The organism is Streptomyces sp. NPDC029296 (genome assembly GCF_055569255.1).
Genome location: NZ_JBVHXT010000003.1, coordinates 206,210 through 262,590, shown reverse-complemented (window position 1 = coordinate 262,590; position 56,381 = coordinate 206,210). Strand labels below are relative to the sequence as shown.

The following is a 56,381-nucleotide window of genomic DNA, read 5'->3' as shown; positions in this document are numbered from 1 at the left end:
CTTCGCGGTGCAGAGCGTCGGCCGCACCCTGCGCGAGGGCCTGGACGCCTGGCACGCCAAGGCCGAGGGCAACTGCGCGATCGACTACGCCTTCCACATGATCGTCTCCGATGTGAACGACGACACGCTCAAGGAGATGGACCTCCTGATCGAGGAGGGCGTGACCTCGTTCAAGCAGTTCATGGCCTATCCGGGCGTCTTCTACTCGGACGACGGCCAGATCCTGCGCGCCATGCAGCGCTCCGCCGGGAACGGCGGGCTGATCATGATGCACGCCGAGAACGGCATCGCCATCGACGTGCTGGTCCGGCAGGCGCTGGCCCGGGGCGAGACCGGCCCGCGCCACCACGGCGAGGTCCGCAAGGCGCTGCTGGAGGCCGAGGCCACCCATCGCGCGATCCGGCTCGCCCAGGTCGCCGGGGCCCCGCTGTACGTCGTCCACGTCTCGGCGGCGGAGGCGGTCGCGGAGCTGGTCAGGGCCCGTGACGAGGGACTGGACGTCTTCGGCGAGACCTGCCCGCAGTATCTGTTCCTGTCCGCCGACAACCTCGCGGAGCCGGACTTCGAGGGCGCCAAGTACGTGTGCAGCACCCCGCTCAGGCCCCGCGAACACCAGGCCAGGCTGTGGCGGGGCCTGAGGACGAACGACCTCCAGGTCGTTTCCACCGACCACTGCCCCTTCTGCTTCACCGGCCAGAAGGAACTGGGCCGGGGCGACTTCTCCCGGATCCCCAACGGCCTTCCGGGCGTCGAGAACCGCATGGACCTGCTCCACCAGGCCGTCGTGGACGGCCACCTCTCGCGCCGCCGCTGGATCGAGATCGCCTGCGCCACCCCGGCCCGCATGTTCGGCCTGTACCCGAAGAAGGGCACCATCGCCCCGGGCGCCGACGCCGACATCGTCCTCTACGACCCGCACGCCGAGCAGGTCATGTCCGCCGCGACCCACCACATGAACGTCGACTACTCGGCGTACGAGGGCAAGCGGGTCACCGGCCGCGTCGAGACGGTCCTCTCGCGCGGCGAAGTCGTCATCGACCGGCGGGAGTTCACCGGCCGGGCCGGGCACGGCGTCTTCACCCCGCGCTCCACCTGTCAGTACCTGGACTAGGAGTGGCGACCATGGACTTCGGACTCGTCCTGCAGACCGATCCGCCCGCCTCCCGCGTCGTCGGCCTGATGCGACGGGCCGAGCGCAACGGCTTCCGCTACGGCTGGACCTTCGACTCCGCCGTGCTCTGGCAGGAGCCGTTCGTGATCTACAGCCAGATCCTGGCGCACACCGAGCGGCTGACGGTCGGGCCGATGGTCACCAACCCCGGCACCCGCACCTGGGAGGTCACCGCCTCCACCTTCGCCACCCTCAACGACATGTTCGGCAACCGCACCGTCTGCGGCATCGGCCGCGGCGACTCCGCGATGCGCGTCGCCGGCCGCAGACCCCAGACCCTGGCCCACATCAGCGAGGCCATGAAGGTCATCCGCGCCCTCGGCCGCGGCGAGGAGGCCGACCTCGGCGGCACCAGGATCCGCATCCCGTGGGTCAAGGAGGGCGCCGAACTCCCCGTCTGGATGGCCGCGTACGGCCCGAAGGCCCTGAAGACGGCCGGCGCGGAGGCCGACGGGTTCATCCTCCAGCTCGCCGACCTGTCCCTGACCGAGTACATGGTGAAGGCCGTCAAGGACGCGGCGGCCGCCGCCGGCCGCGACCCGTCCGAGGTGACGGTCTGCGTCGCCGCCCCGGCCTATGTCACCGCCGACGACTCGCCCGAGGCCCTCGCCCACGCCCGCGACCAGTGCCGCTGGTTCGGCGGCATGGTCGGCAACCACGTCGCCGACCTCGTCGCCCGTTACGGCGAGCACTCCGCCGGCGTCCCCGCGGAACTCACCGACTACATCAAGGCCCGGCAGGGCTACGACTACGCCCACCACGGCCGCAGCGGCAACCCGGACACCGCGTTCGTGCCCGACGAGATCGTGGACCGGTTCTGCGTCATCGGTCCCGCCGAGCGGCACATCGGGAAACTGACCGCCCTGCGCGACCTCGGCGTCGACCAGTTCGCGCTGTACGACATGCACGACGCCCAGGAGGCGACGATCGACGTCTACGGCAGCCGGATCATCCCGGCCGTCAACTCCTGACCTCCTCACCCCGGTTCTCCCCTCCCCGCCGCCCCGGGGAGGGGCCCGGCTCACCGGCGGGTGGTGTCCCCGCCTCGCGCCGAACGCGCGGCCCGGGGCGGACCGGGCGGAAACCGGCCGGTAGCCGGGCGTTGTCCGGCAGGATGCCGGTGGGGCACGCCCGGACCCGGCCGCCGGACCACGGCGGCGGGCACCATGGCGGCGGAGGGGATGACACATGAGTGATGCCGCAGCCGTGTCCGCGGCCGACCGCGCCGCCGCCGCGCTCGCCCGCACCGACCAGCTGTCCGTACCGGTTGAGACGGATACCTACACCGGCATACGGGGGCCGGAACTCGACGCCTTGATCGAGGAGTTGGAGGAACTGCTCGCCGATCCGGCGGGGGCGGGGGAGAGCGGCGCGACGGCGGCCGTGGTGGCGGCACGACTCGGCCGGTGCCGGGCCGTACGGTTCGTCCTCCAGGGCGCCCCGGCCGACCGGGAGCGTGCGCTGCCCCTGCTGGACCAGGCCCGTACGTCCCCCCTGCTCGGCGCCGAGGAGCGGGAGGCGGCCTACCGGGGGCTGGTGGCGCTGACCGGATTCCGGCTGGTGGGACTGAGCCGGGACACCTCCGTCATCTCCGCCCCGCACTGGGACGTCGACCGGCTCGTGGCCCTCTCCGAGCTGGGCAGGCCCCTCGCCCAGGGCGGATCCGGCATCGTGGAGGACACCGGGCTGCTCGCGGGGCTGCTGCTGGAACACGAGCAGCAGCGGATGACCCCCGCATTCCGCGACCGGCTGCGGGGGCTCGTCGCGATGACCGACGCGTTGCGGACCGGCGACACCGACGCGCTCGTCCGCGAGGCCCGGCCCCTGGTCGAGGCCATGACGGACGGGCCGGTGGCGGCGTCGACGGGCACCCTGATGCACCTGATGCTCGGCGAGCTGGAGCGGTCCCTCGCCACGTCCCCGGCGCGGCCCGGGCAGACCGGGGAGATGCCGGCGGGCGAGGGGCCGGCGGGGGACGGGCCGGCCGGGCACGCCGACGCGGCCGTGGAGACCCGGAACGTCCTGACCGAGTTCCTGGCCCTGGCCGAGGTGATGTCCCCCGGCATCGTCGGGCCGCGGAACGTCTCCGGACTCCTCGCCGAACTGATGGGGGAACACCCCGCCACCGCCCCGGCGGACGGCCGCGCGCCCCTGACCTCCAGGATGCTCGGCGCCTTCCTCCACTTCGCCCGCGCCATGTACTCCGGCCACATGGCGGGCTTCCGGGAGGCGCTCCGGCTGATGCACGAGGCGTGGGCCGACGGGGAACTGGACGACAACCCCAACGGCGAGTGGCTCACCAACGTCGTACCCGTCCTGCTCTTCGGGGCCGCCATGAACGGCGGCAGCCTGGAGGACGAGGACCTGGCCCTGGAGCTGTTCGAGACCCAGCGGTGGGACGGCGACCCCGCCGGCGAGGCCGCGACCACCTTGCGCCTGTGCGGGGAGACGATGCGGCTGATGGCCCGGCTGACCGCCGCCCTGGACCGGGGCGAGGCCGAGACCGTCGAGGACGTCATCGACGCGCTGTGCGAACTGGAGCTGGACGAGACCCACGCCGGCGCCGAGGAATGGACCGGCGCCCACATCGGCCTGGCGCTCGGGGTCGCCTACCTCGGCCTCGTCGTGCTCGACGCACCGGGCGCCGACCGGACCGCCCGCCTGCGGGCTGCCGTGCACCACATGCAGCGGGCCGTGGAGACGGCGGTGGACATGCCCGTCCTGCGCAGCCTCCTCGACATGACCTGGGCCCCGCTGCTCACCCTCACGGCGATCGTCGAGTCCGACCCGAGCCGCATCGCCGAGGGCGTACGGCGTGCCCGGGCCGCGCTGGCGAGCACCGAGTTCGCCGGGGCGCTGCGGCCCAGGTCGCACGGCGCCATCGCGCTCGCCCTGGACACCCTGCACGCGTTCACGGGGGACGCCGGGGCGCTGGACGAGGCGATCGGCGAGCTGACCGAAGGGCTCGAGGCTCTGCCCGAAGGGCTGCCGGGCGGCGCCGGCGTCACCTGGGACCTGGCCGCGCTGCACGCCAAGCGCGCCGGGCTGCGGGCGGGCGCCCCGGGCACCGACGAGGACCTGACGGCCGCCGTCGGACTCGCCCGCACCTCGCTGCGGCACTCCGCCGACGAGGTCCTGCTCCAGCAGGGCGTCGGGCGCGGCCTGCGGATCGCCCGCGCGGCGGCCGACCGGGGCCGCGCCGCGGCGTTCTGGGCGCTGCGGGCCGGGCGCACCGAGGAGGCGATCGCCTGTCTGGAGGCAGGCCGGTCCCTGGTGCTCGGGGCGGCGGCGGTCTCCGCGGGCGTCGCCGACCGGCTGGCCGCCCTCGGCGAGAGCGAACTGGCCGAGCGCTGGCGGGCCGCCGCCGACCAGGACCGCGGTGACGACCGCTCCCTGTGGGAGCTGTCCGCCGACGTGGCCTCCGGCAGCCCCGGCGGCCCGTCGGGCGGCTCCCCGATGGAGGTGCTGGCCGCGGTCGGCCCGGGCACCCCCGGGCTGCCCGGTGACCTGCGGCGCCGCTCGCTGGAGCTGCTGCGTGGGCAGGGCGGGGCCGAGCTGGAGCCGGTGCTGCCCTCCGTGGACGACCTGCGGGCCGGGCTGCGGGCGACGGAGGCGGACGCGCTGCTGTACCTGGTCCCCGGCGTCGACGACCCGGACGGCGCGGTGCTGGTCGTCCCCCGCGACGGTCCCGTCGAGACGCTGGCGCTGCCCGGCCTGACCCCCCGGGGACGCGGGCCCGTCGCCGCGTACCTGGCGGCCGGCGCGGACCGGCAGCGGCTGGAGACCACCGTCGGCCAGGGGGAGAAGCACAAGGAGGAGAAGAAGCACGCCGAACGGCGCTGGCTGCGCGCCCTGGACGACCTGTGCGCCTGGGCCGGCGACGTGCTGGGCCCCGCCCTGGACCACATCGGCCCGGGGCATCCCACCCGCACCGAGACCGACGCGCGCTCGGCACCGGCCGCGGGTGCGGGCGGGTGCCCGGCACCGGCCGGGGGTGGAGAGGGGCGCCCCGCACCGTCCGCCGGGGACGGCCCGCGCCCTGCCTTGGCCGGGGGCGTCGACGCGTGTCCTGCCGCGGCCGCCGCCGCCGACGCGGATCCCGCCCCGGTCGCCGCTGACGGCGTGCGCCCCGCGCCGGTCGCCGGAACCGACGAGGGCCGGGCCGTGCGGCTCGTTCTGGTGCCCTGTGGGGAACTCGGGGTGGTGCCCTGGCAGGCGGCCCTGGTCCGGCCGGCCGCCGGGCCCGGGGGAGCGCGTCCGGTCCGGGCCTGTGAGGTGACCGTGCTCACCCACGCGGCCTCCGGCCGGGAGTTCCTGCGGGCCGCGGCCCGGCGGCGCATGCCGCTCGCCGGCCGGCCCGCCCTGGTGTTCCACGGCGGGGACGACCTGGAGTGGGCCGAGGAGGAGATCGACACCCTGGCCGCCGTCCACTACCCGGACGCCGTGGTGCACCGCCCGCACGAGGACCCCGCCACCCCGGAGACCGTCCTGGCGCTGCTCGGCGGCCGGGCCGCCGCCCCCGCCTCCCTGGTGCATCTCGCCTGTCACGGGCTCGCCGGCCCGGACCCCACCCGGTCGGCCCTGCTCCTGGCCGGCCCCGGCCGGGCCGGCGAGCCGTCCCGGAGCGCCGGTCTCACCCTGAGCACCCTGCTGGAGACGCCCGCCGAGGGCGACGCCTTCCGGTCGGCCGGCCCCCTGGTGGTGTGCGGCGGCTGCGAGACCGACCTGACCACCCGCGACCACGACGAGGCCCTGACCGTCACCTCGGTCATGGTGCACCGGCTGGCCGCCGACGCCATCGGCTCCCGGTGGAAGGTCGACGACAAACGGTCGGAGCTGGTCATGCTCGTCCTGCACGACGCCCTCAACCGGGGCCTCGCGCCACCGGACGCGCTGCGCGCCGCCCAGCGCTGGATGCTCACCCCGCCGGACGAGCGCCCGCCCGTCCCGGCGCTGGCGGACATCTCGGACGCGCGGCTCGCGGAGGACTTCCGGGACCGGCCCGACACCTGGGCCGCCTTCGTCCACCACGGCAACCCGGCACCGGCGGCACCCGCCGCCCCGCAGCGGGAAGGAGAGCCCGTATGACCTCGGAGGAACTGCTGAGGCTCCTGGAGGACCACTGGACCACCGTCGCCGGCGGTCTCGACGCGAAAGGCAACCGCCAACTGTCCGAGGCGCTGGCCGAGTTGCGCGAGGAGACGGTCGCCGGCAACCCGGCCGCCGCGGCCCGTACCGTACGCCGGCTCAAGCGCACGCTGTCCGAGCTGCCGCCCCGTCACCCGGTGGCCGAGGCGCTGGGCGGCCACCGCTACGCAGGCGCGGTCCACGAACTGCCCCGCCTCGCCACGATCGACGCGGTGATCAGCGTCCTCGGCACCCCGCCGCCCAGCCCGGGCGAACTGCTCCGCGCGGCCCGCCGCCGCCTCCTCGCCGCACCCGCCCTGACCGAAGCCGAGCACGCGGCCCTGACCGAGGCCGGGCCCCCGCCCCCGGAGGCCGGGACCGGGGCGACGGCACCCGCCGCGTCGGAGCCCCCCGCACCCGGCGGGCCCGGACCCGAACCCGCCCCGCCGCCCGGCGGACCGGACCCCGCGGCGGGCCTGATCCGGCTGCGCGACCCGGACGACGGCGTCCGCTACCCCCGCTTCCAGTTCAGGCCCGGTACGGCCGAACCGCTGCCGGTCGTCCGCCGGATCAACGTACTGCTGTGCGCGGACCGCGACCCGTGGGGCGCCGCCGACTGGTGGCTGGGCGGCAACCGGTGGCTGGGCGGTGTTCCCGCGGAACTGCTCGGCGTGGTGCCGGACGACGCGCTGGAACGCGCCGCCGCCGAACTGGTGGGGGCTGTCTGATGGGCCGCCAGATACCGCCCGAGGGCGTTGCCATGGAGCCGCTGCGGCACCTCCTGCCGACGGGCACGGTGCTGTGGCGGTGCCACGAGGAGAAGTACCAGGCCGCCGACTTCAACACCAGCGTCGCGCACGAGTTCTTCAAGGGAAGCCGCTTCGACCCCACCGAGAAGGACGCCTACCCCTATCTCTACGCCGCCCTCGACCCGGTCACCGCGCTGTGCGAGGTCCTGCTGCGCTCGGTGGAATTCGGCGACGACGGGGTGCGGCTGATCCCCTGGGCCCAGGCGTCCCGGTACGTCCTGTCCGCGGTGCGCACCACGGCCGACCTCTGTCTGGTGGACCTGACGACGGCCGAGGGGCTGGCCGCGGTCTGGCAGGACCACTGGCTGGTCGACACCGAGGAGTACGCCGGCACCCGGTACTGGGTGCGGCTGATCCGCGAACGGTGCGCCGACGTGCGGGGGCTGTGGTGGACGTCCAAGCGGTGCCGGCCGCGCACGGCGCTGTTGCTGTTCGAGGACCGCTGCCCGGCCCGGCCGCTCGACCCGGAGCCCCTGGAGTGCCTGCGGCTCGCGTCCCTCCAGGACGTGTGCGAGGTCAACCGGCTGCTGGCACCGCTGCGCGCGGGCATCTCCGTCCCGGAGGAGTGAGCGGTTCACCGCGTGCGACCGCCCCGGCCTCCTGACGAGGGAGGCCGGGGCGGCCGTGTGCCGGTGCCGGCGGGGCGGTTCAGTCGTGCCGCGCCGGGGCGGGCAGCAGCGGCCGGTGCTCGGACCGGTGCATCGCCGCCTCGCTGACGGCGGGGTCCTTCGAGGCCGTCATCACTCCGCGCAGATACGCGCCCGCGGCGGACTCGTACAGCGCGCGGGTCGCGGCGATCCACTCCCGCGCGGCCTCCTGGCGGTCCTCCCGCCGGGACTCGGCCGTCTCCCGCGCGGCCCGTGCCCGTTCGGTGTCCGCCACGCTCCGCGCACGCTGCCGCTCCAGGTCCGCCCGCCGTTCGACCGCCGTGCGGAAGGCGTCGAGGTACGGGTGTTCCCGGAACAGGCCGAGCAGGAACCCGACTCCGCCCGACAGCAGCAGCAGCGCGCAGAACAGCCAGGTCACCGTCTGGGTGGTCAGGTGCAGCCGGTCCACCAGGGTGGTGGTGTCGGCGCCCGAGCCGCCGAGCCCGCGGAAGCCGGCGCTGTCCCCCGCGTCCGCGGCCGGGGTGTCCCGTTGCATCACGAACTTCGCCCGCAGCGTGCCGAGCAGCCAGGTCAGTCCGCCCCACACGCCGAGCAGGGTGAGGGACGGCAGCCAGCCGCCGCGCGCCGCCCCGGTCGCCGAGCGCCACCGCAGCATGTGCCCCGCCAGGTGCGGCACGATCAGCATGACGACGGCGGACGAGACGGCGAGGGTGCCGGACAGCGCGTCCCCGCTGGTGCTGCCGACCCCGTGGAAGGGCTGGTAGGCGACCCAGTAGACCGGGACCTCGACGGCCATGATGACGCCCAGCAGCGCCAGCGTCAGCCACCGGGGCAGGCCGGGCCGGGTCATCAGCCCCTCCCACTGCGTGGCCGACGCCCGGGTACCGGTCTCCCGCAGGGCGGCGCGGTAGTCGTCCGCGAGCCCGCCGGACGCGGTGCCGTCCGGCGTGGCCACCGGCTGCCAGTCGTCGCCCGGGTCCGCGCCCGCGTCCGGATCCGCGCCCTCGCCCGTGCCGGCCGCCGGTGCGCCGTCGTCCTCCGGGGGGAGTGCCGCCGGGGCCGGGACGGGTCCGGCCGGTTCTCCGGCCGTGTCCCCGAAGCGGGCGCGCAGCCAGCGTTCCTCCACCCGCTCGCGCAGCCGGTCGCGGAAGCGCAGCCAGCGCGAGGAGCGCAGCGCGAGCAGGTCGAGCTGGTTCAGGGCCGCCCCGATGTCCCGGTCGGCCTCCCGCAGCCGCCGGTCCAGCAGCCGGGTCCGGTCCTCGCTCGTGGTGACGTCGGCGGCCGAGCGGGCGTCCTGGAGCCGTGCCTCCTCGTCCCGCCTGCGCAGGTCCTCCTCGATGCGGTGGACCATGGTGTCGCGCTGCGCGGCCAGTTCGGCGAAGTAGGGCAGCAGGCCGTCGCTGTACAGCAGCCACGGGTCCAGTGTCTTCTTCCTGCCGGCCTGCTGCCCGTTCCTGCGGGCCTCCTTGAGCAGGGTGCCGTGGTCGGCGGGGTCGAGGACCAGGGGCCGGGGGCCGGTGCGCCCGTCGCGTGTCCGCCCGGTCCGGGCGGTGTCCGGCGCGGTACGTCCGGAGAACGGCGTCCGCAGGCGGCGCGGGCGCGGCCCGTCAGCGCCGGTAACGGGAGTCGACATGTGCCTTGGCCCTCCCTTCGAGTGCTTCGACCCAGAAGGACTCGAAGTCGTCGGCCTCGCTGGGTTTCGTCTTGTACTGCATGCCGAGCCCGACCGGGAAGACGTCCATTCCCTTGATGCCGGGCAGTCCCCGCTTCTTGACGAGGGAGTCGATGACCCCGGCCCGCCGGCCCTCGGTGGTGAGGTCCTGGCGGGAGAGCACGAACTCCGGGTCCGACTGCCCGAAGTCGCTGACGACGAGCAGCTTGGCCGCCGGGCCGTCGCCGGCCACGGTCTCCCCGATCCGGGCCAGCGCGCCCCACACGTCCGAACCGTTCTGGGTGCGGGCGCACTTCAGCTCGGCGAGCGCGGCGACGGCCGCGTTCCGCCGGGCGCCGGCCCGCTGTGCCTTCTGGTCGGTGTTCGCGTCGTGCGGCGGGTCCAGATCGACCCGGCCCTGCCGGCAGGAGGAACTGCGCGAGGACCGGGTGACGGGGGCGAAGTCGACGGTCCCGCACTTCTGGTCGGTGAGGAACTCCACGAGGCTGTCCTTGAGTTTGGCCTCCGAGTCGAATCCCTCCTTCGCCGCGGCGGCGGATCCGGAGCCGTCGACCACCACTCCGCAGGGGGTGGTGAGGGCTTCCTCCTGTTTGGTGCAGGACACGAGGGCGGACAGTGCGCACACCAGCGGGACGACGACGGCGAGCCGGCGGGTGGTGCGGGCGGTGGACCGGCGGGCGGTCCGGGCCGAGTGATGCACGATGACGTTCCCTGGCCTTCCTGGGAGACGGGGAGCGGTGAAGCGGTGGACGGGAGTGGGACGGGAGGTCATCCCCGGCGGGCGGCGCCGGGCGCCGCCTGGTGGTCGATGATGCGCAGGGCCTGGGCGACGGCCGACGCGGCGGCCGGGTCCCCGGCCCGTTCCGCGGCGTACCAGCGGTCGGTGAGCAGGGTGTCGTCGACGCGGGCCCAGGTGTGGTCCAGGGTGATCCGCCCGGGCAGCCGGCCCGTCGGCCGGGAGTCCTCGACCAGGCCGGCCGCCCGGGCACCGGCCCACACGCCGTCCCAGTAGCAGGCGATCAACTGGTTCGCCGCGTCGGCGAGTTGCTGGGCCTGCTGGCGGTAGTCGGCGGCGGCCGAGCGCCACTCGCCGACCATCCGCCCGTACCGGGCGAGCGCGGCCGGCGCCGGCTTCCTTCGCACCGTGTACTGGGTCACCACCCGCACCGACTCGGCCTGGATCCGGATGTGCAGCTCGCGGTGGGCCCGGAGCATGCGGGAGCGCAGCCGTGCGGTGCCGCGCCGCACCCGGGCGTGCAGGCCCAGGATGTACGGCGGGAGGCCGGCGGTGGTGTCGGCCGGTTCCCCGCCCTCCGGTTCCGTGAGGAATTGGAGAAGTTCCGCCGCGTCCCCGCGCCCGTGCGACCGGGCGCGTGCCGACGCCAGGAATCCGGCATTCAGGCGTCGGACCCGGACATTTATTCGAGCTTTGTTGATCATTTTCGAAAGTCCCCCATTCGTCGCGGGCGGTCCGGGTGGGAAGGCGCCGCGATGGGGAGAGGCTAGCGGAGCAAAACCCTTGACGGGACCGGTAGTTCGCGGGAAAACAGATCATTCTCGGGGGTGTTCCGGAAAACAACCGGATCCCGCCCGGCGCGGAGCCGGACGAAGGCGCCGAGGCAATTGCGGGCGTCCGCCGGCGCGCTGGATACTCCAAGCCGGTGCGAGGAGGAGAAGCCGTGGAATTACGTCTCGACGGGACGCACTACCCGTTGGAAACGCTGGGCCCGGGAAAACGGCTCGGCGTCTGGTTCCAGGGCTGCACGCTGGCCTGCGCCGGATGCATGTCCCGGCACACCTGGGACCCGGACGGGGGCGTTCCCGCCACGGTCCCGGAGGTGCTCGGGCTGTGGCGGCGGGCCCTCGCCGACGGCGCGGACGGCCTCACGGTCAGCGGCGGCGAGCCCCTCCAGCAGGCCGGGGCGCTCGCCCGCCTCCTCGCCGGCGCGGCACGGCTGCGCGACAGGGCCCGGCGGCACGAGGGGAACGCCGGGCCCCGCACGGTCGACCTGCTGGTGTACACCGGGTACGACTCCGGGGAGCTGACACCCGGGCGGAGCCGTGCCCTCGACGGTGCGGACGCCGTGATCACCGGCCGGTTCCGGGTGGCGGAACCCACCCGGCTGGCCTGGCGCGGCTCGGCCAACCAGCGGATCGTCCCGCTGACCCCGCTCGGCGCCGCCCGTTACGCCCCTCACCTCACCCGGGAGTCACCCGGCCCCCGGCTGCAGCCCGCGTCCGGCCCGGACGGGGCGCTGCGCCTGTACGGCGTCCCGCTGCGCGGCGAACTCACCGCGCTGGAACGCCGGCTGAGCGGGGACGGGGTGGCCCTCACGGAGCGGAGCTGGCGGCCGTGAGCAGCCGGGCGTGGCTCTCCTCCGGCGTGACCAGCAGCACCGACCAGGACGGGTCCCGGCGCAGCTCCTCGCGGACCGCGCCGAGCAGCCGCCGGGCCACCGTCTCCACGGGCAGCCCGCCCCGGCCGGAGCCCAGCAGCGGAAAACAGATCGAGGACATCGGCAGAGAGAGGAACTCGCTCTCGTGGCGGGCAAGTTCGAAGGACCTGCGCACCGCCTCGCCCAGTACGGCGGGGGACACGTGATAGCGGTCGCCGTCCCCGACCGGGGTGGCGATCGCCGCGTGGTGGATGCGCCGTACCCCCTGGGCGGCCAGGGCACCGGACGAGGTGGCGACGACCGTGCCCGGCCGCACCTGCATGCCCGTCCTGCCGTGTGTCCGCAGCCACACGCCCAGTTCCCGGGACAGCACGTCGTCCACGATCTCGCCCTGGGCGTCCCGCACGGCGGCGGCCCGGCGCAGCGCGCCGGAGACCGTGGGCCGGAAGGTCTTGGACATCTCCAGGTACGTGTTCTCCGAGGACACCAGGATGTCCACGTCCCGCACGTCCTCGATCGGGCACACCCGCACGGTGATCCGGCCCGCCCCGGTGGCCGCGCGCACCGGACCGGCGACGGCCGGGGCCGTGCGCACCCCGGGAGCGTCCCGCCCGGCCGCCGCGGGCTCCCGGACCACCTCGGCCGGCCGGCCGGCCGGCTGCCGGGCCACGGCCAGCACCGCCGCCGCCAGCTCGGCGATGACATCGTGCTCCTGGCTCTTGCGGAACCGCTCCGTCGTCACGCCGTAGACGGCCGCCGCGGACTTGCGCCGGTCGGTGCCGGGCACCCCCCGGCGCGCGGGGAAGATCCCGAACGAGTGGGCGGCGGCGCGGGCCAGCGGATCACTGGAGTCGTCGTCCCGCACCGGACGCCCGCCGGCCAGCCGCCGTACCGCCGCGCCCAGCAGTTCCTCGATGCCGGTCTGCTCGTCCTCCGGCCCGGCGCACAGCCCGGCCGCGACCGCCGCCTGACGCAGCGCGTCCCTGGTGCAGTGCCGCAGCCCGGGCAGACCGCGACGCCTCAGTTCCCGGAGTTCCGCCACGAGGCTCTCGTGCGAGGGCAGGGGGTGCATGCTGCGCATCGTAGTCCCGCCCGGAGGCCCGCTGAAGATCCGGGAAACCCCCTGTCGCCCGCCGGGAACCGGGATGTCCGCCTCCCCCCGCGGCCCCCGCACCGCACCGCCGCGCCCCACCGCGCGGCCCCCCGGCGCGCCCAGCGCGTTTCCCGGAAGGCCGGAAGATGACGACCACGCCGCCCACCCGATTCGTCGACCCCGCCGAAGGGGGCTTCACCGACGCCCGGTTCACCGAGACCCGCCCGGTCCTCGCCGAGGTGCCCCGCGAACTGGCCGACCGCTTCCCGCTCGTCGCCGTGCTCTCCGAGGCGCGGCGGCCCGCCGAGGCGGTCGTCCTGCGCGTCCGCGACCTGACGGCCCGGCACGGACCGGCGGAGATACCCCTGGTCCTCAAGTGGTACCACCGGCTGCACGCCCCGGACCCGGCCGTGGAACACGAGCTGCGCGAACTCGGCGCGCTCCCGGCACCCCACCTGGAACGGCTCCTGGAGACCGGCGAGGCGCACGGCCACCCCTGGCACCTGTACTGGTCGCACGGCGAGGAGACCCTGGAGAAGTACCACGAGGACCACCCCGACGGCCTGCCCGCCGACGCCGTCCGGTCCCTGGCGAGCCAGCTCCACGAGGCCGTCACCGCCCTGCACGGACGCGGCGTCGTCCACCGGGACATCACCCCGGACAACATCATGGTGCAGACCCGGCGCGGCGCCACGGCCGACCTCGTCCTCGTCGACTTCGGCGCCGCCGTCCACCGGCCCGACGAGGCCCTGGAGCCCCGCACGGACTGGCGCGGCAAGCCCCTCTACCTCGCGCCCGAGGCGGGACTGCTCCGGCAGACCGTCTCCGAGGGCGGCGACTGGTGGTCGCTCGGCATGGTCCTCGCCCAACTCGCCCTCGGCCGGCACCCGATCGAGTTCCGCCGGGACGAGGACGTGCTCGCGGAGATCGCCACCCACGACCCCGACGTCTCCGGCATCGCCGACGGCCGGACCCGCCTGCTCTGCGAGGGGCTGCTCACCCGGGCGCCCGAACACCGCTGGGGGGCCGCCCAGGTACGGGACTGGCTGGACGGCAAGGCACCCTACGCCGCCCCGCGCACCGACGGCCGGCTCTTCGCCGACGACCCCACGCGCCCCGTGCTCCGGCCGTTCCCCTTCATGGGCCGGGAGTTCACCGGCACCGAGTCGCTCGCCCTCCACCTGGACCAGAACCACGTCTCGGCCGCGCGCATGCTGGCCGACGACGCCGACCGGGCCCGGCTCGTGGAGTGGCTCGGTCAGTTCCGGACCGTCGGGGACCGCGGCGAGGAGGAACGGGGGCGGCTCGACAAGCTGTGCGAGGAACTGTCCCGGCCGCCGGCCCCCGAGGGCGTCGCCCGGCTGCTGGACTGGCTCGGCCCCGGCCTCGACGTCGCCTGGCACGGGGTCCGCCTGGACGCGCCCGGCATGCGCCTGCTGTGCCAGGGCGCCCGGGACGGGCACGCCGACGCGGTCGCGCTGCTCGGGCACCTGGCGCGGCACCCCGGGGTGCTGACCGAACTCGCCCGGCGGCCGGGCGGCCACGGACTGGACGGGACGGCCACCGCGTGGGCGGCCCTGCGCAACCGATGGGAGCCCACCGTCCGGGAGGTCGCGCGGGACCGGCAGGAGCGGACGGCCCTGCGGCGCACCGCCGAGGTGGACGCCTGGCTGCTGCAACTGGCCCGCGAGCCGGAGGCCACCAGGCGCCGGCTCACCGCCGCGCTGCGCAGCGTGCGCGCGGAACTGCCCGAACGCGTGCCCTGGTTCGACGCGCTGCTCTCCGCCCAGGACGACGACCCGCGTCTCGTCGTCGCCGTCCTGCTCGCCGCCCGGGCCCGGCAGGAGGCGGTGGAACGCAGGAGGCGGCGCGTCCAGGAGGAGGACGTGCGGCGGCTCGCGGCCGACCAGGACGGGATGTACGCCGTACTGCGCCGCCTGGACCGGCTGCCCACCCTCGGCTGGGCGCTGTTCGGCGCCGTCGTCGTCACGGCCCCCTGGACCTTCGTCATCGGCCTCGCCGACGTCCTCGGCCGCGCCCCCCAGGAGGCGGTGGTCACGGCCTGGCTGGAGGCGCTGCCCGCCGCCGCGGTCGTCTTCGTGGCGGAGCTGTGGACCGCCGTCTACATCGGCCCGCCCCTCTACCACCCCCACCGGTCGGTGGCCGGCCTCCTGATCCGGGGCGCGGACCGCCCCGGCCGGCTGGCCCGCACCCGGGCCGGCCGCTGGGCCGGGGCGGCGCTGCTCGTCCTCGCCGCCTTCCTCGGGTTCTACGCCGTCGCCGCCGCCCCCTGGCTGTGGCCGCTCGCCACGGCCGTCGCCGTCACCGCCTTCAGCGTCCGCCGCTGCCGGGCGTGGGGACGACAGCGGCGCCGGGCCCGGGCGCGCCACGGCACCCGGCGCCCCGGAACCCGCCCGGGACCCGGCCGCCGGGCCCTGGCATGGCGGCCCCGGCGCCGTGCGCGGCCGGCCCCGCCGGGGACCGGCCGTGCTCCCTGGTGGCGGCCCCGGCGTCCCGCGCGCCCGGCCCCGCCGGGCGCGCACCGGCCGGGCCGGGGCGCGTGGCGGCCGTGGGACGCCGTCCGGGCGCGAGGCGCGGCCCGCGAGCGGCCGGGGACGACGAACGACACGACAGGAGAACAGGCATGAGTTCGGGTTTCGCCATCCCCAGCATCCAGACGGTGGCACCCGCCGTGCACTTCGCGCCGCCCCCGCCGCCCCTGGACCCGCAGGCGCTGCCGCACACCGGCATGCTGCACCTGCACGACGCGGCCGGACAGGCCTCCGGCCACCTCGCCGACGCGGCCGGGCAGGCCGCCCACCAGGCCGCCGACGCCGCGCTCCAGGTGCTCGGCTCGCTCAGCGGCGTCCTGCTCGTCGGACGGGCCGCCCTGCTCGGCACCCGGCTGCTGGCCGCCGGAGCGGTCCGCGCCGCCGAGGAACAGCGGTGCCTGGAACGGCAGCAGCGGCTCGCGGCCACGGCGGCCGAGCAGTGGCAGGCCGCCGCGTTCGCCGCCGCCCGGGCCAACGCCCGCCGCCACGCCCTGCTGGCCCGGGTGACGCGCGCCCAGTCCTCCGACGGCCCGCCCGGGCCCCCGCCACGCCCCGACGTACCGCCCCCGCTGACCCCCGTCGGCGCCCGGCTCGCCGACCTGCGCCGCGAACTGGCCCGCACCGAGGAGGCCCTGCACCGCGCGGAACAACGGCAGGCCGCGTGGGAACAGCGGCGGATCTCCGCCCTGGTGCGGCTGGACGAGGACCGGGACGACGACTGGCAGCGCGCCCTGCGCGAGAGCCGGGAAGACGCGCTGCGCCGCTTCACCGCCGAGCGCACCGCCGAGGCCGAGGCCCGGGCGCCCCGCGCGCCCGCCCGCCCGCCGGCTCCCGCGCCGCTCGACGCCCGGGAGGTACGCCGTACCGGAGCCGGGATCCTCGGCGAACTGGACCCGTACGCCGCCCCGGAGGCGGCCGGCCTCGCCGCGCAGGCCGTCCGGGACGCCGTACGCCGCGCCGCCGAGGACCCGCGCCGGGCCCGCATCCACCTCACCGAGGCCCGCAAGTTCGTCCGCGACGCCAACCGGCAGGCGCGGGAGACCCGCGCGGAACAGGAACGCGCCGCCCTCCACCACGACTTCCTCGTGTACGAGACCCCGGACGGCGCCGAGGACCTCACCCCGGCGCCGGACGCCGTGGCCCTGCTGCGGCGCACCCTGGACGAGGGCGTCCCGCTCAGCCGGGCCGAACGGGACCTGGTCGAACGCCGGGTCGAGGAACGGGTGCACGCCCTGGAGGCCCTCTACGTCCGCGAGCGGTGCGCCGACGCCGTCGCGGAACTGGCCCGGAGGTCCGGCGGTCCGGCCGGGCTGGGCCAGGGCGCCGGGCAGGAGATCCGGCTCGACTGGACCCCGCCGGGCTGGGACCCCGGCCACTGGCTCCGGGCCACCCTGCTCGACGGCCGGCTGAACGTGGCGACCATGTACCGGGGCGGACCGGGGGAGCGGACCCCCGGACAGCGCGCCCTGGACGACGAGCGCTGCGCCGAGGCCCGGACGCGGTTCGCCGAACTGGAGGAGATCACCGAAGCACTGGGCCTCGCGCTCGAGTTCGAGGTCCAACACACCGAAGGGGCGCTGCCCGGGGTGCTGGGCGAGGACGCCCTGGTGCTCGACGAGCTGCTCGACGGGAAGGAGAGCCCCGCGGGCACGCGCGAGGACGTCCGTCACCTGCCGCTCAAGCAGCGGCAGGCGGGCGGCGAGGACCACCGCCGAGGCTAGACCGAGGCGACACGGCGGGGCCGCGAGCACACCGCTGCGGCCATGGCCCGCGCGCGGCCCGCGACAGCGCGCACCGGGGAGGAACGATGGACCTGTCCAAGGAAGACCGGCTGCCGCCCTTCGTGGAGGAGCTGACCGGAACGCTCGGCGTGCACGCGCAGTACGTCCTGCACGGCAACATCCGCGATCTGCACCTGGTGTCCCGGCGCGGCCGGGAGCGGTTCTACCCGCTGCTCGACGTGCTGTGGAACCCCCTGCGGCAGAAGGGCTACGAGGTACTGGTGGTCTGCGACCAGGTCAACGGCTTCGGCGTGGCCCAGTCCGGACAGGGCGACGCCGAGGCGGCCGTGGCCGAACTGCTGCGGGGCACCGACGAGTTCCCCGGCCACACGGCGGCCCGCCGCCAGGCGGTGCTGGACCAGATGCGCAACCTCACGAGCGGGTGGGCACGGCAGCGGACCGAGGCGCCGCGCGACGGCCGCCGGCTGCCGCCGCTCAGGGTGGCCCTGGTGATCGACCACGCCTCCCGGCTGCTCACCGACCCGTCCCGGCCGAGCGCCGACGAACGGGACTTCTTCCTCGCCTGCCTCAAACTCGCCCACGAGGCCGAGCCGTTGCCGCCCCGTCCCGGCACCGGCGCCGTCCCGCAGGGCCCCGGCCTGTTCAACCCGGTGATCTGGCTCGCCGACGGGGAGCGGGACATCCCCGCGTGGCTGATCTCCGGCAGCGAGCGGATCCGTGCCATCGCCGTACCGGAACCGGACGCGGACGAACGCTCCACGATGGCCCGCCTCCTGCACCAGGTCTACGAGCGGTACCCCGGCCACGGCACCCGCGACGGCGCCGCCGCGCCCGGCGGCACGGACGCCGAGGAGACCTCCCGCGCGGTCGGCGCCTTCGCCCGCGCGGCCTCCGGACTGAGCCTGCGGGCCATGGAGGAGAGCGTGAAGCTGGCCCGTTCCCGCGGCCTGCCGTTCGCCGCCATGCCCGACGCCGTACGGATCTACCGGCTGGGCGTGGAGAAGAACCCCTGGGGCCGCGACGAGATCCGCCGGCGCATCCTGCGCGGCGAGGACCCCGCGAACGAACGGTCCATCCCCCGCCGGGTGCTGGGCCAGGACGCGGCCGTGGCGCGGACCCTGGACATCCTCAAGCGGGCCGCGCTGGGGCTGTCCGGCGCCCAGGCCACCAGCCCCGGGCACCGGCCGCGCGGTGTGCTGTTCTTCGCCGGACCGACCGGCACCGGCAAGACCGAACTGGCCAAGGCCGTGGCCTCCGTGCTGTTCGACAGCGACCAGGCGTACCTCCGGTTCGACATGAGCGAGTTCTCGGCCGCGCACTCCGCCGACCGGCTCGTCGGCGCGCCCCCGGGCTATGTCGGATACGAGGCGGGCGGCGAACTGACCTCCGCGGTACGGGAGAACCCCTTCCGGGTCATCCTCTTCGACGAGATCGAGAAGGCCGACAAGGGCATCCTGGACAAGTTCCTCCAGGTGCTGGAGGACGGCCGGCTCACCGACGGGCAGGGCGTCACCACCTACTTCAGCGAGTGCGTGCTCATCTTCACCTCCAACCTCGGTGTGCAGCGCACGGACCCGGAGACCGGGGAACGCGAGTGGATCGTGGCGCCCGGCACGCCGTACAAGGAGCTGGAGGCCACCGTCCGGGACAACGTCAAGAAGCACTTCGAGCAGGTCATCGGCCGGCCGGAGCTGATGAACCGGATCGGCGGCAACGTCGTCGTCTTCGACTTCATCTCCGACGACGTCGCCGAGCGGATCTTCGACCTCCAGGTCCGCAACATCCAGCGGCAGCTGGCCCAGGGACACCGGCTGGTCCTGCGGATCGAGGACAAGGCCCGCCGTGAGCTGCTGGAGCACTGCACCCGGGACAAGTGGAACGGCGGCCGGGGCATCGGCATGGTGCTGGAGACCCATCTGGTCAACCCGCTCGCCCGGGAACTGTTCACCGCGCCCGACCTCGGCCCCGGCAGCACGGTGGTGGTGACGGAGGTGCGCGAGGCGGAGAGCGGCCGGGTGGACACCAAGGTCGTCGTGAGGAAGGGAGACACCGGTGGCGGGGGTACGGAACTGGGATGACCACGACTGGTTCGACGACGGCGACGAGCCCGGCCCCGGCACCGGCACCGGCACCGGCACCGGGCCCGGGGCCGGGACGGATGCCGAACCGGCTGCCGGCGGACCGGCCGCCGACGGGCGGGACGGTGCCGGGGGAGGGGACGACGTCGAAGACTGGCAGCCCGTGGGGGGTGTCACCGCCCTGCGCCACCGGCCCCGGCCGGCACCCGCGCCCCCGTCCCTCGGCGAACGGTGCCCGCGCTGTGCCACGGTCGTCCCGGCCGGCACGCCCGCCTGCCCCGGCTGTCTGACCCCGGTCGGCGCGGGCCCGCGTCCGCAGCGGCTGGCCGGCGGCGTGCTGCGGCTGGTGTTCCGGGCCGGCGGCGGCCATCTCGACGTGCCGCGCGGCGGGGAACTGCGGCTCGGGCGGAGCAGCAGCTGGGCCCCCGAGGCGTCGGTGCTGCTGGCGGACGAGGAGACCGTGTCGGCGCGGCACGCGGTCGTCGTGCACACCGCGGAGGGGAGGGCCTGGGTGAGCGAGGTCGCGCGGGGCGCCACCAACGGCACCCGGGTCAACGACCGTGTCCTGGTGCCCGGCCAGGACGTCCGCCTGCGCAACGACGACCGGCTCGAACTCGGCCCCAAGGTCTCTTTCCAGGTCCGCGGCGTCGAGGACGAGCCGGCCGAGGGGGACTGAGCGGAGGCGGCGGGCCCGGGCCCGGCCCGGACCCGTCGCGGGTCAGTCCCGGCCGCCGCGCAGCGCGGCCACCGCGGACTTCGCGGCCTTGATGGCGCCCTTGTTGATCTCGCCCGTCGTCGGGGCCGTGCGGGACTCGAAGTCGCTGCCGCTGTAGGTGACGACGACGAGGGCGTTGGCGACGCGGACCAGCACCACGCCCTCGCGGGTCTGCTGGCCGTCCTCCGTGGTCAGGCCGACGACGGAGTACGCGGTGTCGCCGAGCCCCGGCACGGCCCCGCCGCCGCTCTTCTCCGCGACCCGCTGCTCGTACTCCCCCGTCGCCTCCCGGTCCGACTCGCCGATCTCGAACGACACGTCCAGCCAGCGGTAGTCGTAGCCGTGGAGCGCGTTCCAGGAGCAGGTGCGGCGCAACCTGGTGTCCGTCGACGGAATCTCCTTGCCGGCCGGCTTCGCGCCCGGCACCAGGGACGCGAGGACGGCCGCGGGCACGCCGGCGCAGGGCGGGGGCGCGGTGGTGTACGCCGGTGCGGCCGTGGTGGCGGACGGGGCGGCAAAAGAGGCTCCGGCGGCCGGGTTCCGGGGCGGCTGGTGCCCGGCGGCGGGCGGCGCGGCCGGTCCGCAGGACAGCGCCCAGCCGGTGCAGGCCAGCACCGCGACCGGCGACAGACGCGCGGTGAGAGCGAGCGGCAGGGGAAGGGAACGCACGACGCACTTCTCGTGGGAATGGGGGTGGAGGGGTCCGCGGGGCGGACGGGGTACGACAGTGTCACACGACTGCCTGTGCGGCGGAAGTGCCGACGCACTCCGTACCGGGCCGGTCACCGGCCCCGGTCACGATGTGTCCCTTCGTCCCTCATGCGCCCCTCCGAGCGCGCCCCGGACCACGGGAGGCTACGGCACGCGCCCCGTCCACTGAGGGGAGCCGAACTTCGTGCGGGCCAGTTCCTCCGCCCGGGTCAGCTCCTCGTCGGTGACCTTGCCCTCGGCCAGGCCGTAGCGTGCGCGGAAGGACTCGATCATGCGGTCGATGACGGCCTCGCGCGGCAGTCCCGTCTGCCGGCGCAGCGGATCGACCCGCTTCTTCGCGCTCCGCGTCCCCTTGTCGGACAGCTTCTCCCGCCCGATCCGCAGCACCTCGACCATCTTGTCGGCGTCGATGTCGTACGACATCGTCACGTGGTGGAGCACGGCACCCGGGCCGCCGCCGGGCCCGACCATCCGCTTCTGCGCCGCGCCCGCGATCTTGCCCTGGTCGGTGGCGATGTCGTTCAGCGGCTGGTACCAGGCCCGGATGCCCAGGTCGCCGAGGGCACCGAGGACCCAGTCGTCCAGATAGGCGTAGCTGTCCTGGAAGGACAGGCCCTGGACGAGGGACTCGGGCACCGACAGCGAGTAGGTGATCGTGTTGCCGGGCTCCACGAACATCGCGCCGCCGCCGGAGATCCGCCGCACCACCTCGATGCCGTGCCGGGCGGCGCCCTCCGGGTCGACCTCGTTGCGCAGCGACTGGAAGCTGCCGATGATCACCGCCGGGGCGCCCCACTCCCACACCCGCAGCGTCGGCGGGCGCCGGCCCGCGGCCACCTCGGCGGTCAGCACCTCGTCCAGCGCCATGTGCAGGGCCGGCGGCTGCGGGGCCTCGTGGACGAGCTGCCAGTCGTAGTCGGTCCAGTCCGTGGCGTGTGCGAGTGCCCGGCGCACCGCGATGCCGACACCCTCCGAGGTCAGGCCGTACATCACCGTGCCCGCCGGCAGTGCCGCGTCGATGCGCGCGGCCAGCCCCGCCGCGTCGGTGTCCGCGGGTGCGCCCTCCAGGGCGCCGTTCACCGCGTCCAGGGCCTCGTCGGGCTCCAGGAAGAAGTCGCCCGCCACGCGCACGTGCCGCAGCGCGCCCTCCTCGACCTCCACGTCCACGACGACGAGCTTGCCGCCGGGCACCTTGTACTCACCGTGCACTGCCTTGACCTCCGTTCCCGCCGCACGGATCAACGTCCGGCCCGCCCGGGGTGTTCCCGGCGGGCCGGACGGCTCCGTGCGATCACCCGGCCGGCGTACCCGGGACTCGGGACGCCGGCCGGGGCCTTGCGGGCGTCACTTCAGGTAGGGGCCGTCGGTGCCGATCTTGCCGGGGCCGCCGAGCACGTACACCCGCAGGTTGCCCTTGCCCGGAGCGGCGACGGACAGCGTGCCGTTGGAGACGGTCTTGACGTCTCCGGTGACGGCGTCGGTGTAGGTGCCGTTCGGGATGCCGGTGTAGGTGGCGCCGCCGGTGACCGTGACCAGGGCGAAGCTGTCCGTGCCGCCGCTGGTGTAGCGGCGCTTGAACGCCATGCCCCCCGAGATGCCGTCGGTGGAGTACTGGCCCCTCTGCAGGGCCGGCACGGCCCGGCGGATCTGGTTGAGCCGCTGGAGGTGCTTGACCAGGGGCTGGGCGAGGGTGTCGGCGACCGCGCCGGTGGCGGAGCCGGCCTTGCCGAAGTCCGCGGCGGTGACGGTGCCGGCCAGGTGGTCGCCGTAGTAGGCGCGTCCGGTGGAGGCGAGCGGGCAGGTGGGACCGCAGTCGATCTGCTTGCCCTTCTGGAACTCGATCTCCGAGCCGTAGTACAGCGTCGGGATGCCGCGGAAGGTCCACATCAGGGACATGTTCTCGGCCCAGGCGTCGGTGCCGCCGCTGTAGCGGGTGGACGACTTGTTCGGGCCGTAGTCGTGGCTGTCGACGTAGACGACGTTGTAGGTGGCGTCGTTGACGCTGTCGTCGGAGTCCTTGCCGTTGCCGTAGGCGTTCTGCGCGTCACCGAAGTTCATGTGCATGCGCATGTCGATGATGTTCATGCCGGAGGCCCGCGAGTGGTCCGGGGCGTGGTAGGTGTTGCCGTCGAGGAAGGCGTTGGTGGAGGTGGGCTGGTTGCCGGTGCCGAGCTGTTCCTCGTAGTCGTACTGTTCGAGGGCCGCCCGGGTGTCGTCGGCGCTGTACTCCTTGCGTTCCTTCCAGGTGAAGAACTGGGCGGAGTGGTTCACCGACCCGCGGTTCCACTTGTCGTTGACGAAGGCCCCGACCTCGGCGAAGACGAAGAAGTTGGCCGCCTTCTGAGCACCGAACTTCTGGGTGACCCGTTCCTGGATGGCGGGCAGGAAGCGGCGGTTCCAGGTGACCCGGGGGACGTGGACGGCCGTGTCCAGGCGGAAGCCGTCGACGCCCATGTCGATGTACTTGTCGTAGGCGCCGATGAGGTAGTTCTGCACCGCGGTGGACTCGGTGTCGAAGTCGGCGAGGTCCTCGTGCAGCCAGCAGGAGCGTGAGTCCTCGCCCTCCCAGTTGCCGATCCAGCACTGGTGGTAGTACTGCTTGGGGAACATGCCCGAGGTGGGGCTGGGCCACTGGCAGTTGTAGACGGTGTAGCCCTCCGCGCTCCTGCCGCCGGTGGGCTTGCCCCAGTTGACGCAGGTGTTGCCGGCCGGTTCGGCGGTGGACCACAGGTCGCCGTTGTAGTACGACTTGCCGGACTTGGGCTCGACCGTCAGGCCGTCGTACTCGAAGCCTTCGTTCTTCTCGTCGTAGTACCAGCTCCACTGGCTGTCGCGGACGCCGTACACGGTCGGGGTGAACAGGCCCTTGGCGCCCCAGCGGGAGCTGTGGTTGTACACCACGTCCTGGTAGATCTTCATGCCCTTGGCGTGGGCCGCGTTGATCAGGTCCTGGTAGGAGGCGCCGGCCGATTCCAGGCGCGGGTCGACCTTGTAGAAGTCGTAGCCGTGGTAGCCGTGGTAGTCGTAGTCCGAGCGGTTGAGGACCACGGGGGTGATCCAGACGGCGGAGAAGCCGAGGGCCTTGATGTAGTCGAGTTTGTCGACCAGACCCTTGAAGTCGCCGCGGAACATGGGGTCGTCGCCGGCCGCGTTGCCGGACTTCACGTGCTGGCTGCCGCCGCGGTCGTTGCCGCTGTCACCGTCGTAGAAGCGGGCGGTGAGGACGAAGTAGATGGGGTCCCCCCGCGGGTCGGTGCCCAGCGGGGTGCCGGTGGCGGGCTCCGGTGCCCTCTCGCCGGTGGTCACCGTGGCCGCCGCCGAGGCGGGCGAGGTGTTGCCGGCCGCGTCGACCGCCTTGACGGTGTAGGTGTAGGCCGTCCTCTCCTCCAGCCCGGTGTCGGTCAGCACCGTGGAGGTGACGTCGGTGACGGTCGTGCCCTTGGTGCCGCCGGTGCGGGTGACCTGGTACTTCACCACACCCGTGTCGTCGGTGGCCGCGTCCCAGCCCACCACGACGGAGGTGTGGGTGGCGGTGGCGGTGACCTTGGCGGGCGCCGTCGGGGCCTGGGTGTCGGGGTCCGCCGCGGCGCAGGGGTTCTTCGCCCCGGTGGTGACCTTCCGGTCCCGCACGGTGGTGGTGCCCGTGGCGAGCGCGTAGTCGGTGCCGTTGTTGTTGTCCCAGACGCCGTTGCCGTTGTTGAACGCCGCCTTGAGCGAGGTGGCGGTGCCGATGTCGAGGGTCTTCTTCCACCAGCCGGTGCAGGCGGGCTCCATGCCGACGCCGGGTGCGGTGGTCCAGGCGCCGCCGGCCGGGGCGTAGTGGATGTTGGCGGTGGTCCAGCCGGTCGTGGCCGTCGCGTAGTAGACGGTCGCCTCGTTGCCGGAGCCCGTGCCGGTGTCCGCGCACGGGTCGCTGTGGGCGATCACCCCGTCCTTGACGGTGACGGTTCCGGTGCCCAGGGCGTAGTTGCCGCCGCCGTTGTTGTCCCAGGTGCCGCTGCCGTTGTTGAAGGTCGCCCGCAGCCCGGTGGCCGAGCCGAGGTCGACGGTCTTCTTCACCCAGTCCGTGCAGGCGGGTTCCATGCCGACACCGGGGACGGCCGTCCACGACCCGCCGTCGGGTGCGTAGTGCAGATAGGTGGACGGCCAGTTCTTCGTCTTCGTGTAGTAGAAGACGGTCGTCGTGGCGGAGGCGGCGGCCGTCGGCCGCATCGGGTCCGGCGGGGACTGCGACGGGCCGGTGAGCAGTGCGATCACCCCGGCGGCCGCGGCGCCCGCGGCGAGCGCGCGGCGGAGCGGGCGGGGTCGTGGTGGTGCGCTCGGAGGGGCTGTTGACCTTGATCTCATGACGTCTCCCGGGCAGCGGTTGGGGAGTTGATGAAACTGGAGACAGTAACTTGCTGCAACTACTTGCAGCAGCGGAAGCTACAGGGACATGACAGCCAGGTAAAGGGATCCGGCAGAGACCGGGCCCCGCCGGCGTAGCCGGCCGCGCCACGGGGCAGCTTCTGATCCGGCAGCCGCTCCGGTGCGGACCGGCCGACGCGCACACCGAGGTGAGACATGCGGTTCACGACCCGACCCACCCTGCAAGGCACCTTCGGCATGGTCTCCTCCACGCACTGGCTGGCCTCCCAGTCGGCGATGGCGGTGCTGGAGGACGGCGGCAACGCCTTCGACGCGGCCGTGGCCGGCGCGTTCGTGCTGCACGTCGTGGAACCGCACCTGAACGGGCCGGCCGGCGAGGTCCCGATCCTGCTCGCCCCGGCGGGCGGCGACGTGCGCGTGCTGTGCGGACAGGGCGTGGCCCCGGCGGGCGCCACCCCGGCCCGCTACCGGGGGCTCGGGCTGGACCTGGTCCCCGGCACCGGACCGCTCGCCGCCGCCGTGCCCGGCGCCTTCGACGCCTGGCTGCTCCTGCTGCGCGACCACGGCACCAGGTCCCTCGACGACGTCCTGAAGTACGCCATCGGCTACGCCGAGCACGGGCACGCGCCCGTGGAGAACGTCGGCGCGACCGTGGAGAGCGTACGGCGGCTGTTCGAGACCGAGTGGACGTCGTCGGCCGAGGTGTACCTGCCCGGCGGCCGGCCGCCCCGCCCGGGCACGCTGCTGCGCAACCCCGCGCTCGCCGCCACCTGGAAACGGCTGCTGGCCGAGACGGCGCACGCGGGCGGCCGGGAGGCGCGGATCGACGCCGCGCGCGAGGTGTGGCGCTCCGGCTTCATCGCCGAGGCGCTGGTCCGGCAGTCCGGGCGGCCCACCCTGGACACCAGCGGCGAACGGCACACCGGCACGCTCACCGAGGCCGACCTGGCCGGCTGGTCCGCCCACTACGAGACCCCGGTGACCTACGACTGGAACGGCTGGACCGTGTGCAAGGCCGGCCCCTGGAGCCAGGGCCCGGTCCTGCTCCAGCAGCTCGCCCTGCTCCCGCCCGAGCTGCCCGCCCCCGGCTCCGCCGACCACGTCCACCTGCTGATCGAGGGCTGCAAGCTCGCCATGGCCGACCGCGAGGCCTGGTACGGCGACGCCGCCGAGGTCCCGCTCGCCGAGCTGCTGTCGGACGACTACAACGCCGGGCGGCGGGCGCTGATCGGCGCGAAGGCCTCCCACGACCTGCGCCCCGGCAGCCCCGGCGGACGCCCCCCGAGGCTGCCCGCCCACGCGCACGCGGTGGCGGACGCGCGGCCCGGCTTCGACCCGCTGGGCGCCGGTGAGCCGACCGTCGCCCCGCTGCCCGGCTCGCCCACCCTCGCGGAGGCCACCGGGCAGGCACAGGCGACCGGTGAGGCCGAGGTGGCCGCCGACGGCTCGATGCGGGGCGACACCTGCCACCTGGACGTGGTCGACCGCTGGGGCAACATGATCGCGGCCACGCCCAGCGGCGGCTGGCTCCAGTCCAACCCCGTCGTGCCCGAACTCGGCTTCCCGCTCGGCACCCGGCTGCAGATGACCTGGCTGGAGGAGGGCCTGCCGGGCACCCTCACCCCCGGCCGCCGCCCCCGCACCACCCTCACCCCGTCCCTCGCGCTGCGCGACGGGGTGCCGGTCCTGGCGTTCGGCACGCCGGGCGGGGACCAGCAGGACCAGTGGCAGCTGCACTTCTTCGTGGCCGCCGTGCTGGGCGCCCCCGTCCGCGGCGGCCTCGACCTCCAGGGCGCCATCGACGCCCCCAACTGGCACAACGAAAGCTTCCCCGGCTCCTTCCACCCGCGCCGCCGGCGCCCCGGCAGCGTGACCGTGGAGTCCCGCATGGACCCCGGAGTGATCGGGGAACTGCGGCGGCGCGGCCATGACGTCACCGTCGGCCCGCCCTGGTCCGAAGGCCGGCTGTGCGCGGTGGCCCGGGACCCGCGGACCGGCATCCTGTCGGCGGCGGCGAACCCGCGGGGGATGCAGGGCTACGCGGTGGGCCGCTGACGCCCTGCCCGGGGGACCCTCCCGGAGCCCCCGCTGTTCACGGCGATTCCACCCCGCGGACACCCGCGGGCCGGGGGCTGTCAGTGGGACGTGGTCTGATGGGAGGCATGATCGAAGAGACGGAAACCATCGAGGAGTTTCTCGCCCGCCGCTCGGCCGACGTGGAGGAGGCGGTCCGCGAGGCCGCCGCGGCCGAGATCCTGCCCCGCTTCCGCCGCCTCGCCGCCCACGAGGTGGACCAGAAGAGCGGCCCGCACGACCTGGTCACGGACGCCGACCGGCTCGCCGAACTGCGGCTCACCGAGGCCCTCGGCGCCCTGCTGCCCGGCTCCGTGGTGGTCGGGGAGGAAGCCGTGCACGCCAACCCGGCGGTCTACGAGGCGCTCCGGGGCGACACCCCGGTCTGGATCGTCGACCCGGTCGACGGCACCCGCCAGTTCGTCCACGGCGACGACGGCTTCTGCACCCTCGTGGCCCTCGCCCACCGCGGCACCGTGATCGCCTCCTGGACCTACGCCGCCGCGCGCGGCCGGTTCGCCACCGCCGTCCGCGGCCGGGGCGCCTTCCTCGACGGCGAGCGGCTGTTCGCCGGCCCGCCCGAGCCCGGCCGGGCCCTCGTCGTCGCCACCTCCCACCCGGACTACACCACCGACGGGCAGAAGCGCGCGCTGCGCGCCCTGTGGACCGACGGCCTCGCCCCGCGCGCGTGCGGCTCCGCCGGCCTCGAATACCTCGCGGTCGCCCGGGGCGAACTGGACGCCGTCGCGTTCTCCTGGGAGGCCGCCTGGGACCACGCGGCCGGACTGCTCCTGGTCGAGGAGGCCGGCGGCGCGCACCTCACCCTGACCGGCGAGCCGTTCCGCGTCACCGGCGGCAACGCCCTGCCGTTCACCGCCGCCCGGGACGCCGCCACCGCCCGCCGGGTGGCCGGCCTGCTGCGCACCGCCTCCTGACCGGCCGCGACCACCCGGACCGGGGAGTGCCGGTGCCCCGGCCTATCCTGATCCCGAAGGCCATCGGCTGACGAAGGGGTCCGAAGGTGCCGTCGATGCTCGATGCGGTCGTGGTGGGTGCGGGACCGAACGGACTGACCGCCGCGGTGGAGCTGGCCCGCCGCGGCTTCTCCGTGGCCCTGTTCGAGGCGAAGTCCACCGTGGGCGGCGGCGCCCGCACGGAGGAGCTGACCCTGCCCGGCTTCCGGCACGACCCGTGCTCGGCCGCCCACCCCCTCGCCGTCAACTCCCCCGCGTTCCGCGCCCTCCCGCTCGACCGGTACGGCCTCGAGTGGCTGCACGCCCCGCTGCCCATGGCCCACCCGTTCCCGGACGGCACCGCGGCCGTGCTGTCCCGCTCGGTGGCCGAGACCGCCGCCTCCTTCGGACCGCGCGACGCGGGCCCGTACCGCAGACTGGTCGAGCCGCTGCTCGCCCACTGGGACACCCTCGTGCGGGACTTCATGTCCCTGCCGCTGACCGCGCTGCCCCGCGACCCGGTCACCCTCGCCCGCTTCGGGCTGACCGGGCTGCCGCCGTCCACCTGGCTGATGCGCCGCTTCAAGGACGAGCGCTTCAAGACCCTCTTCGCCGGCCTCGTCGCCCACGTGATGGCACCGCTGGGCGGCCTGGCCACCAGCGCCGTCGGGCTGGTCTTCGCGCTCTCCGCGCACGCCCGCGGCTGGCCGGTGGCCCGCGGCGGCTCCCAGTCCCTCTCCGACGCCCTCGCCGCGTACCTGCGGGACCTCGGCGGCGAGGTGCACACCGACTTCGAGGTCAAGCGCCTGGACGACCTGCCGCCCGCGCGGGCGTACGTCTTCGACACCTCGCCCGCCGCGCTCGCCCGCATCGCCGGCTTCGGCGACCACTACGCGCACTACCGCTACGGCCCCGGCGTGTTCAAGATCGACTACGCGCTGGACGGCCCGGTGCCCTGGACCGCGCCCGAGGCGCGTACCGCCGGCACCGTCCAGATCGGCGCGAGCCGGGCCGAGATCGGCACCGCCCTGCGCGCCGCCTCCCGCGAGGGACACGCGCCCGAGCGGCCCTTCATGATCACCGTGCAGCCGAGTGTGGCCGACCCCACCCGGGCGCCCGAGGGCAAGCACGTCTTCTGGGCGTACGGCCATGTGCCGAACGGCTGGTCGGGGGACCTCACCGAGGCCATAGAACGCCAGCTGGAGCGCTTCGCCCCCGGCTTCCGCGACCGTGTGCTGGCCCGCGCCACCGCCGGGCCCGCCGAGATGGCCGCCCGCAACGCCAACTACGTCGGCGGCGACATCGCCTGCGGCGCGGCCGCCGGTCTCCAGCTGCTGCTGCGCCCCAGGCCGTCCCTGTTCCCGTACCACACCCCCCACCCGGCCGTCTTCATCTGCTCCTCGGCCACGCCGCCGGGGCCCGGTGTGCACGGCATGTCGGGCCACAACGCGGCCAAGGCGGTCTGGCGGAGACTGAGACAGGGCTGAACCGACACGAACCGAGGCGGCGGCCGACCGGGAGGCGAAACCGACATGACCGGCATCACCCTCGTCCAGGGCGACATCACCCGGCAGCACGCCGATGCCCTCGTCAACGCGGCCAACTCCTCGCTCCTGGGCGGCGGGGGAGTGGACGGCGCGATCCACCGCCGCGGCGGCCCGGCCATCCTGGCGCAGTGCCGTGCGCTGCGCGCCTCCCGGTACGGCGGGGGCCTGCCCACCGGTCAGGCGGTCGCCACCACGGCGGGCGACCTGGACGCCCGCTGGGTGATCCACACGGTGGGCCCGGTCTGGTCGCCGACGGAGGACCGCTCGGACCTCCTCGCCTCCTGCTACCGGCAGTCCCTGCGCGTCGCCGACGAACTCGGCGCCCGCACGGTCGCGTTCCCCGCCCTCTCCACCGGCGTCTACCGCTGGCCGATGGAGGACGCGGCCCGCATCGCGGCCCGGGCCGTACGCGCCACCCCCACCGCCGTCGAGGAGATCCGCTTCGTCCTCTTCGACACCCGGGCGTACGAGACCTTCGCCCGCGAACTCGGCGACCTCGGCTGACCCGGAGGGCGGCGTCCGCCACCGGGACACGCGGCCCGGTCGCGGTCAGCCGTGCCGGGGGAGCCAGACCGGTGCGCCGCTGCCGCGCGGGACCAGGACGGTACGGAACCGTCCCGGGGTCCGGGACATGACCACCTGGTCGGTGACGCCCTGGTAGCGGCCGCAGGGGGTCTCGGCGGTGAAGGTGTCCGGGTCGAGACAGGCGTGCGGGGAGCGCGGATCGAGGCGGTCAGGCGAGGTAGTCGTGGACGACGTGGGCGCCGCCCAGGGTCAGGTCGGTGACGACGTGGGCGGCGGAGACGACCTCCAGCACCGGCAGGTCCGCGAGCGGGGCCAGCGCGTGGGCGAAGAGCTGGAGCCGGGCGGGACCGCTCCAGGCGCCCTTGACCACGATGTCGGCGATCTGTGTCCGGACCAGTTCGCAGATGCGCGGCGAACCGTCGTAGTGCGGCAGCTTCTTCAGCATGAACACCGGCCGGGTCAGTTCCTCGCGGGCCTGCTCGGTGTTCAGCCGCCGGTGCTTGTAGCCCATCGTGGCGCGGGCGACGGGCAGCGTGCCGTGGTCGAGGGTGCCGACGAGGGTGTCCTGGTCGACGTAGAGCCGGGGGCGGCCGGCCTTCTTCGGGTAGGCGCCGATCTCCCGTCCGCTCGCGATGGCGGGGAAGTTGTCCACGTGCATCGAGAGGCTGTACGCGCCCGTCTCGCCCTCGTGCTCCACGACGGCCAGCTGACCGGCCTCCGTGTAGTCGCCCAGACCGGTGACGTCCGGCATCCGCATGACCTCGAAGCGGACCAGCGGCTCCGTCACCCGCAGGGGTTCCGGCACCACCCGGCACAGGGCCTCGGGGTCCGTCCGGTAGGTGATGTTCAGGTACTCCCGGTCGGTGAACCGGTACGGGCCCGCCGGGAAGGCCGGGGCATCCAGCGGTGTCGACAGTGCACGGACGACGTCCTCGGCTCGCATGACTCTCGCCTGCCTCTCCTGGCCCCTCCGGACTATCCGGAGCATAAGGGGGCGAAGCGCGGCAAACATCTCGTCCGGCCGCCATGGGGTGCCCGGACGGGGCCGCGGGATCGGTGAGTTGTCATGCAACTGACCTCACCGTGACCCCCGAGGCGACATGTTGCAAAACACAACGTACGGCCCCTGTGTGATCATGCGTACAGGGACTACGGGGAAGGACGGACGCGTGACCGACGACGACACGGAGGTCCCGGGGCTCGTGCGGGAGCTGGTGACCCTCTCCCGGCGCTTCCGGGTCAACGCCGAACGGCTCCACCCCGACCTGAGCTTCGTCGACTACTCCCTGCTGTCCGAGATGGCCGAACGCGGCGGTGCCCGGGCCGGCGACCTGGTCGGGCTCTACGGCCTCAACAAGTCCACGATCAGCCGCCAGGTCACCGCCCTGGAGCGGGCCGGCCTGCTGGTCCGCGAGAGCGTCCCCGGCAACCGCCGCGTCCAGCTGCTGCGGCCCAGCGACCGCGGCCGGGAACTCCTCGCCCGCGCCGACGCCCGGATGCACCGCGAGACCGGCGCCCGCACAGCAGGCTGGGCCCCGGACGAGGTCAGGACCCTGCGCACGCTGCTGGCCCGCTACAACGCCACCGCGTCCGACGTCGCCGAGGACACCTGACCCGGACGGTTCCCGGCGGCTGTCAGCGCAGGGCGCGCAGGGCCCTGCCCAGCCGTGCCACGCCGTCGGCGATGACACCGGGCGAACCGGCGGCGTAGCCGAGGACCAGGCCGGGCGGCCCGGGGGACTGGCGGTGCCAGGACAGCGGATGGCACTTCACGCCGTGCGCCAGCGCCGCCGCCGCGAACTCCGTGTCGGGCACGTCCCCGGCGTACGTGACCGTCAGGTGCAGGCCCGCCGCCGCGCCGTGCACCACCGCGCCCGGCAGCTGCCCGGCCAGCGCGGCGATCATCGCGTCCCGCCGTCCGCGGTGGCGCCCGCGCACCAGCCTGAGGTGCCGCTCCAGCTCCCCCGACGCCATCAGCCGGGCGAGCACCAGCTGGGGCAGCACCGCGTTGCCCAGGTCGTTGAAGCGCTTGGCGTCGACCAGCGCGGTACGGTACCGGGCCGGTGCCACCAGCCAGCCGATCCGCAACGCCGGCGCGAGCAGCTTGGAGGCGCTGCCCAGATAGCAGACCCGGTCGGCGAGCAGGGCGCGCAGCGCGGCGACCGGGGGCCGGTCGTAGCGGTGCTCGGCGTCGTAGTCGTCCTCCAGGATCAGCCCGCCCGCCCGGGCCCACTCCAGCAGCTCCCGCCGCCGTTCGCCGCTGGTGACGACGCCGGTCGGGAACTGGTGCGCGGGGGTGAGCAGGACGGCCCGGGCGCCGGTCGCCCGCAGCGCGTCGACCCGTACGCCGTTCTCGTCGACCGGCACCGGCGGGGTCGCGAGGCCCCCGTTCGCCAGATGCTGGCGGGCCCCCAGCGAGCCGGGGTCCTCCACGGCGACCGCGTCGACGCCGTCCGCCCGCAGCACCGGGTGCAGCAGGGTGAGCGCCTGCGCGGTGCCCGCGACGATCAGTACGGCGTCCGGGTCCACCCGTACGCCCCGCATCCGCGCCAGCCAGTCGGCGACGGCCCGCCGCAGCGGGGGCGCGCCGCGCGGGTCGCCGTAGCCCAGATGCCCCGCGGCCGCCTCGGCGAGCACCTCCCGCTCGGCCCGCAGCCAGGCCGCCCGCGGAAAGGCGGTGAGATCGGGCCGCCCCGGCGTGAAGTCGACGTCGGCGGGCACCTCCCGCAACACGTCGAACACATCGACGCCGGGCACCCCGCGGAAGAGGTTGACGGGGCCGCGGTCCGCGGGCCCACCGCCGAAGGGCCCGGCGGAGCCCCGGTGCACGGGCTGGCGGCCGGGCAGCCCGGCGGGGCTTCGGCCCGGGAGCCGGCCTCCGGACCACCCGGCGGGACCTCGGCCCCCGGCCCTGCCGCTTCCCCCACCGCCGACGCCGGTGGCCCCGAGCCCGTCGGCGTGCCCGCGGGCGTCCTCCGGGCCCGTGTCACCGGCCCCGGTGTGTCCGGGCTCGTCGGCGCCACCCGTGCTCGGTGCGCCGGCGTGTCCGCAGGTGCTGCCGGTGCCCGGGCCGTCGGTGCGATTCGTGCCGGTGGGCCCGTGTCCGTCGGTCTTGCCCGGTCCGCGGCCGTCGGTCTGCCGGCGGGTTGTCCCCGCGCCGATGCCGGCGGCGTGCCCGCGGGCGTCCTCCGGGCCCGTGTCACCGGCCCCGGTGTGTCCGGGCTCGTCGGCGCCGCCCGTGCCCGGTGCGCCGGCGTGTCCGCGGGTGCCGCCCGCGTCCGTGCCGTCGGCGTTCGTGCCACCGGCCCCGGTGTGTCCGGGCCCGTCGGCGTGTCCGCGGGTGCTGCCGGTGCCCGGGCCGTCGGTGCCGTCCGTGCCGGTGGGCCCGTGCCCGTCCGTGGCGCCCAGGCGCAAGCCGTCGCCGTGCCCGGAGGCGCCCCCCGTGCCCCGCCCGACGCCGTCGCCCCTGGCCGGGTCCGGCCCCGCCGTCCGCCCGCTGCCGGAACCCGCAGGGGGTGGCGGGACGAGCGGGGAGGCGACCACGGTGGTGCCGGCGCGGCGGCGGCCCGTTACGTGGCCGTCTTCGGCGAGGCGACGGTAGGCCTCCGTCACCACGCCCCGGGAGACCCGCAGCTCGGCCGCGAGAACGCGGGTGGGCGGCAGCCGGCCGCCCACCGGGAGCCGGCCGTCCGCTATCGCCTCCCGCAGCCGTCCGGCCAGCCACTCCGCCTTGCCGCCGGCGGGCACGTCGGCGACGGCCAGCTGGAGGAAGTCGGATCCGCGCGCCGGCGCCTCCACCGTGTCCCGCCCCTCGTCCACGCCGCTCATGCTGTCACGCGCCCGCCCCAGCGTCCGCTCAGGACCCGAAGCCGAACTCCGGGGCGCCGGCGGTGAGGACGGCCGTCGCCGTGGTGGCCGGCCAGTGCGCGGCCACCTGCTCCTCGATGGTCTTCAGCACCTCCGCCACGGTGTCCGCGCCGCCGTCGTGCATCGCCTCCGTCACCACCAGCACCCGCCCGGTCCCCGTGCCGACCGCCGAATACCCGCTCTGCCGGTGGGTCCAGCGCCGCGCGTGCGCCCGGCCGGCCGAGTCCACGAACGTCACCTCGCCGGGCACGGGTGACTCGTCGCCGCCGCCGAACCGCGTGTACGTCTCGTCCCCCCGCGCCGGCCGGACCTCCAGCACCGGCCCGGTGACGCGGTCCACGTCGAGGACGGCGACCGGCACCGCGTACGCCACCGAGACGGCGTTGCACAGGTCCACCAGCGGATGGATGCGCGGCAGCCCGCCCTCCTTGCGCAGCCGCCGCAGCAGCGACTCCGAGGCCGACCGGACCTGCGTCGGCTTCACCCCCATCCGGCTGAAGGCCCGCCGCCAGGCCAGCACCTCGGGAAACTCGCCCTCGGCCGCCCGCGCCAGCCGCGCCAGGGCCCGCGCGGTGTACACGGCGGCGCGCGGACCGGTGTCGGCCGGGGCGCCGACACCGGCGGCGTACAGCGCGCCGGCGGACAGTTCGGGAAACGCGGCCCGGACCGCGTCGGTATGCCGGAAGAACACGGTCACGCCACCACCGCTCGCGCGCCGGGATCGGACGGAACACTCAACGGGACCTCCTCGGGTGATCGGAAACCCCACCCTGCCCCGCCGTTGGCCCGGCGAACAGGGCCAAACAAGGAGCGGTGCACAGGTCCATAAACCGGTGGGGAGGAGCCCTGCCCGCCGGTTCCGGCACCCCGCGTGACATCATCGGCCGCGTCCGGGACCAGCCGTACGAAAGCCGAGAAGCCCCATGAACCCCGCTCTGCTGGACGACTTCTCCCTGGAGATGACCGGCAAGGACGTGCCCCGGCTGGAGGAGGCGCGCGACGGCATCCCGCCCGGCACCCGGATCAACATCACCTTCCTGGCCGGCGAGGACACCGCCACCCGGCTGACGGCGGCCCGCGCGGTCAAGCGGCTCGGCTTCGTCCCCGTACCGCACGTCTCCGCCCGCCGGCTGCCCTCCCGGGCCGCCCTGGAGGAGTTCCTCGCCGGGCTGGCCGCCGACGGCACCGCCGGGAACGTGTTCGTCGTCGGCGGCGACCCCGCCCGTCCCGAGGGCCCCTACGCCGACGCCCTCGCCGTCCTGCGCACCGGGGTGCTGCGCCACCACGGCGTCCGGCACATCGGCATCGCCGGCTACCCGGAAGGCCATCCCGGCATCACCGACCGGGCCTTGTGGTCGGCGCTCACGGACAAGGCGGCCGTCATCGGCGCCGACCGGTTCGACGGCGAGGTCATCACCCAGTTCGGCTTCGACGCGGACCCGGTCCTCGCCTGGCTGGAGGCCCTGCGCGCCCGGGGCGTGCACCTGCCCGTCCGCGTCGGCGTCCCCGGCCCGGCCGGCGTGCGCCGGCTGCTGGGCTACGCCACCCGGTTCGGCGTCGGCACCAGCGCCTCCGTCGCCCGCAAGTACGGCTTCTCGCTGACCCATCTCATGGGCACCACCGGCCCGGACCGCTTCCTGCACGCGCTGGCCGACCGCTACGATCCCGCTCGGCACGGCGTGGTGAAGGTGCACTTCTACACCTTCGGCGGACTGCGCGCCACCACCGAGTGGATCGACGGGTTCCGGCGGCAGCACACCCCCGCGCCCACACCCTGAAACGGTGAAGGGCCGGGCCAGACCGGGTTCATGTCGGATTTCCGCCAGCGACGAGCCGGCCCGTGGCCGATGCTGGAGGCATGCAGACAGGGACTCACCTCGACCGGGAGCACTGCGTGCGCGCCGTGCGGTCCAAGGACGCGCGGTTCGACGGATGGTTCTTCACGGCCGTCCTGACCACCGGGATCTACTGCCGCCCGAGCTGCCCGGTGGTGCCGCCCAAGCCGGAGAACATGACGTTCTACCCGAGCGCCGCCGCCTGCCAGCAGGCCGGGTTCCGCGCCTGCAAGCGCTGCCGCCCCGACACCAGCCCCGGCTCCCCGGAGTGGAACCAGCGCGCCGACCTGGTCGCCCGCGCCATGCGGCTGATCGCCGACGGCGTCGTGGACCGCGAGGGCGTCCCCGGACTCGCCGCCCGGCTCGGCTACAGCGCCCGGCAGGTCGAGCGGCAACTCCTCGCCGAACTGGGCGCCGGACCGCTCGCGCTCGCCCGCGCCCAGCGCGCCCAGACCGCCCGGCTGCTCATCGAGACCACCGCGCTGCCCATGGCCCAGATCGCGTTCGCGGCCGGCTTCTCCTCCGTGCGCGCCTTCAACGACACCGTCCGCGAGATCTTCGCCCTGTCCCCGAGCGAGCTGCGCGCCCGCGTGCCCGCGAGCGGCGCCGGCACCCCCAGTGTGCTCACCCTGCGGCTGCCGTTCCGCGCCCCGCTCAACCCGTCCAACCTCTTCGGCCACCTCGCCGCCACCGCCGTACCCGGCGTGGAGGAGTGGCGGGACGGCGCCTACCGGCGCACGCTGCGGCTGCCCTACGGCCACGGCATCGTCGCCCTCGCCCCGCGCCCCGACCACATCTCCTGCCGGCTCACGCTGAGCGACCTGCGCGACCTGACCGTGGCCATCAGCCGCTGCCGCCGCCTGCTCGACCTGGACGCCGACCCCGTCGCCGTCGACGAGCGGCTGCGCACCGACCCGCTGCTCGCCCCGCTGGTCGACCGGGGCCCGGGCCGCCGGGTGCCGCGCACGGTCGACGAGGCCGAGTTCGCCGTCCGGGCCGTGCTCGGACAGCAGGTGTCCACGGCCGCCGCCCGCACCCACGCGGCCCGCCTGGTCACCGCGCACGGCAAACCCCTCGACGACCCCGAGGGCGGCCTCACCCACCTCTTCCCCTCGCCCGAGGCGCTGGCCGCCGTCGACCCCGAGACCCTGGCCATGCCCCGCACCCGGCGGGCCACCCTCACCACCCTGGTCCGGCTGCTCGCCGACGGCGATGTGCGCCTGGGAGTGGACACCGACTGGGCCGGGGCCCGCGCCCGGCTGCTCGCGCTGCCCGGCTTCGGGCCATGGACGGCGGACGTCATCGCCATGCGCGCCCTCGGCGACCCCGACGCGTTCCTCCCCACCGACCTCGGCATCCGGCGCGCCGCCGGGGAACTGGGCCTGCCGTCCACCCCGGCCGCGCTCACCGCCCGCGCGGAGGGCTGGCGGCCCTGGCGGGCGTACGCCGTCCAGTACCTGTGGGCGACCGACAGCCACCCCATCAACTTCCTTCCCGCGTAAGGATCCTGATACAAGGACACCTACGCCTGAGCACCCGTACGAGGACCCCGCCATGAAGCAGCACACCGTCATCGACAGCCCCTACGGCCCGCTCACGCTCGTCGCCGACGACGGCGTCCTGTGCGGCCTGTACATGGCCGGCCAGCGCCACCGCCCGCCGGAGGAGAGCTTCGGCACCCCCGACGATGCTCCGTTCGCGGAGGCCGAGGAACAGCTCGCGGCCTATTTCGCGGGCGAGCTGAAGGAGTTCACGGTGGAACTCCGCCTGCACGGCACCCCGTTCCAGCGCCGGGTCTGGGAACGGCTGACCCGCATCCCGTACGGCGAGACCCGCTCCTACGGCCAGCTCGCCGACGACCTCGGCAACCCCAAGGCCTCCCGCGCGGTCGGCCTCGCCAACGGCAAGAACCCGGTCGGCATCATCGTGCCCTGCCACCGGGTGATCGGCGCGGGCGGCGGCCTCACCGGCTACGGCGGCGGCCTGGACCGCAAGCGCCGGCTGCTGGACTTCGAACGGGGCGGCGGCGCGGCCCTGTTCTGACCACCACGGCCGACGGGCCCCGGCCGCTACGCGCCGCCCTCCGCGGCCAGCCGGGCGAGCAGGGCGGGCAGCGCGGTGCCGATCGGTTCGCGGATCACCTCGTCGGCCCGGTCGTCGTACGGCGTCGGCTCGGCGTTGACGACGACGAGCCGGGCGCCGTGGTCGGCGGCGACCCCGGCCAGCCCGGCGGCGGGGTGCACCTGGAGGCTGCTGCCGACGGCGACGAACACCTGGCAGGCCTTGGCGATGGCCGCGGCCTCGCCGAGGACCACGGGATCCAGCCGCTCGCCGAACATCACCGTCGCCGGCTTCAGGACGCCGCCGCACTCCAGGCACGGCGGGTCCGCCTCGCCGGCCTCCACCCGGGCGAGCGCGTCCTCCATCGGCCCCCGGGCGTGACACCGGGTGCAGACCACGCCGCGGGCGCTGCCGTGCAGTTCGAGGACCTTGCGGGCGGGCAGGCCGGCCAGCTGGTGCAGCCCGTCCACGTTCTGGGTGAGGACCCGCACCGGGACGCCGGACCGCTCCAGCTCGGCGACGGCCCGGTGCGCCGCGTTCGGCCGGGCCCCGAGCGTGCCGCTCTCGCGCCGCATCAGCCAGGACCGGCGCCGGATCTCCGGATCCGCCATGTAGTACTCGTACGTCACGAGCTTCTCGGCCTCCGGATCGCGCCGCCACAGCCCGTCGGGCCCGCGGTAGTCGGGGATCCCGGAGTCGGTGGAGATACCGGCCCCGCTCAGCAGGGCGACGAGGGGCTTGGCCATGGCACCGAGGGTAGGGCGGGCGCGGCGGCCACCGCGAGCGGTTAACCCGGGGCGGCCGCCGCGGAACAGTCCCGGAGGGGAGCCCTCCGGTGCAGCGTCCCCACATGGCCAAGGTGACTGTCTCGCTCGACGCCGAACTCGTCGTGGAGGTCATGGTGCTCGCGGGGGTGGGCAGCCCGCAGGACGCCGTGGAAGCGGCGGTCCGGGACTACATCGGGCGCGGGCACCGCACCGAGGCCCGGATCGCCGCCCGGGACGAGGCGCTGCGCGAGGTGGACGCGCGGCCCCCGGACCCGGAGCGCTGAGCGGTCAGGCCACCCGGTGGCCGTTCTCCAGCTCCGCCGTGCCGCCGCCCTCCGCCAGCACGTCCAGCCCGGTCAGCACCCGGCGGCCCAGCGCGCCCGGCAGATGGGCGGCCAGGTCCTCGCGGGCGACCAGGCGCCAGGACAGCAGCTCCTCCTCCTGGAGCCGGATGGCCTTCAGCTCGGTCTCGGTGAGCACACCGCCGTCGTACAGGTACGCCACCACCGGCGGCCGGTCCGTGCCGTGCACCCAGTCCACCGCGAGCAGCCGGCCCAGCGGACGGTCCAGCCCGATCTCCTCCAGCGTCTCCCGGCGGGCGCCCTCGCGCGGTGTCTCCCCGGTGTCGGACTCGATGGTCCCGCCCGGCAGGGCCCAGCCCTCGCGGTAGTTGGGTTCCACGAGCAGCACACGGCCCTCGGCGTCCCGGAAGAGCGCGGCGGCCCCGGCGAGGACGCGCGGCAGGCTCGCGATGTACGCGGCGAAGTCAGGAGTGGTGGTCATCCGGACAGGGTAACCAGCCGCCCGTCCGGCGAACCCGCCGTCGCCAGGCGCAGGGTGCGCTCGGCCAGCGCACTGATCCGTACGCCGTCGAAACCGAACACCGCGCTGCGCACCGTGTCCCGCAGCGGCTCCCGCCACTGGGCCGGAATGGCCCGCGCCCCGGTGCGCACCCCGGCCACCGAACCGGCCGTGGCCCCGTTGGAGTCGGTGTCCAGGCCGCCGCGCACGGTCAGCGCGAGGGTCCGGGTGAAGTCGTCCTCGCCGTACAGCAGGCCGGCGGTCAGGACGGCGGCGTTCGGCACGGTGTGGATCCAGCCGAGCCCGGCGGTCTCCTCGGCCACCGTGGCCAGGGTCTGGTCCCAGGGCAGCCGGGTCTCGTGCAGGCTCGCGACCCGCCGCACCGTCCGGGCCAGGCGGCTGCCCGCCGGTACGACCCCGAGTGCCGCCTCCAGCGCGTCCCGGACGGTCGGGGCGGTGAAGGGGGCCGCGATCAGCGCGGCGGCCCACATGGCGCCGTAGACACCGTTGCCGGTGTGCGAGAGCACCGCGTCCCGGCGGGCCAGGCCGGCGGCCCGGGCGGGATCACCGGGGCAGGTCCAGCCGAAGACGTCGGCGCGGATCAGCGCGCCGATCCACTCCTGGTACGGATTGTCGTACGTCGCCGTCAGGGGCGGCTTCAGGCCGTTGGCCAGGTTCCGGTACGCGGCCCGTTCCGCCGTGAACGTCTGCAGGTACGGCAGTCTCAGCAGCCACAGGTCGCCGACCTGCTCGGTGCTGAAGCCGAAGCCGTGGGTCTCCAGCAGGTGCAGGCCGAGGATCGCGTAGTCCACGTCGTCGTCCCGGCAGCTGCCGTCGATCCGGCCGCGCACACAGCACCGCCACTCCGGGCGCAGCGCGGCGGCCTCGGCCGGGTCGGCGGGCTCGGGCAGATAGTCGGTCAGCGGCAGGGCGGCGGCCCGGCGCAGATACCGGTCGATCCGGTCGCGGGTCCACACCTCGCCCTGCTCGACGGGCTTGCCGAGCATGTTGCCCGCGATCCGGCCGAGCCAGCCGCCGTGCAGCCGGTCGGCGAGGTCCGGTGCGGTGCGCTGGGTGCTCATGGCAGCGGAGTACCCACTCGGCCCGGCTCCTCGCGCCCTTCCAGGGTTCGGGCGGGGCATGACGGCGGGGGTGTCCTGCGGTTATCGTCACAGCGGCGCGACTGGCCCCGCCGTGCGCGGGGCCCGGAGAGCAAGGGGAAGACAAGGTGGCGGACGCTGCAGTGAACGAGACCCGTCGGGTGCTCATCGCCGCGGACAAGTTCAAGGGCTCGCTGACGGCCGTGCAGGTCGCCGAGCGGGTGACGGCCGGGCTGCGCCGGGTCGTGCCGGACCTGGCGGTGGAGGCACTGCCCGTGGCCGACGGCGGCGACGGGACCGTGGACGCGGCGGTCGCGGCCGGCTTCGAACGGCGCGAGGTCCGGGTGACCGGGCCGCTCGGCGAGGAGGTGACGGCCGCGTTCGCGCTGCGCGACGGCACCGCGGTCGTGGAGATGGCCGAGGCGAGCGGCCTCCAGCGGCTGCCGGCCGGGGTCTTCGCGCCCCTGACGGCCTCCACGTACGGCTCCGGGGAGCTGCTGCGGGCCGCGCTGGACGCGGGCGCGCGGACGATCGTCTTCGGCGTCGGCGGCAGCGCCACCACGGACGGCGGCGCGGGCATGCTGGCCGCGCTGGGCGCCCGGTTCCTCACCGGGGCGGGCGAGCCGGTCTCCCCGGGCGGCGGCGGCCTGGCCGGCCTCGCCCGCGCCGACCTCTCCGGCCTGGACCCGCGGCTGTCCTCGGTCGAGCTGGTGCTGGCCAGCGACGTCGACAACCCGCTGACCGGGCCGAAGGGCGCGCCCGCCGTGTACGGCCCGCAGAAGGGGGCCTCGCCGGACGACGTGGCGACGCTGGACGCGGCGCTGGCGCACTTCGCGAAGGTGCTGGAGGCCGAGGCGGGCCCGCGCGCCGCCGAGTACGCGGCGTCCCCGGGCGCGGGCGCGGCCGGCGGCATCGGCTACGGCGCGCTGCTCCTCGGCGCCCGGTTCCGCCCCGGCATCGAGGTCATGCTGGACGTCCTGGGCTTCGCGCCCGCCCTGGAACGGGCGTCCCTGGTGATCACCGGCGAGGGCTCGCTGGACGAGCAGACGCTGCACGGGAAGGCGCCGGCGGGGGTGGCCTCGGCGGCGCGCGCCGCGGGCAAGCCGGTGGTGGCGGTGTGCGGACGGCTCGCCCTGCCCGAGGAGGCGCTGCGGCGGGCCGGGATCTCGGAGGCGTATCCCCTCACGTCGGTCGAGCCGGACGTCGCCAAGTGCATCGCCGATGCCGGGCCGATCCTGGAGCGGGTCGCCGTCCGCCTGGCCGAGACCCACTTGGGCTGACCCCCCGGGGGCTCCGCCCCCGGACCCCCGGCCCCGCCCGTCCACCATCCGACTCGGCAGGCCGAGAGGTGCCGGCCGGCCCCCGGCCCGTGCCCTCGCACTGCCCGCGGCGGGAGCCGGCGACGGGCGTGGCCGTGCGGCGGCCTTTCGGCCTGCCGGGACGCTTTCGGTCTACCGGGACGGGTGGGCGGGTGCGCGGAGCGGGGGTCCGGACACGAGCGAGGGGCCCGCTACCCGGGTCGGGTAGGGGGCCCCTCGTCGAAGCGTCGCTACGGCAGTTGCGCGGCACGCGCCTCGCGGCGGTTGCCGCGGAAGTTGTTCACCCGCCGGGCCGTGGCGAACAGCGGAATCACCGCGCCCATCACCAGCTGGAGCGCGCAACCCGTCTGGAGCAGCAGCTGACCGCTCGGCGCGTCGAAGGCCCACGCGGCCAGCAGCCCCATCGACAGCACGATCCAGCCGAGCATCGCCCCGGCCAGCCGGCCGCGCGGCTTCGGGTACTCCACCCGGCTCACCATCAGCCACGCCGTCCCCAGGATCGCCAGCAGCGTCGCCACGAACGGCAGCTCCAGCAGCACGATCGAGACCACCGTCAGCGCGCCGAACGGCGAGGGCATGCCCTGGAACGTGCCGTCCTTCAGCGTCACGCAGCTGAACCGCGCCAGTCTGAGCACCACGGCCAGCAGCACCACGATCGCGCCCACCGCCGCCACCCGCTGGTGCGCGTCGTCGGCGACCATGCCGTAGACGAGCACGAAGTACGCGGGCGCGAGGCCGAAGCTGATCAGGTCCGACAGGTTGTCCAGCTCCGCGCCCATCGGCGACGAGCGCAGCTTGCGCGCCACCAGGCCGTCGAACAGGTCGAAGACCGCCGCGCAGAGCATCAGGATGACCGCCGTGGCCGCGCTGTGGCGGGCCATGCCGGACTCCTGGCTGCCGGTCAGGTGCGGGATCAGGATGCCGGTGGTGGTGAAGTACACCGCCATGAACCCGCACGTGGCGTTGCCCAGCGTGAGGGTGTCCGCTATCGACAGACGCAGAGAGAGGGGCATCTCCTCCTCTTCGTCCACCTCGTCGGCCTCGGGCACCCAGCCCGCCTGGGTCTCCGGATCAATCACGGTCAATGCGAGTCACCCCAGCCACGGTCTTCTGTCCGACCTCGACCGCGACCTCCACACCCTCGGGCAGGTAGAGGTCGACACGCGAGCCGAAGCGGATCAGACCGATACGGTCGCCCTGCTCGACCTTCGTGCCCTCCGGGAGGTAGGGCACGATGCGGCGGGCCACCGCGCCGGCGATCTGGATCATCTCGATGTCGCCGAGTTCGGTGTCGAAATGCCAGACTACGCGCTCGTTGTTCTCGCTCTCCTTGTTGAAAGCCGGAACAAAGCCGCCGGGGATGTGCTCGACGGACGTCACCGTGCCCGTGAGGGGCGCCCGGTTGACGTGGACGTTGAGCGGGCTCATGAAGATCGCGACACGGGTGCGGCCGTCCTTCCACGGCATGATGCTCTGCACCACACCGTCCGCGGGCGAGATGACCCGGCCGGGGGCGATCTCGCGCTCGGGGTCGCGGAAGAACCACAGCATGCCCGCCGCGAGCGCGGTGGCGGGCACGGCGACGGCCCTGGCCGCGCCGGAACGGCGGGCCCGGACCAGGCTGACGGCCGCGGTGGCGACGGTCGGCAGAAGCCACGGCGATGCTCCGCGCGCGAGGCGTGCGCCTGCCAGGCGGTCACGGTGTGCAGAGGTGTGGGGCATGGATGACCTTCGTAGCGGATGATGCCGCGCTCTGACGGGGGACGGCGGCTTTCCCGGATCGTACCGGGCGCGGACCACAACTGGGCAAGCCAGGAAGCCGAGTCGGCGGCCGAAGAACGTCTACGGGGTGTGATCTTCTTCTCGAAGAAAATACCCCGTAACCGGACAATCAGCCCTGGAACCGATACTCTTCGAGCAGTCGGCGGCCGATGATCATTTTCTGGATCTCGGCGGTACCTTCACCGATGAGCAGCATCGGGGCCTCGCGGTAGAGGCGCTCGATCTCGTACTCCTTGGAGAAGCCGTAGCCGCCGTGGATCCGGAAGGCGTCCTCCACGACCTCCTTGCAGTACTCGGAGGCCAGGTACTTCGCCATGCCGGCCTCCAGGTCGTTTCGTTCCCCGGAGTCCTTTTTGCGGGCCGCGTTGACCATCATCGCATGCGCGGCCTCGACCTTGGTGGCCATCTCCGCCAGCTTGAACTGGATGGCCTGGTGCTGGGCGATCGGCCTGCCGAAAGTGTGACGTTGCTGGGCATAGCGGACGCCTAGTTCGAAGGCGCGCTGGGCCACGCCGCAGCCGCGCGCCGCCACGTTGACCCGGCCGACCTCCACGCCGTCCATCATTTGGTAAAAACCTCGTCCGGTGACCCCGCCGAGCACCCGGTCGGCCGGCACGCGCAGGCCGTCCATGATCAACTCGGTGGTGTCGACGCCCTTGTAGCCCATCTTCTCGATCTTGCCGGGGATGGTCAGGCCCGGACGGACCTCGCCGAAGCCCGGCTCCTTCTCGACCAGGAAGGTGGTCATCGACCGGTGCGGGGCGGTGCCCTCGGGGTGTCCTTCGTCACTGCGGACCAGTACGGCCACGAGCGAGGAGGTGCCGCCGTTCGTCAGCCACATCTTCTGGCCGTTCAGGACGTACTCGTCGCCGTCCCGGACCGCCTTGGACGTGATGGCCGACACATCGGAGCCGAGGCCCGGCTCCGACATCGAGAAGGCGCCCCGGATCTCGCCGGCCGCCATCCTCGGCAGGAAGTGCTCCTTCTGCTCCCGCGTCCCGTGCTGCTTGAGCATGTACGCGACGATGAAGTGGGTGTTGATGATGCCGGACACCGACATCCAGCCACGGGCGATCTCCTCCACGCACAGCGCGTAGGTGAGCAGCGACTCGCCCAGGCCCCCGTACTCCTCGGGGATCATCAGACCGAACAGGCCGAGTTCCCTCAGTCCGTCCACGATCGCTTGCGGGTACTCGTCGCGGTGCTCCAGCTCGGTCGCGACCGGGATGATCTCTTTGTCGACAAAATCCCGGACGGTGGTGAGGATCTCCTGCTGGACGTCGGTCAGACCGGCGGTCTGGGCGAGACGGGCCATGGCCTACTTCTCCGTCTTTTCCGTAGGTGCGTTGAGTTCCGGGCGGCCCGGCTGCTCTCCGCCGCGCTCCTTGACGTACGTCTCGGTGGGCACCATCACCTTGCGGCGGAAGACGCACACCAGCGTGCCGTCCTGCTTGTAGCCCTTGGTCTCGACGTACACGATCCCGCGGTCGTCCTTCGACTTCGAGGGCCACTTGTCCAGCACGGTCGTCTCGCCGTAGACCGTGTCGCCGTGGAAGGTCGGCGCCACGTGCCGCAGCGACTCGATCTCCAGGTTGGCGATGGCCTTGCCGGAGACGTCCGGGACGGACATGCCGAGCAGCAGGGAGTAGACGTAGTTCCCGACCACCACGTTCTTGCCGAAGTCGGTCGTCTTCTCGGCGTAGTTGGCGTCCATGTGGAGCGGGTGGTGGTTCATGGTGAGCAGGCAGAACAGATGGTCGTCGTACTCCGTGACCGTCTTGCCCGGCCAGTGCTTGTACACCGCGCCGACCTCGAACTCCTCGTAGGTGCGTCCGAACCGCATCGCGCTCACGCCTCCGGGATCTCGAACGTGCTGGTGCGCCGCATGCCGGCGGCGCGGCCCTTGCCCGCGACGACCAGGGCCATCTTGCGGCTGGCCTCGTCGATCATCTCGTCCCCGAGCATCGCGGAGCCCTTCTTGCCGCCCGCCTCGGAGGTGTAGTACTCGTACGCGTCCAGGATCAGCTCGGCGTGGTCGTAGTCCTCCTGGGAGGGCGAGAAGACCTCGTTGGCGGCGTCTACTTGGCCCGGGTGCAGCACCCACTTGCCGTCGAAGCCGAGCGCGGCGGCGCGGCCGGCCACCTCGCGGAAGCCGTCGACGTTGCGGATCTGCAGGTAGGGGCCGTCGATCGCCTGGAGGTCGTTGGCGCGGGCGGCCATCAGGATCTTCATCAGGATGTAGTGGTAGGCGTCCGCCGGATAGCCGGGCGGCTGCTCGCCCACGACGAGCGACTTCATGTTGATCGACGCCATGAAGTCGGCCGGGCCGAAGATGATCGTCTCGATCCGCGGCGAGGCCTGCGCGATCTCGTTGACGTTGTTCAGGCCCTGCGCGTTCTCGATCTGCGCCTCGATGCCGATCCGGCCGACCTCGAAGCCCATGGTCTTCTCGATCTGCGTCAGCAGCAGGTCCAGCGCCACGACCTGCTGGGCGTTCTGCACCTTGGGCAGCATGATGCAGTCGAGGTGGGGGCCCGCGCCCTCGACCACCGTGACGACGTCCCGGTACGTCCACTCGGTCGTCCAGTCGTTGACCCGGACCACCCGCGTCTTGCCCGTCCAGTCTCCCTCGTTGAGGAACTTGACGATGGTGTGCCGCGCCTCGGGCTTGGCGAGCGGCGCGCACGCGTCCTCCAGGTCCAGGAAGACCTGGTCCGCCGGGAGGCCCTGCGCCTTCTCCAGGAACCGCGGGTTGCTGCCCGGTACGGCCAGGCAGGAGCGCCGGGGGCGAAGGCGGTTGACCGTTGTCATGCGGGGACCTCCAGGGGGTCGAGCTGGTTCGCTGTGCGGATCTCGTCCACGATGCGGCCGATGATCCCGGTGATGTCGAAGTCCTTCGGGGTGAACACCGCGGCCACTCCGGCGTCCCTGAGCTGTTCGGCGTCACCGTTCGGGATGATGCCACCCGCGATCACGGGTATATCTGTGGCACCGGCCACACGCAGCCGCCGGAGCACGTCCGGGACCAGCCGCGCGTGCGAGCCGGACAGGATCGACAGGCCGACCGCGTGGACGTCCTCGGCGAGGGCCGCGTCCACGATCTGCTCCGGGGTGAGCCGGATGCCCTGGTAGACCACCTCGAAGCCGGCGTCCCGGGCGCGCACGGCGATCTGCTCGGCGCCGTTGGAGTGCCCGTCCAGGCCGGGCTTGCCGACCAGGAAGCGGAGCTTGCCGACGCCCAGCTCGCGGGCGGTGGCCGCCACCTTGGCCCGCACCCCGGCGAGCGCCGAGCCGGCCTCGGCGGCGACCGCGACCGGCGCGGAGGAGACACCGGTGGGCGCCCGGTACTCGCCGAACACCTCGCGCAGGGCGGCGGCCCACTCGCCGGTCGTCACGCCGGCGCGGGCGCACTCCAGCGTGGCCTCCATCAGGTTCTCGGTGCCCTTGGCGGCCTCCTTCAGCCGCTCCAGCGCCTTGCACGGCCGGGGGTGGTTGAACGGCGGCTGGTAGCGGGTGTCCCGCCAGCTCCGCAGGGCCTCGACGACCCGGGCCTCGACCGCCGGGTCCACCGTCTGGATCGCGGTGTCCAGGTCGGCCGTGAGCGGGTTCGGCTCGGTGCCCTCGAAGACGTTGACGCCGACGATCTTCTCCTCGCCGGACTCGATCCGGGCCCGCCGCTCGGCGTGCGAGGCGACCAGCCGCGACTTCAGATAGCCGGACTCCACGGCGGCCAGCGCGCCGCCCATCTCCTGGATCCGGTCGATCTCCGCGAGGGCGTCGGCGACCAGCTCGTCCACCTTGGCCTCGATCACCTTCGAGCCCTCGAAGATGTCGTCGTACTCCAGCAGATCGCTCTCGTAGGCGAGCACCTGCTGGATGCGCAGGCTCCACTGCTGGTCCCAGGGCCGGGGCAGGCCCAGCGCCTCGTTCCAGGCGGGCAGCTGCACGGCACGCGCGCGGGCGTCCTTCGACAGCGTCACCGCGAGCATCTCCAGCACGATCCGCTGGACGTTGTTCTCCGGCTGCGCCTCGGTCAGGCCGAGCGAGTTGACCTGGACGCCGTAGCGGAACCGGCGCTTCTTGGGGTCCTCGATGCCGTACCGCTCGCGCGTGACCTCGTCCCAGATGCGGCCGAACGCCCGCATCTTGCACATCTCCTCGACGAAGCGGACGCCCGCGTTCACGAAGAAGGAGAGCCGCGCGACCACGTCGCCCATGCGTTCCGGGGGCACCTGACCGGAGTCGCGCACGGCGTCCAGGACGGCGATCGCGGTGGACATCGCGTACGCGATCTCCTGCACCGGCGTGGCCCCCGCCTCCTGGAGGTGGTAGCTGCAGATGTTGATCGGGTTCCACTTCGGGATGTGGGAGACCGTGTACGCGATCATGTCCGTCGTCAGCCGGAGCGAGGGCCCCGGGGGGAACACATGGGTCCCCCGGGACAGGTACTCCTTGACGATGTCGTTCTGGGTCGTGCCCTGGAGCCTGGTGACGTCCGCGCCCTGCTCCTCGGCGACGACCTGGTAGAGCGCCAGCAGCCACATGGCGGTGGCGTTGATCGTCATCGAGGTGTTCATCTGCTCCAGGGGGATGTCCTGGAACAGCCGGCGCATGTCGCCCAGGTGCGCGACGGGCACGCCCACCCGGCCGACCTCGCCGCGGGCGAGGACGTGGTCGGGGTCGTAGCCGGTCTGGGTCGGCAGGTCGAACGCCACCGACAGGCCGGTCTGGCCCTTGGCGAGATTGCGCCGGTACAGCTCGTTGGACGCCTCGGCCGTGGAGTGGCCGGCGTACGTCCGCATGAGCCACGGACGGTCCTTCTGACGCTCTGTCATCTGCGGCTCTCAGACGTTCCGGAAGCGGTTGATGGCGTCGATGTGCCGGGCGCGCATCTCCTCGTCGCGGACGCCGAGGCCCTCCTCGGGCGCCAGGCACAGCACGCCGACCTTGCCCTGGTGCAGGTTGCGGTGGACGTCGTAGGCGGCCTGGCCGGTGTCCTGGAGGGAGTACACCTTGGACAGGGTCGGGTGGATCCTGCCCTTGGCGATGAGGCGGTTGGCCTCCCAGGCCTCGCGGTAGTTGGCGAAGTGCGAGCCGATGATCCGCTTCAGCGACATCCACAGGTAGCGGTTGTCGTACTCGTGCAGGTAGCCCGAGGTCGAGGCGCAGGTGGTGATGGTGCCGCCCTTGCGGGTGACGTAGACGCTCGCGCCGAAGGTCTCGCGGCCGGGGTGCTCGAAGACGATGTCGATGTCCTCGCCCCCGGTGAGTTCACGGATGCGCTTGCCGAAGCGCTTCCACTCCCTGGGGTCCTGGGTCCGCTCGTCCTTCCAGAACCTGTAGCCCTCGGCGTTGCGGTCGATGATCGCCTCGGCGCCCATGGACCGGCAGATCTCCGCCTTCTGCGGCGAGGACACCACGCAGATGGGATTGGCGCCGCCGGCCAGCGCGAACTGGGTGGCGTACGACCCGAGTCCGCCGCTCGCGCCCCAGATCAGGACGTTGTCGCCCTGCTTCATCGCCGCGCCGTTGCGGGACACCAGCTGCCGGTAGGCGGTGGAGTTCACCAGGCCCGGGGCCGCCGCCTCCTCCCACGACAGGTGCGCCGGCTTGGGCATCAGCTGGTTGGACTTCACCAGCGCGATCTCGGCGAGGCCGCCGAAGTTGGTCTCGAAGCCCCAGATCCGCTGCTCGGGGTCGAGCATCGTGTCGTTGTGGCCGTCGGAGGACTCCAGCTCGACGGACAGGCAGTGGGCGACGACCTCGTCGCCGGGCTTCCAGGCGTTGACGCCCGGGCCGGTGCGCAGGACGACGCCCGCGAGGTCGGAGCCGATGATGTGGTACGGCAGGTCGTGCCGCCTGGCCAGCTCGTTGGTGCGGCCGTAGCGCTCCAGGAAGCCGAACGTGGACAGCGGCTCGAAGATCGAGGTCCACACCGAGTTGTAGTTCACCGAGGAGGCCATGACGGCCACCAGGGCCTCGCCCGGGCCCAGTTCGGGCACCGGGACCTCGTCCAGGTGGATCGACTTGCGCGGGTCCTTGTCGCGGGTCTCCAGGCCCGCGAACATCTCCGTCTCGTCCTTGTGGACGGTGATCGCGCGGTACGACTCGGGGAGCGGCAGGGCGGCGTAGTCGGCGGGCGTGGCGTCCTTCGACTGGATCGCGTCCAGGATGTCCTTCACGGTCACGGTGTTGCCTCCGGCGGTGGGCGCCCTGAGGGAGGGGCGCCTGAGGGATCGTCGGTGCTGCTGAGGGTGGTGAGGGGGTGCCGTCGGTTCGGCGGGGTGGTGCTCCGGCAGCGCTTTGTGGCGCGAGAGGGTGCCTGTGACGCAGGCGTCCGGGCGCGCGGGCCATGGGCCCCCGGGGACAGCCGGCGAGCGAGCGATCGCTGCTCTCCGGCCGCCCGGACAGCATCAACGTATGACACGGTGTGTCAGGTGACAAGGCACTGAGTGCCAGAAATTGCTCTCAGATGAAATCTTTACGTAACAGATGAGCGATGATCGATCAGCGATCGGCAAACGAAACGGGCAGGGAGTGGCACTCAGTGCCACTCCCTGCCCGTCTGTCGCGGTCCGGCCGGTTACGACCGTTCTTTCAGCGCCTGTTCGATGGTGCGCATCACCTCGTCGAGCGGGGCGTCGGTGCGGGCCACCGTCACCAGGACCTCGCCCTGGGCGGCGGCGGTGGCCGCCGGGGTGCGCGGGGCGCTCTCCCGGCCGGCCCCGATGCCGGTGCCGAAGGTCTTGCGGACGATCGCGAAGGCGTGGTCGAGCTGGGCCTCCACGTCCCCCTGGCCGCCCGCCCGCAGCCACCGTCTGAGCACGTGGTTGTGGGCGGTGACCACGGCCGAGGCGGCGACCTCGGCCAGCAGCGGGTCGTCGTTGGCGTCGTCGGCGTGCGCGTGCTCGTCGAAGTGGCCGAGCAGATAGCGGGTGAACAGCCGTTCGTAGCGGGCCACGGACGCGATCTCGGCCTCGCGCAGGGTGGGCACCTCGCGCGTGAGCTTGTAGCGGGCCACCGAGATCTCCGGCGCGGCCGCGTACATCTTCATGACCTCTTTGATGCCGCGGCACACCGTGTCGAGCGGGTGCTCGTGCGCCGGGGCCGCGTTGAGCACGGCCTCGGCGCGGACCAGCGTGTCGTCGTGGTCCGGGAAGATCGCCTCCTCCTTGGAGCGGAAGTGGCGGAAGAAGGTGCGCCGGGCGACCCCGGCGGCGGCGGCGATCTCGTCGACGGTGGTGGCCTCGTACCCCTTGGTCGCGAACAGCTCCATCGCCGCGGCCGCCAGTTCTCGGCGCATTTTCAGCCGCTGGGCGGCGGCGCGACTGCCTGCGGCACTTTCCGGCGCGTCGGGCGTGGCTGGTGTACGTGAGGACTTGGCGGGCTGGGACATGACCCGAACGTACTGCATGCGCACAGGTTGATGCGCAGGTCCGGGGTGCCCCCCGCCCGCCCGGGGCGGGGGAGCGGCGGCCGGGTCGAGCAGCCCGCCCCAGTCCGGCTCCGTCCGGAACCGGTCGCCGGCGCCGTCAGCGGCGGGCATACTCGCGGAAGCCGCGGCCGGTCTTGCGGCCGAGGCAGCCCGCGGCCACCAGATGCTCCAGCAAGGGCGCCGGGGCGAGGCCGGGGTCGCGGAACTCGCGGTGCAGCACCTTCTCGATGGCCAGCGAGACGTCCAGGCCCACCACGTCCAGCAGTTCGAACGGGCCCATCGGGTAGCCGCCGCCCAGCTTCATCGCCGCGTCGATGTCGTCCAGCGACGCGTAGTGCTCCTGCACCATCTTGATCGCGTTGTTGAGATAGGGGAAGAGCAGCGCGTTGACGATGAACCCCGCCCGGTCGCCGCAGTCCACCGCGTGCTTGCCGATCCGGCCGCACACCTCGCGCACGGTCGCGTGCGCGTCGTCGGCCGTCAGCACCGTGCGGACCACCTCGACCAGCTTCATCGCCGGCGCCGGGTTGAAGAAGTGCATCCCGATCACGTCCTCGGGGCGCGAGGTGGCGCGGGCGCAGGCGACCACGGGCAGCGAGGAGGTGGTGGTGGCCAGGACCGCGCCCGGCTTGCACACCTTGTCCAGCGCCCCGAACAGCTGCCGCTTGACGTCCAGGTCCTCCGCGACCGCCTCCACCGCCAAGTCCACCTCGGCGAAGGCGCCGTGGGAACCCGCCGGGACGATCCGCTCCAGGGTCTCGGCGGCGGCCTCGGCGCTCAGCCGGCCCTTGGCGACGGAGCGGGCCAGGGACTTCCCGATGCGGGCCTTGGCCGCCCGCGCCTTCTCCTCGCCGCGGGCGGCGAGGACCACGTCGTAGCCGGCCTTGGCGAAGACCTCGGCGATGCCGGAGGCCATGGTGCCGGAGCCGGCCACGCCGACGGAGCGCACCGGACGGCCCGCGGCGCGCGTGTCCCCGGCCGCCGGGGTCAGCGCGTCCGGCACGACCGTCGCGCTGCCCGGCGCCGCGTAGGTGTAGAAGCCGCGCCCCGCCTTGCGGCCGGTCAGGCCGGCCTCGCCGAGCTGCTTGAGGATCGGGGCGGGCGCGTGCAGCCGGTCCCGGGACTCGGCGTACATGGCGTCCAGGACCGTCCGCGCGGTGTCCACACCGATCAGGTCCAGCAGGGCGAGCGGGCCCATCGGCAGACCGCAGCCGAGCCGCATGGCCGCGTCGATGTCCTCGCGGGAGGCGTACTTCGCCTCGTACATCGCCGCCGCCTGGTTCAGATAGCCGAACAGCAGCCCGTCCGCGACGAAGCCGGGCCGGTCGCCGACCGCGACCGGCTCCTTGCCCAGCTCGATCGCGAGATCGGTGACGGCGGCGACGGCCTGCGGCGCGGTGAGCACCGAGGAGACGACCTCCACCAGCTTCATCGCCGGCGCCGGGTTGAAGAAGTGCAGGCCGAGCACGCGCTCGGGGCGGGCCGAACCGGCCGCGAGCCGGGTCACCGACAGCGCGTTGGTGCCGGTCGCCAGGATCGTGTCCGGGCGGACGATGCCGTCCAGCTCGCACAGGATCCGCTGCTTGGTCTCGTACGACTCCGGCACCACCTCGATGACGAGGTCCGCGTCGGCCGCCGCGGTGAGGTCGGTGGCGGTGCGCACCCGGGCCAGCGCCTCGGCGCGCTCCGCCCCGGTGAGCCGGCCGCGCTCCACGGCGCGGGCGGTGGCGGCCTCCAAGGCGGCGAGCGCCCGGGCGGTGCGGTCCTCGGCGACGTCGATGCCGATCACCTCGCGGCCGGCCTTCGCCAGGACCTCGGCGATACCGGTGCCCATGGTGCCGAGACCGACGACGGCGACCTTCTGCAGCGGGGAGGACGGGGACAGAGGGGTGTCGGACAGGGGAGCGGCCATCGCGGGACTCCAGGAATGAGGTGACGACGAGGAACGCGCCGGGTGCGCCCGCGAGGGCGCACCACGGAGCGGAGGGATGCGGGTGTTGCCGGGCTGCGAGCGCACACGCCCGGTCAGCGCCGCCGGGTCCACGGGCGCGCACACGCCCGGACACGGCGGGGGATCCGACCGGCTCTGTCCCGAAGCCGGGCCGTACCTGCGGTACCTACGGCGTACCGGACCGACAGCTGCTCGCTCGCGACGGCCGCGTCACCAGACCGTCGCCAGCGGAGTGCGAGGGGTACTCGCTCGAATGAGCTTAACCAGCGGGTAACGAGCGCGCCAGCCCTTCGAAGCAATCCTTCCGTGTGAGGTACCTCCCTTGCCCGCCGCGACCCGCCTACGCTGGACCCCGTGGACGAAGAGGTGCGCTCGCTCACGGAACGCTTACGGCAGGAGTCGGGCGGCCCGGCCGCGTTCGACCGCCTGCTCGCCACCGAGGACCGCGACGAACTCGCCGAGGTGCTCACCGCGCCGGGACAGCCGCTGTGGGCCAGGGAACTGGCCGCGTTCCGCCTCGGCCGCGCGGGCGACCGGCGTGCCTTCGAGGCCCTGGTGCTGCTGCTCAACCACCGCGACCCGCCGCGCTGCGCGTCCGCCGCGCACGCGCTCGCCCGCCTCGGCGACCCCCGCACCGCCCGGGCCGCCGCCGCCCTCGCCACCAACGAACTGCGCGTCGCCTACGCCCTGCACCCGGTGCGGCTCCTCGTCGCCCTGCGCGCCCCGGAGTCCGTACCCGCGCTGATCACCACCCTGGAGCGGCGGCTCGGCCCGCACGACCCCTACCGGCGGGTCGCCCTCGCCTGTGTGGAGGGCCTGGGCGCGCTCGGCGACGACCGCGCCCGGCGGGTGCTGAACGAGGCGCTGGCCCACCCCGCGCTCGCCGAGGCCGCGGTGCGCGCGCTGGCCCGGCTGCCGCAGCAGCAGCCCACCTGAGGCACCGTCAGCCGCCCGGGGCGCGCACGTACCGCACCTCGGGCACGGGCACGCCGCCGGCGTCGAAGGGCTCCTCCGCGCCGTCCGCCCGGAACCCGGCGCGTTCGTAGAAGCGGCGCGCGGGCGCGTTGCCCTTCAGCACCCACAGCAGCAGCCGCGCGTGCGCCGGGCACCGCCCGGCCGCCGCGGCCAGCAGCGCCCGCCCGATCCCGCCGCCGAGGTGCGCCGGATCGACGTAGATCGCGTACAGCTCGGCGTCCTCGGTGTACGCCTCCCCGTCCCGGTACGGTCCGGCCGCCGCCCAGCCGAGCACCCGGCCGTTTCGCTCGGCGACCAGGTTCACCACCGTGCCGTCGCCGCGCGCGAACCGCTCCCGCCGCCGCTCGGCGTCCGCGGCGACGCCGAGCCGGTCCAGGTACGGCTGCGGCACCAGCCCCCGGTAGGCGTGCTGCCAGCCCCGGACGCGGATCTCCGCGACGCGGTCGCAGTCGGCGAGGGCCATCGGGCGGATGCGCAGGGGCTGTTCGTCCATAACGGAACCCTAGGGGCGGACGCGGGGCGGCGGGAGGGGGTTTCACAGGGCGGCCGCCCCGCGCCACCCGCGGGGTCCCAGCAGGCCGTGCAGGACCGAACCGCGCGAGGGGGCCGCCGCCCCGGCGGGCAGCGGCTTCGGCTCCGGCGTCCTCGCGCAGACCGCGTCGGCCGGGCCGGCACCGCGCGGCACCGTGCCGTCGGTCAGATACGCGGCCAGATACCCGTCCAGGCACGCGTTCCCGCTCAGCGTGACGCCGTGGTTGCCGCCGCCCTGCTCGACCACCAGGCTGGAGCGGGCCAGCAGCCGGTGCACCGCGACGCCGCCGGCGTAGGGGGTGGCCGCGTCGCCGGTCGCCTGGAAGAGCAGCGCCGGCGGCAGCGCGTCCCCCGCGATGTCCACCGGCCGCAGCGGGGCCGTCGGCCAGAACGCGCACGGCGCGTTGTACCAGGTGTTGTTCCAGGCCATCAGGGGCGCCTTCGCGTGCGCCGCCCAGGTGTCCGCCCGCCACCGGTTCCAGTCGCGCGGCCAGGGCGCGTCCCGGCACTGCACCGCCGTGTAGACGCTGTAGCCGTTGTCGCCGTCGGCGTCCACGGCGGCGAGCTTCTCGTACGCCGCCCGCAGCGGCCCGGTGTCCCCCCGGTGGACGTAGGCCGCGAACGCCTCGGCGAGGTGGGGCCAGTAGCCGTCGTAGTACCCGCCGGGCGTGAACGTGTCCTCCAGCTCCGCGGCGCCGACCCGGCCCCCGGCGGGCTCGGCGGCCAGCGCCGCCCGCATCGCGTACCAGCGGTCCTCGATCACGGCGGGGTCCCGGCCGAGCCCGTAGACCGCGTCGTGCCGGGCGATCCAGGCCATCAGGGCACGGTGGCGGTCGTCGAAGGCGTGGTCCTGGGCGAGGTTGTCCGCGTACCAGACACCGGAGGGGTCGACGATCGAGTCCAGCACCAGCCGGTGCACCCGCCCGGGGTACAGCTTCGCGTAGACCGCGCCCAGATAGGTGCCGTAGGAGTAGCCGAAGTAGCTGATCCGGGGCGCGCCGAGGGCCCGGCGGACGGCGTCCAGGTCCCGGGCCGCGCTGACGGTGTCCAGGTACGGCAGGACGTCGGCGTACTTGCGGCCGCAGGCCCCGGCGAAGGAACGCGCGCGGTCCAGGTTCGCCCGCTCCAGCGCGGGGGTGGCCGGGACGGAGTCCGGGCGGGGGGCCGCGAAGTGGCCGGGCGCGCAGGTCAGGGCGGGCGTGCTGCGCCCGACTCCGCGCGGGTCGAAGCCGATGACGTCGTAGCGGGCCGCCACGCTCCCCGGCAGCGCGGAGGCGACGAACCCGGCCAGCTCCAGCCCGCTGCCGCCGGGGCCGCCGGGGTTGACCAGCAGCGGCCCCTCGAAGGCCCGCGCGGTGTGCGGGACGCGGGACAGGGCGAGCGTGATCCGCCGGCCCGCCGGGTCGGCGTGGTCCAGCGGCACCCGCACCGAGGCGCACTGGAGCGTGGGGTGGTCAGGGGTGGCGCACCGGGTCCAGACGGGCGCGGGGGCGGGGGCCGCTTGGGCGGGAGCGGCGGTGAGCGAGCCCGCCACCACGGCGGCGACCGCGCCCAGCGCGGCTGCGCGTGTTCTCATACGGGTCCTCCCGGGACGCGGGGGCGGTGAACCGCGGGGCGCGGTCACGCCCGGATCGTCCCGGAGCCGGCGCCCCGGGGAACCCGTCTTCGCGATACTTGACCCGATCGGGCCGCGCGATGCCTCCTGACGCGCCCGGCCTCACATCAGGGTGAGCTGGACCGGGTCCGCCGGTGCGGGGGCCGGCGCCGGTGCGGCCGGGCGGATCCGCCGGGCCTGCCCGGAGCGCGCGGGCCCGATG

46 protein-coding genes (2 of these 46 running past the window's edge) are annotated in these 56,381 nt (G+C 74.3%); 21 read left to right on the top strand and 25 right to left on the bottom strand.

The window, feature by feature from the left end:
* From hydA to ACZ4W9_RS04170, 5 genes are all read left to right on the top strand, one after another.
* Positions 1-1,111: the 3' portion of a dihydropyrimidinase gene (gene hydA / locus ACZ4W9_RS04190; RefSeq protein ID WP_467933035.1), read on the top strand. It extends 284 nt beyond the left edge of the window; only the last 1,111 of its 1,395 coding nucleotides appear in the window; its start codon lies beyond the left edge, outside the window; it ends in the stop codon at positions 1,109-1,111.
* 11 nt (positions 1,112-1,122) lie between these two features.
* Positions 1,123-2,142, top strand: a complete 1,020-nt coding sequence (locus ACZ4W9_RS04185) for a TIGR03842 family LLM class F420-dependent oxidoreductase (protein WP_467933033.1) — start codon at positions 1,123-1,125, stop codon at positions 2,140-2,142.
* A gap of 217 nt (positions 2,143-2,359) precedes the next feature.
* Positions 2,360-6,259 (top strand): CHAT domain-containing protein, encoded by a 3,900-nt coding sequence (locus ACZ4W9_RS04180; protein ID WP_467933032.1) that lies wholly within the window; start codon positions 2,360-2,362, stop codon positions 6,257-6,259.
* The gene (locus tag ACZ4W9_RS04175) at positions 6,256-7,026 is read left to right on the top strand and encodes a hypothetical protein (RefSeq protein ID WP_467933031.1); all 771 of its coding nucleotides are present in this window, start codon (positions 6,256-6,258) and stop codon (positions 7,024-7,026) included. Before ACZ4W9_RS04180 ends, ACZ4W9_RS04175 begins: the two co-directional genes overlap by 4 nt.
* Positions 7,026-7,676, top strand: a complete 651-nt coding sequence (locus ACZ4W9_RS04170) for an RES family NAD+ phosphorylase (protein ID WP_467933029.1) — start codon at positions 7,026-7,028, stop codon at positions 7,674-7,676. Before ACZ4W9_RS04175 ends, ACZ4W9_RS04170 begins: the two co-directional genes overlap by 1 nt.
* A gap of 79 nt (positions 7,677-7,755) precedes the next feature.
* On the opposite strand, the gene ACZ4W9_RS04165 is transcribed toward ACZ4W9_RS04170, so the two are convergent.
* From ACZ4W9_RS04165 to ACZ4W9_RS04155, 3 genes are all read right to left on the bottom strand, one after another.
* On the bottom strand, positions 7,756-9,348 hold the full coding sequence (locus tag ACZ4W9_RS04165; protein WP_467933028.1) for a hypothetical protein: 1,593 nt from the start codon (positions 9,346-9,348) through the stop codon (positions 7,756-7,758).
* Positions 9,323-10,087, bottom strand: coding sequence for a hypothetical protein (locus ACZ4W9_RS04160; RefSeq protein ID WP_467933027.1), 765 nt, complete (start codon positions 10,085-10,087; stop codon positions 9,323-9,325). Before ACZ4W9_RS04160 ends, ACZ4W9_RS04165 begins: the two co-directional genes overlap by 26 nt.
* Before the next feature lie 68 nt (positions 10,088-10,155).
* On the bottom strand, positions 10,156-10,827 hold the full coding sequence (locus ACZ4W9_RS04155; RefSeq protein ID WP_467933026.1) for a hypothetical protein: 672 nt from the start codon (positions 10,825-10,827) through the stop codon (positions 10,156-10,158).
* A gap of 239 nt (positions 10,828-11,066) precedes the next feature.
* Between ACZ4W9_RS04155 and ACZ4W9_RS04150 the strand changes: the two genes are divergently transcribed.
* Entirely contained in the window at positions 11,067-11,744 is a 678-nt protein-coding gene (locus tag ACZ4W9_RS04150; RefSeq protein ID WP_467933024.1) for a 4Fe-4S single cluster domain-containing protein, read from the top strand.
* On the opposite strand, the gene ACZ4W9_RS04145 is transcribed toward ACZ4W9_RS04150, so the two are convergent.
* Entirely contained in the window at positions 11,719-12,855 is a 1,137-nt protein-coding gene (locus ACZ4W9_RS04145) for a macro domain-containing protein (protein WP_467933023.1), read from the bottom strand. The genes ACZ4W9_RS04150 and ACZ4W9_RS04145 overlap by 26 nt on opposite strands.
* 167 nt (positions 12,856-13,022) lie before the next feature.
* Between ACZ4W9_RS04145 and ACZ4W9_RS04140 the strand changes: the two genes are divergently transcribed.
* The 4 genes from ACZ4W9_RS04140 (at position 13,023) to ACZ4W9_RS04125 (ending at position 19,924) form a co-directional block, all read left to right on the top strand.
* On the top strand, positions 13,023-15,524 hold the full coding sequence (locus tag ACZ4W9_RS04140) for a protein kinase domain-containing protein (protein WP_467933022.1): 2,502 nt from the start codon (positions 13,023-13,025) through the stop codon (positions 15,522-15,524).
* Positions 15,521-17,149, top strand: coding sequence for a hypothetical protein (locus ACZ4W9_RS04135; RefSeq protein ID WP_467933021.1), 1,629 nt, complete (start codon positions 15,521-15,523; stop codon positions 17,147-17,149). Before ACZ4W9_RS04140 ends, ACZ4W9_RS04135 begins: the two co-directional genes overlap by 4 nt.
* An 86-nt stretch (positions 17,150-17,235) precedes the next feature.
* Entirely contained in the window at positions 17,236-19,248 is a 2,013-nt protein-coding gene (locus tag ACZ4W9_RS04130; RefSeq protein ID WP_467933019.1) for an AAA family ATPase, read from the top strand.
* A complete protein-coding gene (locus ACZ4W9_RS04125; protein WP_467933018.1) occupies positions 19,223-19,924 on the top strand; it encodes an FHA domain-containing protein in 702 nt (233 codons plus the stop codon). Before ACZ4W9_RS04130 ends, ACZ4W9_RS04125 begins: the two co-directional genes overlap by 26 nt.
* Before the next feature lie 42 nt (positions 19,925-19,966).
* Here ACZ4W9_RS04125 and ACZ4W9_RS04120 read toward each other — a convergent pair whose 3' ends face one another.
* The 3 genes from ACZ4W9_RS04120 to ACZ4W9_RS04110 form a co-directional block, all read right to left on the bottom strand.
* The gene (locus ACZ4W9_RS04120; RefSeq protein ID WP_467933017.1) at positions 19,967-20,632 is read right to left on the bottom strand and encodes a hypothetical protein; all 666 of its coding nucleotides are present in this window, start codon (positions 20,630-20,632) and stop codon (positions 19,967-19,969) included.
* Between the two features lie 186 nt (positions 20,633-20,818).
* Complete coding sequence (locus ACZ4W9_RS04115; RefSeq protein ID WP_467933015.1) at positions 20,819-21,883, bottom strand: lipoate--protein ligase family protein; 1,065 nt, start codon at positions 21,881-21,883, stop codon at positions 20,819-20,821.
* Between the two features lie 135 nt (positions 21,884-22,018).
* Positions 22,019-25,021, bottom strand: a complete 3,003-nt coding sequence (locus tag ACZ4W9_RS04110; RefSeq protein WP_467933014.1) for a carbohydrate binding domain-containing protein — start codon at positions 25,019-25,021, stop codon at positions 22,019-22,021.
* A gap of 216 nt (positions 25,022-25,237) precedes the next feature.
* On the opposite strand from ACZ4W9_RS04110, the gene ACZ4W9_RS04105 reads away from it, so the two are divergent.
* The 4 genes from ACZ4W9_RS04105 to ACZ4W9_RS04090 all read left to right on the top strand — a co-directional run bounded on the left by ACZ4W9_RS04105 (position 25,238) and on the right by ACZ4W9_RS04090 (position 30,119).
* Positions 25,238-27,097 carry a gamma-glutamyltransferase family protein gene (locus ACZ4W9_RS04105; RefSeq protein WP_467933013.1) on the top strand — a complete coding sequence of 620 codons (1,860 nt, stop codon included), beginning with the start codon at positions 25,238-25,240 and terminating at the stop codon, positions 27,095-27,097.
* A 107-nt stretch (positions 27,098-27,204) separates the two neighbouring features.
* Entirely contained in the window at positions 27,205-28,050 is an 846-nt protein-coding gene (locus tag ACZ4W9_RS04100; RefSeq protein WP_467933011.1) for an inositol monophosphatase family protein, read from the top strand.
* Positions 28,051-28,145: 95 nt separating this feature from the next.
* Complete coding sequence (locus tag ACZ4W9_RS04095) at positions 28,146-29,555, top strand: phytoene desaturase family protein (RefSeq protein ID WP_467933010.1); 1,410 nt, start codon at positions 28,146-28,148, stop codon at positions 29,553-29,555.
* Positions 29,556-29,600: 45 nt separating this feature from the next.
* A complete protein-coding gene (locus tag ACZ4W9_RS04090; protein ID WP_467933009.1) occupies positions 29,601-30,119 on the top strand; it encodes an O-acetyl-ADP-ribose deacetylase in 519 nt (172 codons plus the stop codon).
* Positions 30,120-30,348: 229 nt separating this feature from the next.
* Here the strand turns inward: ACZ4W9_RS04090 and ACZ4W9_RS04085 are convergent, their stop codons facing one another.
* Positions 30,349-31,083 carry an acetoacetate decarboxylase gene (locus ACZ4W9_RS04085; protein WP_467933008.1) on the bottom strand — a complete coding sequence of 245 codons (735 nt, stop codon included), beginning with the start codon at positions 31,081-31,083 and terminating at the stop codon, positions 30,349-30,351.
* Between the two features lie 226 nt (positions 31,084-31,309).
* On the opposite strand from ACZ4W9_RS04085, the gene ACZ4W9_RS04080 reads away from it, so the two are divergent.
* On the top strand, positions 31,310-31,753 hold the full coding sequence (locus ACZ4W9_RS04080) for a MarR family winged helix-turn-helix transcriptional regulator (RefSeq protein ID WP_467933006.1): 444 nt from the start codon (positions 31,310-31,312) through the stop codon (positions 31,751-31,753).
* A gap of 22 nt (positions 31,754-31,775) precedes the next feature.
* Here the strand turns inward: ACZ4W9_RS04080 and ACZ4W9_RS04075 are convergent, their stop codons facing one another.
* Positions 31,776-33,968 (bottom strand): aminotransferase class I/II-fold pyridoxal phosphate-dependent enzyme, encoded by a 2,193-nt coding sequence (locus tag ACZ4W9_RS04075; protein WP_467933005.1) that lies wholly within the window; start codon positions 33,966-33,968, stop codon positions 31,776-31,778.
* A gap of 28 nt (positions 33,969-33,996) precedes the next feature.
* A complete protein-coding gene (locus ACZ4W9_RS04070) occupies positions 33,997-34,704 on the bottom strand; it encodes a B3/B4 domain-containing protein (protein WP_467933004.1) in 708 nt (235 codons plus the stop codon).
* A gap of 226 nt (positions 34,705-34,930) precedes the next feature.
* Between ACZ4W9_RS04070 and ACZ4W9_RS04065 the strand changes: the two genes are divergently transcribed.
* The 3 genes from ACZ4W9_RS04065 (at position 34,931) to ACZ4W9_RS04055 (ending at position 37,885) form a co-directional block, all read left to right on the top strand.
* On the top strand, positions 34,931-35,785 hold the full coding sequence (locus tag ACZ4W9_RS04065; protein WP_467933002.1) for a methylenetetrahydrofolate reductase: 855 nt from the start codon (positions 34,931-34,933) through the stop codon (positions 35,783-35,785).
* A gap of 80 nt (positions 35,786-35,865) precedes the next feature.
* The gene (locus ACZ4W9_RS04060; RefSeq protein WP_467933001.1) at positions 35,866-37,344 is read left to right on the top strand and encodes an AlkA N-terminal domain-containing protein; all 1,479 of its coding nucleotides are present in this window, start codon (positions 35,866-35,868) and stop codon (positions 37,342-37,344) included.
* Between the two features lie 52 nt (positions 37,345-37,396).
* Positions 37,397-37,885, top strand: coding sequence for a methylated-DNA--[protein]-cysteine S-methyltransferase (locus ACZ4W9_RS04055; protein WP_467933000.1), 489 nt, complete (start codon positions 37,397-37,399; stop codon positions 37,883-37,885).
* 26 nt (positions 37,886-37,911) lie between these two features.
* Here ACZ4W9_RS04055 and ACZ4W9_RS04050 read toward each other — a convergent pair whose 3' ends face one another.
* Positions 37,912-38,649, bottom strand: a complete 738-nt coding sequence (locus ACZ4W9_RS04050; RefSeq protein ID WP_467932998.1) for an SIR2 family NAD-dependent protein deacylase — start codon at positions 38,647-38,649, stop codon at positions 37,912-37,914.
* A gap of 104 nt (positions 38,650-38,753) precedes the next feature.
* Here ACZ4W9_RS04050 and ACZ4W9_RS04045 point away from each other — a divergent pair, with 104 nt between their 5' ends.
* The gene (locus ACZ4W9_RS04045) at positions 38,754-38,954 is read left to right on the top strand and encodes a type II toxin-antitoxin system VapB family antitoxin (RefSeq protein WP_467932997.1); all 201 of its coding nucleotides are present in this window, start codon (positions 38,754-38,756) and stop codon (positions 38,952-38,954) included.
* Positions 38,955-38,958: 4 nt separating this feature from the next.
* Here the strand turns inward: ACZ4W9_RS04045 and ACZ4W9_RS04040 are convergent, their stop codons facing one another.
* Both ACZ4W9_RS04040 and ACZ4W9_RS04035 read right to left on the bottom strand, forming a co-directional pair.
* The gene (locus ACZ4W9_RS04040; protein WP_467932996.1) at positions 38,959-39,453 is read right to left on the bottom strand and encodes an NUDIX domain-containing protein; all 495 of its coding nucleotides are present in this window, start codon (positions 39,451-39,453) and stop codon (positions 38,959-38,961) included.
* Positions 39,450-40,553, bottom strand: a complete 1,104-nt coding sequence (locus ACZ4W9_RS04035) for an ADP-ribosylglycohydrolase family protein (RefSeq protein ID WP_467932994.1) — start codon at positions 40,551-40,553, stop codon at positions 39,450-39,452. The genes ACZ4W9_RS04040 and ACZ4W9_RS04035 overlap by 4 nt, the downstream gene beginning before the upstream one ends.
* Positions 40,554-40,714: 161 nt before the next feature.
* Between ACZ4W9_RS04035 and ACZ4W9_RS04030 the strand changes: the two genes are divergently transcribed.
* Positions 40,715-41,851, top strand: coding sequence for a glycerate kinase (locus ACZ4W9_RS04030; protein ID WP_467932993.1), 1,137 nt, complete (start codon positions 40,715-40,717; stop codon positions 41,849-41,851).
* Positions 41,852-42,120: 269 nt separating this feature from the next.
* On the opposite strand, the gene pssA is transcribed toward ACZ4W9_RS04030, so the two are convergent.
* The 9 genes from pssA to ACZ4W9_RS03985 form a co-directional block, all read right to left on the bottom strand.
* Positions 42,121-42,939 (bottom strand): CDP-diacylglycerol--serine O-phosphatidyltransferase, encoded by an 819-nt coding sequence (pssA, locus tag ACZ4W9_RS04025; RefSeq protein ID WP_467933126.1) that lies wholly within the window; start codon positions 42,937-42,939, stop codon positions 42,121-42,123.
* A gap of 22 nt (positions 42,940-42,961) precedes the next feature.
* Positions 42,962-43,612 (bottom strand): phosphatidylserine decarboxylase, encoded by a 651-nt coding sequence (locus tag ACZ4W9_RS04020; protein ID WP_467932992.1) that lies wholly within the window; start codon positions 43,610-43,612, stop codon positions 42,962-42,964.
* Positions 43,613-43,781: 169 nt separating this feature from the next.
* Complete coding sequence (locus tag ACZ4W9_RS04015) at positions 43,782-44,987, bottom strand: acyl-CoA dehydrogenase family protein (protein WP_467932991.1); 1,206 nt, start codon at positions 44,985-44,987, stop codon at positions 43,782-43,784.
* A 3-nt stretch (positions 44,988-44,990) separates the two neighbouring features.
* On the bottom strand, positions 44,991-45,515 hold the full coding sequence (locus ACZ4W9_RS04010; protein ID WP_467933125.1) for a MaoC family dehydratase: 525 nt from the start codon (positions 45,513-45,515) through the stop codon (positions 44,991-44,993).
* Positions 45,516-45,520: 5 nt separating this feature from the next.
* On the bottom strand, positions 45,521-46,483 hold the full coding sequence (locus ACZ4W9_RS04005) for an HpcH/HpaI aldolase/citrate lyase family protein (RefSeq protein WP_467932989.1): 963 nt from the start codon (positions 46,481-46,483) through the stop codon (positions 45,521-45,523).
* Positions 46,480-48,507, bottom strand: coding sequence for a protein meaA (locus ACZ4W9_RS04000; RefSeq protein ID WP_467932988.1), 2,028 nt, complete (start codon positions 48,505-48,507; stop codon positions 46,480-46,482). The genes ACZ4W9_RS04005 and ACZ4W9_RS04000 overlap by 4 nt, the downstream gene beginning before the upstream one ends.
* A 9-nt stretch (positions 48,508-48,516) precedes the next feature.
* Entirely contained in the window at positions 48,517-49,854 is a 1,338-nt protein-coding gene (gene ccrA, locus ACZ4W9_RS03995; RefSeq protein ID WP_467933124.1) for a crotonyl-CoA carboxylase/reductase, read from the bottom strand.
* A 401-nt stretch (positions 49,855-50,255) separates the two neighbouring features.
* Positions 50,256-51,086: a TetR family transcriptional regulator gene (locus ACZ4W9_RS03990; protein WP_467932987.1), complete on the bottom strand. Its 831-nt coding sequence runs from the start codon at positions 51,084-51,086 to the stop codon at positions 50,256-50,258.
* 118 nt (positions 51,087-51,204) lie between these two features.
* A complete protein-coding gene (locus ACZ4W9_RS03985) occupies positions 51,205-53,019 on the bottom strand; it encodes a 3-hydroxyacyl-CoA dehydrogenase family protein (protein WP_467932985.1) in 1,815 nt (604 codons plus the stop codon).
* A gap of 393 nt (positions 53,020-53,412) precedes the next feature.
* On the opposite strand from ACZ4W9_RS03985, the gene ACZ4W9_RS03980 reads away from it, so the two are divergent.
* Positions 53,413-53,994 (top strand): adenylosuccinate lyase, encoded by a 582-nt coding sequence (locus ACZ4W9_RS03980; protein WP_467932984.1) that lies wholly within the window; start codon positions 53,413-53,415, stop codon positions 53,992-53,994.
* 7 nt (positions 53,995-54,001) lie between these two features.
* On the opposite strand, the gene ACZ4W9_RS03975 is transcribed toward ACZ4W9_RS03980, so the two are convergent.
* The 3 genes from ACZ4W9_RS03975 to ACZ4W9_RS03965 all read right to left on the bottom strand — a co-directional run.
* Complete coding sequence (locus tag ACZ4W9_RS03975) at positions 54,002-54,526, bottom strand: GNAT family N-acetyltransferase (RefSeq protein WP_467932983.1); 525 nt, start codon at positions 54,524-54,526, stop codon at positions 54,002-54,004.
* 42 nt (positions 54,527-54,568) lie between these two features.
* Positions 54,569-56,140 (bottom strand): alpha/beta hydrolase, encoded by a 1,572-nt coding sequence (locus tag ACZ4W9_RS03970; protein WP_467932982.1) that lies wholly within the window; start codon positions 56,138-56,140, stop codon positions 54,569-54,571.
* Positions 56,141-56,281: 141 nt separating this feature from the next.
* On the bottom strand, positions 56,282-56,381 hold the end of the coding sequence (locus tag ACZ4W9_RS03965; RefSeq protein ID WP_467932980.1) for an Rv2578c family radical SAM protein. Its footprint extends 944 nt past the window's final position; only the last 100 of its 1,044 coding nucleotides appear in the window; the start codon falls outside the window, past its right edge — the gene reads right to left on this strand; the stop codon is at positions 56,282-56,284.

What these genes read in the sequence shown, in the direction of transcription:
- ACZ4W9_RS04040 (WP_467932996.1), bottom strand. Translation starts at nt 39,453, where the DNA reads ATGACCACCACTCCTGACTTCGCCGCGTACATCGCGAGCCTGCCGCGC.
- ACZ4W9_RS04185 (WP_467933033.1), top strand. Translation starts at nt 1,123, where the DNA reads ATGGACTTCGGACTCGTCCTGCAGACCGATCCGCCCGCCTCCCGCGTC.
- ACZ4W9_RS04140 (WP_467933022.1), top strand. Translation starts at nt 13,023, where the DNA reads ATGACGACCACGCCGCCCACCCGATTCGTCGACCCCGCCGAAGGGGGC.
- ACZ4W9_RS04010 (WP_467933125.1), bottom strand. Translation starts at nt 45,515, where the DNA reads ATGCGGTTCGGACGCACCTACGAGGAGTTCGAGGTCGGCGCGGTGTAC.
- ACZ4W9_RS04135 (WP_467933021.1), top strand. Translation starts at nt 15,521, where the DNA reads ATGAGTTCGGGTTTCGCCATCCCCAGCATCCAGACGGTGGCACCCGCC.
- ACZ4W9_RS04075 (WP_467933005.1), bottom strand. Translation starts at nt 33,968, where the DNA reads ATGAGCGGCGTGGACGAGGGGCGGGACACGGTGGAGGCGCCGGCGCGC.
- ACZ4W9_RS04130 (WP_467933019.1), top strand. Translation starts at nt 17,236, where the DNA reads ATGGACCTGTCCAAGGAAGACCGGCTGCCGCCCTTCGTGGAGGAGCTG.
- ACZ4W9_RS04065 (WP_467933002.1), top strand. Translation starts at nt 34,931, where the DNA reads ATGAACCCCGCTCTGCTGGACGACTTCTCCCTGGAGATGACCGGCAAG.
- ACZ4W9_RS04045 (WP_467932997.1), top strand. Translation starts at nt 38,754, where the DNA reads ATGGCCAAGGTGACTGTCTCGCTCGACGCCGAACTCGTCGTGGAGGTC.
- ACZ4W9_RS04060 (WP_467933001.1), top strand. Translation starts at nt 35,866, where the DNA reads ATGCAGACAGGGACTCACCTCGACCGGGAGCACTGCGTGCGCGCCGTG.
- ACZ4W9_RS04170 (WP_467933029.1), top strand. Translation starts at nt 7,026, where the DNA reads ATGGGCCGCCAGATACCGCCCGAGGGCGTTGCCATGGAGCCGCTGCGG.
- ACZ4W9_RS04055 (WP_467933000.1), top strand. Translation starts at nt 37,397, where the DNA reads ATGAAGCAGCACACCGTCATCGACAGCCCCTACGGCCCGCTCACGCTC.
- ACZ4W9_RS04020 (WP_467932992.1), bottom strand. Translation starts at nt 43,612, where the DNA reads ATGCCCCACACCTCTGCACACCGTGACCGCCTGGCAGGCGCACGCCTC.
- ACZ4W9_RS04175 (WP_467933031.1), top strand. Translation starts at nt 6,256, where the DNA reads ATGACCTCGGAGGAACTGCTGAGGCTCCTGGAGGACCACTGGACCACC.
- ACZ4W9_RS04085 (WP_467933008.1), bottom strand. Translation starts at nt 31,083, where the DNA reads ATGCGAGCCGAGGACGTCGTCCGTGCACTGTCGACACCGCTGGATGCC.
- ACZ4W9_RS04105 (WP_467933013.1), top strand. Translation starts at nt 25,238, where the DNA reads ATGCGGTTCACGACCCGACCCACCCTGCAAGGCACCTTCGGCATGGTC.
- ACZ4W9_RS04000 (WP_467932988.1), bottom strand. Translation starts at nt 48,507, where the DNA reads ATGACAGAGCGTCAGAAGGACCGTCCGTGGCTCATGCGGACGTACGCC.
- ACZ4W9_RS04050 (WP_467932998.1), bottom strand. Translation starts at nt 38,649, where the DNA reads ATGGCCAAGCCCCTCGTCGCCCTGCTGAGCGGGGCCGGTATCTCCACC.
- ACZ4W9_RS04180 (WP_467933032.1), top strand. Translation starts at nt 2,360, where the DNA reads ATGAGTGATGCCGCAGCCGTGTCCGCGGCCGACCGCGCCGCCGCCGCG.
- ACZ4W9_RS03970 (WP_467932982.1), bottom strand. Translation starts at nt 56,140, where the DNA reads ATGAGAACACGCGCAGCCGCGCTGGGCGCGGTCGCCGCCGTGGTGGCG.
- ACZ4W9_RS04100 (WP_467933011.1), top strand. Translation starts at nt 27,205, where the DNA reads ATGATCGAAGAGACGGAAACCATCGAGGAGTTTCTCGCCCGCCGCTCG.
- ACZ4W9_RS03975 (WP_467932983.1), bottom strand. Translation starts at nt 54,526, where the DNA reads ATGGACGAACAGCCCCTGCGCATCCGCCCGATGGCCCTCGCCGACTGC.
- ACZ4W9_RS04155 (WP_467933026.1), bottom strand. Translation starts at nt 10,827, where the DNA reads ATGATCAACAAAGCTCGAATAAATGTCCGGGTCCGACGCCTGAATGCC.
- ACZ4W9_RS04090 (WP_467933009.1), top strand. Translation starts at nt 29,601, where the DNA reads ATGACCGGCATCACCCTCGTCCAGGGCGACATCACCCGGCAGCACGCC.
- ACZ4W9_RS03985 (WP_467932985.1), bottom strand. Translation starts at nt 53,019, where the DNA reads ATGGCCGCTCCCCTGTCCGACACCCCTCTGTCCCCGTCCTCCCCGCTG.
- ACZ4W9_RS04015 (WP_467932991.1), bottom strand. Translation starts at nt 44,987, where the DNA reads ATGGCCCGTCTCGCCCAGACCGCCGGTCTGACCGACGTCCAGCAGGAG.
- ACZ4W9_RS04005 (WP_467932989.1), bottom strand. Translation starts at nt 46,483, where the DNA reads ATGACAACGGTCAACCGCCTTCGCCCCCGGCGCTCCTGCCTGGCCGTA.
- ACZ4W9_RS04110 (WP_467933014.1), bottom strand. Translation starts at nt 25,021, where the DNA reads ATGAGATCAAGGTCAACAGCCCCTCCGAGCGCACCACCACGACCCCGC.
- ACZ4W9_RS04165 (WP_467933028.1), bottom strand. Translation starts at nt 9,348, where the DNA reads ATGTCGACTCCCGTTACCGGCGCTGACGGGCCGCGCCCGCGCCGCCTG.
- ACZ4W9_RS04035 (WP_467932994.1), bottom strand. Translation starts at nt 40,553, where the DNA reads ATGAGCACCCAGCGCACCGCACCGGACCTCGCCGACCGGCTGCACGGC.
- ACZ4W9_RS03990 (WP_467932987.1), bottom strand. Translation starts at nt 51,086, where the DNA reads ATGCAGTACGTTCGGGTCATGTCCCAGCCCGCCAAGTCCTCACGTACA.
- ACZ4W9_RS04095 (WP_467933010.1), top strand. Translation starts at nt 28,146, where the DNA reads ATGCTCGATGCGGTCGTGGTGGGTGCGGGACCGAACGGACTGACCGCC.
- ACZ4W9_RS04145 (WP_467933023.1), bottom strand. Translation starts at nt 12,855, where the DNA reads ATGCACCCCCTGCCCTCGCACGAGAGCCTCGTGGCGGAACTCCGGGAA.